This is a genomic window from Helcococcus kunzii ATCC 51366 (assembly GCF_000245755.1).
GTDB classification, from domain to species: Bacteria; Bacillota; Clostridia; order Tissierellales; family Peptoniphilaceae; genus Helcococcus; species Helcococcus kunzii.
On the sequence record NZ_JH601088.1, the window covers coordinates 99,594 to 157,264 of the forward strand.

A 57,671-nucleotide genomic window follows, 5' to 3' on the forward strand; every position below is an offset into this window, starting at 1 on the left:
CAGAGCAAATTGCCGAAATGTCAAAAGCAGTGGTACAAAAAATGACCTTTAAACAGAGCAAATTGCCGAAATGTCAAAAGCAGTGGTACAAAAAAGTGCGTTTAAACAGAGCAAATGAGTAAAATGTAAAAATGAGAGGTTTAAAAAGCTGCTGATTGTACTGAGCAAAATTAACAAAGTGCAAAAAGCACCGTACAATCAGCTATTTTATTACGGAGCAAAATTAACAAAGTGCAAAAAGCACCGTACAGCCAGCAATTTTACTACAGAGCAAAATCAATAAAGTGCAAAAAGCACCGTACAACCAGCTATTTTACTACGGAGCAAAACGAAGAAAGGAAGAAAAGCTCCGTAAGAGCTTTCCGATTTAGGAGAAATAGATACAAAATTCGTTACTAGATATTATTAAACAGCATTCTATACACTATTCCATGCCCTTGTGTCCTGGAACAACAACTACGCATTCCCATTCAATCATCGCTCCACCATCTTGCGGTCAATACCCACCATTCTTCCAACACCCCCTCCTATCCATATCTTTACATTTTTCTCCCAAAATATTAATATAAAAAAAGAATTTAATTTTTTAATGGATAATAGACAAAAGCAATATAAAAATTTTATTAAATATCCTCAATATAGTATAATGATATGAGTTAATAGAGTTTAATAATTGTTTATTAGATTTGAGATTTAAAGTTATTCTCTATTTTATTTAATAAAAGTAATAGATAAGAAGGAAAGAAATGAAGCAGTTTTATAGAAGTAAAGGAATTAAGGAATGGCATTTGGTTGCCGCAGCATTAGTGATATATGATATAGTAACAATAGTTTTTTCATACACGATTACTATGTTTTTAAGATATGATTTTATGTATTCTTATATTCCTCAGACATTTTTGAATAGTCTTAAAATAGTTATTCCAATAAATGTGATATTGTCGGTAATCATATACTTTAAGTTTAATTTGTATAGAAGTATGTGGAGATTTGCTAGCGTTTTTGAGTTGTTTAGGATAATGACGGCAGTATTGGTTTCATTTATCTTACATACCCTTATAATTGCAATATTCTTTAAGAGAATGCCTATTGTTTATTATGCTTTAGGTGGATTGTTACAATTTGCATTTGCTGCATTGGGGAGATTTTCACATAGGGCATATTTGGTATTTTTATCTAAGAGAGATAATTTGACTAGCGAAGAAGAAACCAAGAATGCAATGATTATTGGTGCGGGTGATGCTGGACAATTGATTTTGTCTGATATTAATAAATCAGCATCTAAGTACAATGTAAAATGTTTTATCGATGATAATCCAAACAAGTGGTCAAGATTTATTAATTCTGTGCCAGTTGTGGGGGGAAGAGATAAGATAATTGAAGTAGCGAAAACTTATAATATAGATACTATTCTTTTGGCTATACCTTCAGGGACACCAAAAGAGATTAATGAGATTTTAGAGATTTGTAAAGAAACGGGATGTGAACTTAAGAAATTACCGGGTATTTATCAATTAGTGACAGGTGAAGTAACTGTCGAAACTCTTAAAGACGTTGAGATTGAAGATTTATTGGGAAGAGATTCAATAAATGTGTTAAATCCTAAAGATTTTAAATATATTGTTGGAAAGACAATATTAGTTACTGGTGGTGGTGGCTCTATAGGTTCTGAATTGTGTAGACAAATTGCAGAACATAGTCCAAATCAATTGATTATTTTCGATATATATGAAAATAACGCATATGAAATTGAACAAGAGTTAAAACGTTGCAAACCAGAGTTAAATCTAAAGGTATTGATAGGCTCTGTTAGAGAAATTGAAAGACTTAAAGAAATTTTTGACGAATTTAAGCCAGATATTGTATATCATGCGGCAGCACATAAACATGTACCATTGATGGAAACAAGTCCTTATGAAGCTATAAAGAATAATGTGTTTGGTACATTTAATGTGGCAATTTGTGCCTTGATATCAAATACACAGAGATTTATTCTGATAAGTACAGATAAGGCTGTAAACCCAACAAATATAATGGGTGCAACTAAGAGAATGTGCGAAATGGTTATACAAACTATGGATAAGGTATCAAAGACCGGAGAGATTGAAATACTTCAAGACAAGATAATGACTTATCCTGAAGAGATTAGAAAGATATTAAATAGCCATAAAGGAAAAGAATTTGAAACAGATTTTGTGGCTGTTAGATTCGGTAATGTTTTGGGTAGCAATGGTTCAGTTATTCCTTTATTTAGAAATCAAATTAAAGAAGGTGGACCAGTTACAGTTACACACCCAGATATTATTAGATATTTTATGACAATTTCTGAAGCAGTAAGTTTGGTGCTTCAAGCAGGAAATATGGCAAGCGGTGGGGAAATATTTGTTTTAGATATGGGAGCTCCAGTTAAGATTGATACACTTGCTAGAAACTTGATTAAATTATCAGGATTAGAGCCTGATAAAGATATTAAGATTGTATACTCTGGATTGAGACCAGGTGAAAAACTTTATGAAGAAAAATTAATGTCAGAAGAGGGACTAAAGAGTACTGATAACGACTTAATCCACATTGGACAACCTATTGAATTTGATTCTATTAAATTTATTGAGCAAATTAGTAAATTACAAAATCTAAGCAATAATGATTTAGAAACACTTCATAGAGTTGTTAAAGATATAGTGCCAACATACCATTCACCAGAGAGTGATATAGAAGCAAATAAAGAAAAATTTGACGAGTTATATAGTGAAGCAAAATAATATATAATGAAAGTATCAAGATAACTAAAACGAAAGGGATGGACATATGAAGAAAATCATTATTTCGGGTGCAAGCGGTAGAGTGGGTAAAGCTCTGCTAGATGTATTGAAAGAAACTGATTATGAAGTCTTTGCAATGACATCAAATCTTGAAAAATTGTCGCAATATAATGAGGGTAATATTAGACCTATATTAAACGATGATTTTTTCGAGTTGGAAGAAGATTTTGAGGATTCAATATTTTTAAATTTGGCTTTTCCAACAAGAAATGATGTTGAGCTAATTAATAGCGCTTTAGAGTTTACTAGAAACATGTATCAGAAATTGTATGATTTAGGTTCTAGATATTTCGTAAACATCTCAAGTCAAAGTGTGTATGATAGAGATAGAATCGAAGAAGCAACTGAAGAAACATATCCAATACCTTTTAATTTATATGGATATGCGAAAATATATTTTGAAAGATTTACTGAAAGTTATTGTTTAGATAGAAATATTAACTATGTAAATCTAAGACTTGCCTCAGTGGTTGGGCCAAATACAGATGTTAGATTAAACAATAAGTTGATAAAAGCATATCTAAATGATGAAGATATCGAAATTAATTTAGATAAACAAATCTATTCATACATTGATATTTGCGATGTTGCCTTAGCACTTAAAGCAATATTTGACGAATATGATAAACTTGAATGGAACACAAACTATAATCTAGGTACAAGATATAAATATTCTGCGAAAGATATTTATGAATCTGTTGAGAAATTAGTAAATCATGAATACAAAGGAAAGCTAAGTTTTGTTGAGGGCGATTTACAAAAGACAAATCAAGTAAATGTAGATAAATTGTACTCAAAGATTACTTGGCGACCAATTTATGATGTAGATAAAACAAATAAAAATATACTTGAAGAAGAACATAAAATAGAAGCGAGGATATAATTATGGATATTAAATTTTCACCACCACACATTACTCAAAAGGAAATAGATAATGTTGTAGAAGTATTGAAATCAGGATGGATTACAACAGGTCCAAAAACAAAGGAATTCGAAAGAGAACTTTCAGAGTTTTACAATACATCAAAAACAATTTGTCTAAACTCTCAGACAGCATGTGCTGAGACAGCATTGAGAATTTTAGGTATTGGTGAAGGAGATGAAGTTATCACATCAGCTTACACATATACAGCTTCAGCTTCAATCATTTATCATGTAGGGGCAAAAATAGTTTTAATTGATACACAAAAAGATAGTTTAGAAATGGATTATGAAGCATTAGAAGCTGCAATTACTGAAAAAACTAAAGCAGTTATACCTGTTGATATTGCGGGGATACCATGCGATTATGATAAAATATTTGAAATAGTTGAAAGAAAAAAAGATTTATTTAAACCAAATAATGAACTACAAGAAAAAATTGGTAGAGTTGCTGTAGTTGCAGATACAGCACATTCATTAGGCGCGTCATATAAAGGTAAAAAGACAGGAAGCGTTGCTGACTTTTCAGGATTTTCATTCCACGCGGTAAAAAACCTTACAACTGCAGAAGGTGGTTCTCTAACTTGGAGAGATATCGAAGGATATGACAATGAAAAAATCTATAAGAAAGGTCAATTGCTTTCACTACATGGTCAAACTAAAGACGCTATGTCAAAAATGGGACTTGGCGCTTGGGAATATGACATTGTTGAACCACTTTATAAGATGAATATGACAGATATCATGGCAGGTATTGGACTTGCTCAATTAGAAAGATATCCAGAAATGCTTGAAAGAAGAAAATCAATCATTAAAAAATATGATGAAGCATTTAGACCATTAGGCATAGAAACATTGGATCATTTCACAGAAGAACATCAATCTTCTGGACATCTTTATATCACTAGGGTCCCAAATATTGAACTAGAAGAAAGAAATGAGATTATTGTAAAAATGGCTGAACAAGGAATTGCATGTAACGTACACTATAAGCCACTTCCATTATTAACAGCATATAAAAATCTAGGTTTCAATATTGAAGATTATCCAAATGCCTACAAACACTATAAGAATGAAATTACACTACCACTTCACACATTATTGACTGATGAAGAAGTAGACTATATTATTGAAAAATACACAGAAATTACTAAAGCATATTTGGAGAAATAATATGAAAAAAGTATTGATATTTGGTGTTGCGCCCGTTCAAATGGATGCAATAATTGAATTGAAAAAACAAGGGTATGAAGTACATGCTATCGCTCAAAAGAGAGATGGTGTTGGTGCAGATTATGCTGATTTTTTTGAAGAAATTAACTTCATGGATACGGATAAAACAATAGAATACATTAAAAAACATAATATCGATGTTGTGTATTCTGTTGGTTCAGATTTAGCAATGCCACAAGCAAGCAAAATAAGTGAAATGCTAGATATGCCTAGATTTGTTTCTGAAGAAACAGCTAGGATATGTAACAATAAAACAATTATGAGACAAACTTTAGGCAATGACTTTGAAGGAAATGTTAAGTTTCAAGTTGTAGATAGTTTAGAACAAAAACCTACTTTAGTGTATCCATTTATTGTAAAACCAGCTGATTCACAAGGACAAAGAGGTATTACAATCGTAAATAATGAAGATGAATACAAAGAAGCTTTTGAATTGGCTTTGTCATATTCAAGATCAGGACTTGTGATAAATGAAGCATATATTAGAGGTACAGAGATTTCTGTTAACTGCTATATGTTAGACGGTAAAATGGTATTTATGGAGTCCTCTGACAGAGATACTTGGGACGAATATTTTGGTTTGATTCATAAACATGAATTACCAGCAAAAGTACTTACAGAAAATTCAGAAAATAAATTAAGAGAGATATTAGAAAATGCTTGTAAAAAAGTAGGTATCAATAATGGACCGATGTATGCACAAGTAAAAGTTGAAAATGATACACCATATATCATTGAAATTACACCAAGATTAGACGGTTGCCACATGTGGAACATTCTTACAAAATATACAGGTGTAAATCTATTGAAGCTTGTATTTAATCATCTTTTGAATGGGGATACAAGCGAATTAGACAACTACAATAGAAAGAAAGAAGATTATACCTTAGAGTTTATTTGCCAAGAGCCAAATACAGCGGCTAAATATGGAGATTATAAAGAAGAGTTAGAAAAATTTGAATCATTCTGTTATTACAAAGAAGGCGACAATATAAGACCTGTAAATAATCAATATGAAAAGATTGGCTATTTTATCTATAAAGGCGATAAACAGGTGATTTAATGTATAGAAATTTTGTGAAGAGATTGTTGGACATTATCATTTCATTTATAGCACTACTTCTTTTAAGTATAGTATTTGTACCAGTTGCACTTGCTATAAAGCTTGAAGATGGTGGTCCAGTCTTCTATTTCGATAGAAGATATGGAAAAGATATGAAAGAATTTATTATGTATAAATTCAGATCAATGAAGGTTAATGCTCCAGATATAAGAAATGAAGATGGCACAACTTACAACTCTGCCAATGATCCAAGAGTTACAAAGGTTGGTAGATTTATAAGAAAAACAAGTATAGATGAATTGCCACAAATTATTAATGTTTTAATTGGACAAATGAGTTTGATTGGACCTCGTCCAAGCCCTTTAGGTGATAAAACTCAATATGGTGAAGAATTTTTTAGAAAGTTTGAAGTTAAGCCAGGTATTACCGGCTATAGCCAAGCATATGTTAGAAATGAAGCATCAATGGAAAAAAGAATAGAGTATGATACATATTATGTAGAAAATATCTCATTTTTACTAGATGTAAAAATCTTTTTTGCAACAATTGGTGCGGTATTTAAGAGTAAAAATATTTATAGAAATTAGCGGAGAATTTTATGAAGATATTGGTAGCTTCTAATTTATATCCTTCGAAAGATTACAAAGCATTAGGGGTATTTGTAAAAAATTTTATTAATGAACTCGACGAAATAGGGTTAGATTATGACACTGTTTTTATTAATTTGAAAAAAGGTAAAGTCAATAAATTGATTTCGTATTTAGTTTATTTCTTGAAGTTTATATTTAAGGGAATATTCAGTAAGTATGATATCTTATATATTCACTATGTTTCACACAATGCGTTACCAGCATTGATAGTAAAGTTTTTTAGAAGAAATGTAAAAATATATGCAAATGCTCACGGAAGTGATGTTATGCCTCAGACAAAAACTCAGGCCAGAATGCAAAAATACGTACAGAAACTATTAGTTAAAGCGGACAAGATAATCGTCCCATCAAATTATTTTATGGAATTAGTTTCTGAAAGATTCGGCATTTCAAAGGATAAATTTAGAATGTATCCTTCTGGAGGCATCAACAACGAAGTGTTTAGACCGATAGAAATAGATGACGATTTTTATAACAAATATCAATTAGATAAAGATAAAAAATATATTGGTTTTGTTTCAAGAATAGCCGAAGGAAAAGGCTGGGATGTATTTCTAAATGCTATGAATAAAGTTGTTCAAAGCAATAAATTAGAAGATTTAGATGCATTAATTGTAGGAAATGGAGAGCAACAAAAAGAATTCCTACAAATGATAGAAGATTTGGGCTTAAAAAATCGTGTTAAATATATTGAGCAAGTGCCACAAACTGAGCTAGCAAAGCTGTATAATGTGATGGAAGTATTTGTATTTCCAACATCCAGAGTTTCAGAAAGTTTAGGTTTAGTTGGTATAGAAGCTATGGCTACAAAGACTAATATTATTGTAAGTGATGTTGCGGCGCCAAAATATATAGTTGATGATGGAGTAAATGGATTTAAATTTGAAGTAAATAACTCTGAAAAACTATATGAAACCATATTAAAATATTTTTCATTAAATGAAGTAGAGAAAGAAAGATTGTCAGACAATGCATATACAACAGCAACTAAATATTTTAGAGAAAATATTAGGGAAGAATTAAAGGACATTTTGACTAATTAGAGGTTGTAGATTTGAAAAAAATATTAATTTATGGATTAACAAAAAATCACGGAGGAATAGAGTCTTTTATATACAATCATCTTAAAGCTATGGACAAATCAGGATTAGAATTACATTTTCTAGTTTATGAAGCACCAGTTTTTTATGATGAGATAAAAGAAATGGGAGGTGTTTTTCACTTTGTAAAAAGACGTGGAGAAGATCTAAAAGAAAATAGACAAAAAACAAAAGAATTATTTGAACAATATGATTTTGATACCATCTGGTTTAATGTTTGTACACTTTCATATATCTATCCTTTGAAATGTGCATTTGAGGCAGGAGTCCCAAATAGGATTGTGCATGTGCATTCTCCAAATGCATCAGGTGGCTGGAAAATGAAACTTGCGCATAATTTCAATAAGATGATATTTAAGAAATATACAAATGTGTATCTAAGTTGCTCAGAAGGTGCGACAGAATATTCTTTTGATAGAAACATTGTTGAAAATAGAGATTATAAGATAATATATAATGCCATCGATATTGAAAAATTTAAGTTTAATGAAAAAAGTAGAGAAGAGATAAGACAAGAGTTACAATTAAATGACGAATTTGTAGTTGGACATGTGGGTAGATTTTCTGATGTTAAAAATCATGATTTTCTACTTGATGTATTTAACGAAATAACTAAATTAGATGATTCAGCAAGACTTGTTTTAGTCGGTGGTGGAGAAAAAGAAGAAGAAATAAGAAATAAAATAGATTTACTAAATCTAAACGAAAAAGTAAAAATTTTAGGTGTGAGAAATGATGCTCATAAGATACTATCCGCAATGGATGCATATGTCTTTCCTTCAAAATATGAAGGACTATCTTTATCCATGGTAGAAGCACAAGCATCAGGTTTGATATGTTTCACATCTACAAATATTAGTGAAGAAAATAAAGTTATAGATCAAGTATATTTCTACGATTTATCAGATAGTCCTAAAAATTGGGCTAAGAAAATACTTGATAAATCTAAAGATTATCCTAGAAAAGACTTTACACAAATCATTGGAGACAAAGGATTTGATATAAATAAAAATGTTAAGGAATTAAAGAAAATACTACTATGAAAAGAAAATTTCCGAATGCAAAAGATAAAAGACTAAATTTAATATTTGTTATAGCAATATTTACAATTATCAGCTTAATAATACATTCACCATATTTAAGAGGCAGGCTATTATTAGGTGTTGATCATGGAGATCCTATTGCGCAGATGTATCCATTTAGGCATTTTATCATAAAGAATTTTGCACGAGGGAATTTTTTTTATTCCTTTAGTTATGGATTAGGTGGAGATTTCTTTACAGAATTATCTTATTATTACACAACTTCACCTATATTTTATTTAGTAGCGATTATTGGTAGAATTACTAGAATTTACAATGGAAGCTTCCTTTCTTCCATGCATTTAGTGTTATTGGCAAGCATACTGACACAAATACTATCTCAAATCTTTATGTATATCTTATTAGAATATGAATACAATAAGGACGGAGATATCAGAAAGAAAAAATTAAACATTATTTCAAGTATCATTTATGGTACGACTACATATTTACTATATAGATATCTAGGTTTTGATTTCATGGCAGAATCATTTGTCTATCTTCCATTAGTCTGTTATGGCATTAGAAAATTTGATAAAGAAAGAAAACCACTTCTTTTCATCATTTCTTTTGGAATAATGGTTATGAGCAATTTCTATTTTGCTTTTATGAATTGTATTTTCATCTTTACATTTATGATGATTTACTCATTTGAATATACAAGCTTTAAGAACTTTATATCTCAAGTATTTGAAAGAGCAAAATTAGTTATTTTAGGATTTGGTATAAGCGCAATAGGATTTTTACCATCAGTTTATGCATTTTTACATTCAGATAGACAACCAGTTGAGACAACTAGCAGATTGTTTGTGAAATTAGATCAAATTCAATATAAATTAAGCTCACTATTTTTAAATCCGAATGTAATAGGTGGAGCAATTTTCCTAGCATTTATCATCTTAATTTATAGTTTCATGTTAAATAAAAACGTATTGAGGAAAAATATCATATCATTACTTTGGTGTGTTTTATTTTTCTCACCTTTAGCTCACTCTATAATGAATGGTTTTTCATATGAATCAGATAGGTGGTATTATCTTATCGCATTTGCTATTTGCTTTGTACTTCCATATAATTTACATAACATTATTGAAAAATCAAAATCTATAGATTTTAATATGAAGATAATTTACGCAATTATTTTATTAATTGGTATGATTTTCTTATTAGGAAGACATCCTTATAGTTTCTATGCTTTAGTTTGTGAACTTATAGTATTGATAATTTTACTATTTATCAATAAAACAAGATACATGATCGACTTCTTGATGATTTTCGTATTAGGAGTTTCACTTATTTATAATAGAGGCTATATCAATTCTAGAAGTCCAGTGTTGAAAGACAATAACTATTATCTAAATAAAGCTACAGGCACATATGGGATAGATTTTAATGATGATAGTTTTTATAGAATTGCAAATAAAAAAGCAGAAAATAATGACTTTATCAGAAGAGAAAACTCTGAAATGATATTAGGAAATAGAGGTACTACTGTGTATAACTCAGTAGTTAACAAGGATTTAATGAAATGGTTTAAGAAAGATCATAATATATGGACTTTCTTTACCTCACCAAGTCATTTTAGAGGTCTTGATAATAGATTGTTTTTAGAAACAATATGGGGTGTAAAATATAAAGTAAACTTCGATAATGATCAAATTAATTACGATAAAAAGACAAAAGATAATAAAATATATTATGAAAATCCAAATAATATAGGTATAGATTTTTGGTATGATAATTACATTCCAAAGGAAAAATATGATAAATTTAGTCACGCCCAAAAAGATGCTGCACTTATGCAGTCTGCAGTGATTGAAGATAAATTAAATATCGATGAAGCAAATTTAGATAAAACGATTGAAAACATTGATGTTGATTTAAATACTGCAGAGATTATAGATGGAAAATTTGAAAATGGTATATTAAAAATACCTTATAAAAAAGGAAAACATGCTGAAGATGCAAATAGAGGTAAAATAATCATTCCATTGAGTGGCAAAAAGGAAAATGGAGAATATTTAATTAGTTTTAGATTAGACTTAATTAATAAAAATATTGAAGATAGAAGACTAAAATATGTACTTGATGTAAATGATAGAAAAATATATAAATACAAAGACACTTATCAATGGACATATTTACAAGATGATTTTACAATAAGAGTGGATGGAAAGGCTGATCAAATTGTAATTAGTCTAACTCCTGGTGAATATAAGTTTTCAAATATTGATTTGAGTTTTAGTTCATACAAAAATTATGAAAAGTGGACAAATAAACTAAATAAGTACAATTTAGAAAATTTAGTGATGAAAGATGATAAAATAGTAGGAGACATTCACAATAAGGAAAATGGTGTATTGGGATTGAGTATACCATATAGTGAAAACTGGAAGATTAGCGTTGATGGTAAACAAGTCAAGACATTAAGGATTGATAATGCCTTAATGGGAGTCTATCTAGAAAAGGGAAATCATAAAGTTGAAATTAAATATGTACCAAAGATATTTTATATCGGTTTAGGTATAAGTCTATTGAGTATAGCATTGGTCACATATTTTTATATAATAAAACCTAAAAAAACTAAAGATGAAACATTTAATAAAAGGTAAAATTATTGGAGGATAAATGAAAAACATCAGTATAATAGTACCTTCATATAATGAGGAAAAAAATATTATTCCTTTTTTTGAACTATGTAAAAAAGAATTAAATAATGAACACAAATATGAATACATTTTTGTAAATGATGGCAGTAGTGATGATACTTTTAATAAAATTAAAGAATTGAAATCAATTTATCCTAATGAAAACATTATTGGTATCAATTTTTCAAGAAATTTTGGTAAAGAATCTGCTATTTTAGCAGGATTAAACTATGCAAATGGTGAATATATCTCCTTGATTGATGCAGATTTACAACAAAATCCAAAATATATTAATGAAATGGTTGATATTTTAGAATATAATGATGACGTGGACGGTGTGTCAGCTTATCAAGATGTTAGAAACGAAGGCGGAGTACTTAAGTTTTTTAAATCTTTATTTTATAACTGGATAAATAAGCTTTCAGATGTTAAGCTAAGAAAAGATGCTTCTGATTTTAGGACATTTAGAAAAGAAATAAGAGATTCAATTGTTTCTATGAATGAATACAATAGATTTTCAAAAGGTATATTTGCATGGGTTGGGTACAATATCGAATACATTCCATACACTGTAGAAGAGAGATTACATGGAAAGACAAAGTGGTCATTTAAGAGCTTAACAAAATATGCTATTGAAGGATTTGTTGGATATAGTACTGCACCATTGAAGTTTTCTACGATATTAGGTATGTTTACATCAATTATTTCAATATTATATTTAATAATTGTAATAATACAAAAATTATTTATTGGAATAGAAGTAGAAGGATTTGCAACAATAATCTGTTTAATTTTGTTTTTTGCAGGAGTTCAACTGCTTAGTTTAGGTATTATTGGAGAATATTTAGCTAAGACATATCTTGAAGTGAAAAAAAGACCTCATTACTTAATTAAAAACGTGATAAAATAATTAGGTAATATATGATATGGAGGAAAGATGAAATCCAAGATACACATAGATAAAAAGGAAATAATAATTACCATTGTTTTAGCAATAGTACTTTCTGTATTATCCATAGTCACACTAAATAAATATAATGAAGTGACAACAGTTAAAGAACAAAAAAAGGCTGACAGTTTGGATAAAACACTATTGAATATTAAGCCAAATATAGAGTATGATGCTGAAGAAGATAAATATAAGATAAATTACCAAAACTCTACTCCAGCTAATATTATCAAAGCGAACTTTTTAGTATTTGATATGAATAGATTTAAAAGACCAATAAATTTTGAAGAAGCTGTTTCAGAATATTCACGTTCAAATAGTATTTTTCTAAATAAAGATGAAATAAATCCTTCAAAAGATTTTATTTTATTGTCAAATGGGGTTTATTCTTACAAAAATAGTATATACTCTTTTACTGTAAATGATGATAAATTAGAATCAGAATTCGTTGGAGAAATGCCATATTTTAGAGAGGGTAAGGCGAGATATTTAGTACCAAAGATTAATATTGTTGAAAAAAATGGGAAAAAATTTATTGAATCATATATGTATAATGTAACAAAAATTGATGTTTTAGATTATGAATTCATCTATGAAGACGCAAAGACTGGAGAAAATTATTCACTAAAATTTGATAATGTACCTAAGGGAAAAAAATCAAAAAAAATAGTGGCAAAGGCTCCAAAATCAGGATTAATCAAAGATGTGGTTCCAAAGGAATCATTTATGAGAATTGTTAATGAAGAAGGAAAAGAATATAATGTAGTATATGACTACTCTACAAATTTAATCTTAGATTTAGACAAGTACGATAAATTAATTAATAAAAATCAAGGTAATAAATATTATGAAGCAAAGAATTAATTACTATACAAATTTAATTAGAAGATGCATGACGTCTTTATCGGTTATATTGACGATTTTTGGTATTTTCACCAAAAATCCATATGCTTTTCTATTTTCTACTACAATAATTATACTAAGCAATGTCATCATGTCGCTTGAAGATATAAAAGATCATGTAATATTTTTACTTTTTAATGTTACTTTTACCGTCTTTTTAATGTCAAGATTTATTGCAAGTGGGATATTTGGTGCTGATTTTGAATATAGTGGCATGTTTGAGATGAGTTTCACAAAGGATGTGACTGTGAATATCATCTATTTTATAAATCTCTCAATTATAGCATTAACCTTAGCATATAAATATTTTTATAGTAAAGATAAAGAAGATGTTAAGACAGAAAGTTTTGTAGTGGGTATAATCGATTCGATTATCGTTTTTTTCAAAAAAAGTATTAAATCACTACTTCCAAAGAAAAACAAAGTTACTAAAACAAAATCAAAAAACAAATTTGTTTTATATATAAAAGAAAATAGAGAAGAAATAAAAAAATATATAGCGATAATTTCATTTACTATATTTATAGTTTCCGTTTTAGTAAAGATATATACAAGTTTTGAAGATGCAAAGTTAATAAGTAAAGTTGGCTATAGAGAATCATTTTTAATTGATAAAACTTCAGTTCCTATAACAAAAAGAATTATGGACATTGTTGGTAGAATGTATTTTACTTCTTTTATGATTTTTATAGCAACTAAGCCAAAATTAAAATATGTGATTGCACTATCTGTGATATTTATCATACCTTCAGTGTTTAGATTAAAATCTGGAGCAAGAAATGATATCATGTTAGATTTCTTCATTTTATTTGTTTATTTTGTTTATAGAATCGAAAATAAGACAATAATAAATAGAATCCTTACTGTTGCAGTGATATTAGCGCCAATATTAATTATTATATTAATGCTAGTGGAAGGCAGTAGAGGTACATTAAATGAAGCTCAAAAACAAGGCTCTGGTATTATAGATAAACTACTAAAATTTTTATATAATCAAGGTGTATCTGCTAGAGTTATTGGAAATGCACAAGAATTTTCCGGACAGATACCACATAAATGTTATAGTTTAGGAGAAATAATTGATTTTGTAAAATACTCAGTAGTCGGAAAAATCATGAGATTTGCTGAACCTCAAGGTCAATCTTATGAAGTGTTTTTAGGTAAATCACAATTAAGTCATGCACTTACATTTATACAATCACCTTATGAGTACTTAAATAAGGGATTGGGTACAGGATCAAGTTATATAGCAGAATTATATATAGACCTTGGTATATTTGGTATAATAGCAGGGTCAGCATTTTATGGTTATTTTATAAATAAATTAAGAAAGATGTTCTTTAGTACAAAGACATATATTGTAGCGATTATGCTAATTATGACAAGAAACCTATTCTTTGTACCAAGATCAAGCTATACATTTTTCTTAAATAGATTACTACAAGAAACTCAAATCATGATATTTATATTTATATTTATATCTTCGATACTGTTGAGTTATATAGCAAAAAAGAAAAAATATAAATAATATTATTAGAGGAGTTAAGATGAACATTGGAATTTTAAGTATGCAGAGGGTCATTAATTATGGTTCCTTCCTGCAAGGATATGCCCTGAAAAATTACTTGAAAGATAGAGGTCACGAAGTTAGTTTTATAGATATAAAACCGGGCGAACAAATTTTAGGTGATACAAGAATTAGAGAAAATGAAGGTATCATTCAAAAAATCAAACAAAAATTAGATGGAGATCTTTTCAAAAAAGCGAAAAGATATAATCTAGTTAGAGAAAGAAAGAAAAGATTTGAAGAAGAGTTTTTCCCAATTTTAGGGGTAGGAGAAATAGACTATTCAACTGATTATAATGCAGTAGTTATCGGAAGTGATGAAGTGTTTAACTGTACACAACCTGCACCATGGGGATTTGCCAAAACTTTATTAGGTGAAGGTATAGATTCTGATATCATCTTATCTTATGCAGCATCTTGCGGATTTACTACTTTAGAAAGAGTTGAAGAGTTAAATATTAAAGATCAAGTAGAAAAAGCTTTAAGCAATTTTGATGCGTTTTCTGTTAGAGATGCAAATACAAGAAAGTTTGTAGAATCATTAACTGATAAAGAAGTGTATGATCATATCGATCCTACGTTAATTTACACATTTGAAAAAGAATTAAAAGATGTGACAATTGACGAAAAAGATTATATTTTAATTTATGCTTATGACGATAGAATCAGCGATAAAAATGTAATTAAAGAAACTAAAGAATTTGCTAAGAAAAATAATCTAACAATTATTTCTGCCGGTGTATTTCAAGCGTGGGCAGATAAAAATATTGTTTGTACACCATTTGAGCTATTAGCTTATTTCAAAAACGCAACTTATATACTAACAGATACATTCCACGGTACTGTGTTTTCAATTAAATCAAAAGTACCTTTTGCAACAATTGTTAGAGATAGCAACAATCAAAAATTAACAGATTTATTAAATAAATTTGATTTAGTTTATAGAAAAGTAAACAATTATACAGATATAAGTAAAATACTTAAAATGGACATTGATAAAGAAAATATCGACGAAAAAATATCAGAATATACTGAAAAAGCAAATCAATATTTTTCAAAATATCTAGATAGAAAATAATTTTCTAATGAAAATTTTAGAAGGTGAATGGAGAAAATATTGGACAGAAAGAGATATTTATTAAAAAATACAGCGTTATTTACGCTTGGTAATATTGGGTCAAGATTTATAACATTTCTATTAGTACCTTTATATACAAATGTTTTAACCCCGGTTCAATATGGGGAAGTTGACCTTATAGTGACACTTGCCACAGTTTTAGTGCCTATACTGACGCTAAATTTTGGTGAGGCGGTTATGAGATTTTCACTTGATAAGGGTGGAAAAGATAATCTTTCAATAATGAAAAATGGTTGGATAGCAATGGCGATAAGTATTGTCATTGCCCTTATTTTAATGCCGTTACTATATTTATATAATGGATTTAGCGTTTCACCAATTATCATCATGCTATATTGTTTAAGTCAAGGTTTTTCAGTAATAGCGATATGTAATTTAAGAGGTAAAGAAAAACTTTTAGACTTTTCACTTATAAATATTTTACAAACATTTTTAATAGCCGTACTAAACATATTATTTTTAGTGGTGTTAAAACAAGGAATAGAAGGTTACTTTACTTCATATATCATTGCGAATATTATTGTTACATTGATTTCATTCTACAGAGGTGAAGCATACACAGCACTTAGATTTGGGAAAGTGGACAATAGACTTTTTAGAGAAATGGTGAAATATTCCATGTTTTTAATCCCTACATCATTAATGTGGTGGATTATGAACTCATCCGATAGGGTGATGGTAAGTAGTATGGTAGGGGTTAAAGCAAATGGTATTTATGCTATTTCATATAAGATTCCATCAATACTTTCATCATTTTCTATAATTTTTAACCAAGCATGGTCATATTCAGCGATTAGAGAATCAGAAAGTGACGATAGTGAAGCTTATAGCAATAGTATTTACAGAAAGATGTTTGTTACATTAACATTACTTACAGGGCTATTTTTAGCAACGATAAAACCATTACTTAGCGTTTATGTAAGCAAGAGTTATTTTGAAGCATGGCAGTACACACCATATTTATTAATTGGTTTTATGTTTTTAACACTTGCAACATTCCTATCTACATCATATACAGTTCATAAAGATAGTAGAGGTTTTTTAATCTCCGGAATGGTTGGTGCAATATTAAATGTTATACTAAATTGGGCATTAATCCCACAAGTTGGAGTTGCCGGGGCAGCATTTGCTACAGGTATCTCTTATTTCCTAGTGTTTATTTTTAGAGGTATACATACAAGAAAATATCTAGTAATAAAACTATTCGATAAAAAAGGTTTAATTTCCACAGCGATACTTATAGTGATGAGTATCACATTGTTTTACTTCGACAAGATTCAGGGTATATTATTAGCAGTGGAATTTGCAGCTTTATTATTTATATATAAAAAAGAGGTTATTACTGGATTAAAACAAACTAAAAAATTAGTTTCAAAGATTATTTCACGTAAGAAATAATTAATCCATATATTGGAGGAAAAGATGAAAGAATTAGCAAAAAAAGTATTACCAAAAGGTATAGTTAAAAAAATTCAAAAATCAAGATCAAATGATAGACTATTTGAGTTAAGAGATTGGGACTATAGCAGATTTGTAAAATATTCATATGCTTTAGGCGAAGAAAATAGTATTGAAAATTTAAGAGCAAAAATGACTTTCTTCTACCATTCATTAGAAAAAGGTTTAAGTAATGCAAATTTAAGATACGGCTTTGGTGAAAGAGCTTTTACTGAGCTATTTAAGACAATGGATTTATTTATCGAAAAGGGATATGACACAAATGATAGTAGATTTCAACAAGCTTTATCAGTTGTGAAATCATATGTTGATTTACATGAAAAGAATTCTCAAGATTATCCTGAAATTGTAAAACAAAATTATGATAAGGTTGAAAAGTACAAAGACTCTACAATCTACAATAATGGTGGTTTTGGCATATATGACTATAAAAACTCCACTAAATATTCTGAAATGAATTTTACAGAATTTATGCACAATAGACATAGTGTTAGAGACTTTGGAGAAGCACAAATTTCAAGAGATGATGTAAGAAAAGCTATCGACTTAGCAAAATGGTCACCATCCGCTTGTAATAGACAATCATTCAAAGTCTATTATGTAAAAGATGAAGAAAAAGTTGGAGAAATAATTAAAATCCAAAGAGGATTGACACATAATGCTAAAAATATTAGAGGTGCATTAGTTGTTACAAACCGTGTAGAATATTACAACAAAGAGTATGAAAGAAATCTTTCCTATGTAGACGGTGGGATGTTTTCCATGTCATTAATGCTTGCTCTAAATAACTATAATATAGCAAACTGTCCACTAAGTGCAGCCTTTGCGATGGATCAAGAAAAAGCAATGAGAGAACTTTTAGGCATCAGTCCAAGAGAAAATCTAACTGTAGTTTTAGCGATTGGCTCATTCCCAGATGAATTTAAATATGCAAAATCACAAAGAGACAGCTTGGATAATTTTGTGATTGAGATATAGTAAATAATCTTTAAATATAAAAATCTCAATAAAATATATGATATTAGAAGAAAGCTTGTCACACTTAATTTTATTTAAGTATGACAAGCTTTTTATATCTAATGATAATATTAAAAAAACAATAATAGTAGATATAAAAAAAAGTTACAAATTGTAATAAAGATATTAAGATTTTGAAATACGATTTCCTTTTATATTTATTTTTGTTAAAATAAATATAAAGGAGGATGGTATGAAAAAAATTATATTTTTAGTTTTAATTTTAATACTCTCAACTGCTTGTTCGCAAAAGAATATAGAAGAGAGTCAAAAAGAAACAAATAATAAAATAGAAATAATAGATAAGGAGTCAGAAATATCAGATATAGAGATAGATGTTAAAATAAAAAGCTATGCTACTTTTGATATAATCTTTAAGAATAAATCAAATAACGAGTACTTAACTGGAAAGGGATGGGATTTCTTTTATAGAAAGAATGATAAATCAGAATGGAAAAATATAACTCCGAGTGGTTATGAAGTTACTAATGAAGGCATAATGATTACAAAAGATAAAGACTTTGAACAAGAACTTAGTATGGTAGATATTTTTGATAAAAAGAAGTTTGATTTAGGGGAATATAAGATTGTGAAAAATGTGCAAAATAATAAAGGAGTAGAAAACCAGGTATATTTTATGTTTATATTTAAATAGTTAAATTTTTAGTATATATGTTATTAAAAGAGGGAAAATCTGTAGCTAATATAATAACGAATAATATTAAGGAGAGATCTATGAAAAGTAAATTTTTAAAAATATTTTTATCTATAATGGTATTGTCTTTAGCACTATTAAGTAATATGAAAGTTAACTATGCAGAAGATAATATTCCTGATCAAACAATTCCTAAAGAATTAGCGGATAAGTTGAATGATAGTTTTAAAAAAGAAAATAACAATTATAAGTATCCAGATTATTTTGGTGGAATGTATATAGATGATGATAATATTTTAGTAATTAAGGTAACGACTGAAAAGGCTAAAAAAGAGATAGAAGAATTGTTAGGAAAAGAAGGATATAGGATAGATTTAGTAAAGTTTTCATATAAAGAACTTGAAGAATATGCTGAAAATTTTGCGATGAAAAATAATGTTGATGGATTTTCTGTAGATATAAGAAATAATAATGCAAAAATTTACACAGATGATAATGATTTAATTCAAGCAAAAAATAAATTAGAAACACTAAATCTTAATAGAAATATAAAAATAAAAAATGTAGATTTAAATGTAAGTAAAAATATGAAAGATATTCCTGGTGTAACAATATTAAAAGTATCAAATGAAGTTACAAATGCTGGTATTGTGGGTGGAAGCGATATTGCCTATAATGGAAGTAGAATGACCGTTGGTTTTTCAGGTCATTATGGGAATAGACCAGCAATAGTGACTGCTGGACATGCAAGCTTTTCAGTAGGTGATACTGTCAAATATGATGGTAGAGTACTAGGGAAAGTGATATTTAAAAATTTTTATAATGGTGCATTTGGTGAATTTAGTATTATTGAAGTTACTAATCCGTATTTTAAAATTTCAAATGTTATTAGATATAAGAATGGTGAATTTAGGAGGTTGCGTGCTATAGATAAAAATCCAGTTGAAGGATTATATGTTTCAAAATATGGGCATACTACAAAAGATGCTGTAGTGCAGATAAAAGATACAAACTATAGTAGTAAATTAGGTCAAAATATTATTAAAGGAAGAGTTTTATGCAGAATGGTAAGGGGAGACTCTAAAGGTGGCGATAGTGGTGGCCCTTATTATCACTATAAGAATAATAAATATCATGCTTTAGGAATTCATAATAGTTCATTAGAAATTAATGGAAAAAAACATACAACATTTACTCCAGTAGAAGCATATGGCGGAATATTTTCAACAAAGATTACTGACTAAATAAACAGAATATATATACTAAAACGAATTTAACATTAGTTATACGGAGCTGATTTAACAACAAATTAGCTCCGTTTAATATTCGATAATTAAAAAGTTTATAATTATTAGTTAAAAGTATAATCATTTTTTTATGTTTTATTATATAAAGATTTAATTATTTTATTAACAATACTAATAGAGTTTATTTATATATAAAAGTAATTGGAATTAGTCATGTACTTTGATAAAATAATATATAATATCAAAACAACTATTATGACAATATTTATTTTGATGGAAGGAGAAAAAATTGGATAAAACTTTAGTAATTATGGCTGCTGGTATTGGTTCAAGATATGGAGCAGGGGTTAAGCAGCTAGCAAAGATGACTGACGAAGGCGAAACAATCATTGATTTTTCTGTTTATGACTCGATTAAATATGGATTTAATAAAGTTGTATTTATTATTAGAAAAGATATAGAGGAAGATTTTAAAAATTTAATAGGAAATGATATTTCAAAACATGTAAAAGTGGAATATGCTTATCAAGAATTAAATGATTTGCCAGCAGGTTTTGAATTACCAGCAAATCGTACAAAACCATGGGGGACTGTACATGCACTACTTGCTGCAAAAGACTATATCCACGAACCATTTTTAGTAATCAATGCTGATGACTACTATGGACAACAAGCATTTAAAGATGTGAGTGCGTATTTAGATGTAGATAGATCAAATAATGATAAATATGCTATTGCAATGTGTGGATACAAATTAAAAAACACTTTAAGTGATAATGGAACTGTTACAAGAGGGATATCCATTCCAGATGAAAACAATCATTTGACTAAGATAATCGAGACTAGGGGGATTAAATTAGAAAATGGTAAATTAGTATCTGATTTGGAACTTTCAGAAGATATATTTAACTTAAATACTTTAGTATCTATGAATACTTGGGCGTCTTATCCAAACTTACTTGAATATGTTGAAAAATCATTTATAAACTATTTAGAAGAAAACAAAGACAATTTAAATACATGTGAATATGTCCTACCAACAATGATGGATGAATTAATTTCAAATAATTTAGCCGAAATTAAAATCATTGACACAAATGAAAAATGGATAGGCATTACATATAAAGAAGATACGGAAACCGCAAAAAAATTATTTGATGAAATGTTAGACGCGGGAATGTATCCAAGAAAGTTATGGGCATAATACTGAATGTCTCTTATTGATAATATAAATTCAAAACCGCCAAAAGTTGAATCTTAAGTGTCAACTTTTGGCGGAGTTTTTTTAAAAAATTATTCTATATAAAGCTTCATATCCATATTGCATGATAAATAGTATTAATCCAATTGCCCAAACCTTAAAGAATGCAGTTATGGCTAAAAATCTAGAAAATTTGAAATTAGTCATACCACATATCATACAGGAAATGTCATCCGGTAAGAATGGTACAATTAATACAATTATAAACATCTTTTCTATTTTATTTCCCTTATTTAGCCAATCAATCTGTTTATTTATGGTCTCCTCATTAAAAAGAAGTCCAACAAATTTCTTACCATATCTTCTACCTAAGGCAAAGTTAATAATTGAACCAATCATTATGGCGATATAATTCAATAAGAAACCATATATCGGTCCATAAGCTAAGATAACGGATAGATTCGTTATACCAGAAGGATTAACAGGAAACACAGTGAAAAATGCCTGTATTACAATAAATACAATCGGTGCAAAGAAACCAAATTTAGCTAAAAAGTCACCAAATTTTCTTTGGTCTACAAAATAGCCTTCCTTAAAAGCGTAGACAGTTATCGCAATTATTATAATGGCGATACCTATCCCAATTCTATGTATGGTCTTTCTCTTTTTAGCGACAGATTCATCCAACTTTTCAGCCTTAATTTCTTCAAGTCGCTTACTTTGCTTCTCTTGATATCTCTGTTCTTCAGCATCATCGGTTCTATGAGTAAAATCTTTAATTTTATATTTTAAATTTTTATTCTCTTCAATAAATGATTCTTTTGAGTCATCATCAACATTTTCAAACTCTTTACTATTCTTCTTATTTTCGTGTTTTTTGTTATTCAAATTAAAACTTCCTCCTCTCACTTTATTTATTATAACATTAAATTAGATAAATAAAACTAAGAAAAAGTTACAAAATTATTTTTTATGATAATTTTAAATTATATGATACAATAATATCAAAGAACAAATGTTCGAAAGAAATTTATCGATGATAAAAAAGTTTACAATATAACTTATAAGTTATATAATAAATACATGGATATATATGGAGGGAGCGTGTCATATAAAACAAAAAAAATATTATATCCTTTTTGAAAAAATCTAATTAATCAATATGTTATAGTGCATGTAAAATCTGAGGAAGAATTTTCAAAGATAATAGATAAGTCTGGTAACAAAGAACATTATACAAGACGATATAGTAAATGTCTTAGATTTTTAATAAATTTGAAAGAAAATTGTATAATGCAGCCAAATAATTTTGAAAAGCTTTTGGGGGAAAAAGATTTATATAGTATGAGGATAAAGGGTAAGCTTAATCTAAGAGCTTTATTCTATTTTACAAAAATAAATTCTGTAGACAAAGCTATATTGTTAACTATTTTCCCTGAAAAAGATAAAAAAGATTATCTAAAATATATATCAATAGCCAATAGTAGAATTGAGGAGATTAATTCTAATTGTTAGAAAGGAAAAAATATGAGTAATGGAATATTAAAAAACCCTTTTGATTTATTTAAGGATATCGATAAAAAGTTAAAAGAAAAAATTGAAATAGATAGAATATTAGTAGATATTGCTTCTGCGATAATATTATATAGAGTAGAAAATAATTTAAGTCAAAAAGAGCTAGCAAAAAAGCTTGATATGACACAAGCTATGATTTCTAAACTTGAAAGTGGAGATTACAATCCTACTGTAAAGATGTTAGTTGAAATTTCAAATAAATTAGATTTGATATTTAATTTAGAATTCGGTAGTAAAAATACAGAGCAAAAAGTTGTTTATGAATCACCAACAATCATAAATATTGATAGAGAATATGGAGTTTTAGCATCATGATGAATGTGGATAATGCTTTAGCAGATTTTCAATTAATAGAATATAAAGTTGTAGAATTCGATTTACAAAATTTATTGATAAATAAAACTGAAACTATTAATGTTAATTATAATATTAACTTTGATCATAGTGAAGTAGAAAAAAACGGTGAATTTTATGTTAGTATCTTAAATTTTAAGATCAAAATAAACGGATATAATGAAGAATTTTTATCTGAAAAGTTTAATATAAGCTTTTCTATATCAGGAGCATTTTCAGGTAAAGTAGAGAAATTAAATTTAGATACTTTTGAAAAAATGTTAGATTTAAATGGAGTAGCTTTGCTATCACAAATTTCCAGATCCTATATTTCAACAATAACAAATCTATCTGGAATGCCAACAATCAATTTACCAATGATAAATTTTAATAAACTATCAAAATAATACAAAGTAATATAAGTAAAGTTATGTATAATTTCTATAAAATTTAAATTGTTCTTATCTTTTTAGAACAATAAAAAGAAACTTAGAAAAATATTGATATTTCTTGGTTTCTTTTTTTATTCGCTATATAAAATATTTGTTGGATTAACAAGTAAATAATTAAGTGGTTTTACCTGATTATTTTCGAAAACTCAATTTCGTCAGGAAAGATTTTCTCCTTTTTTTCCTGATTAAATTTAAAAACTCAATTTCATCAGGAAAGATTTTCTCCCATTTTTCCTGACTAATTTCAAAAACTCAATTTCATCAGGAAAGATTTTCTCCTATTTTACCTGACTAATTCTAAAATCTCAATATAATCAGGAAAATCACCCCAAATTCTTACCTGACTATTTCCATAATCCCATTTTAATCAGGAAAACCACCACAAATTTTTTCCTGACTAATTCTAAAATCGCAATTTAATCAGGAAAACCACCACAAATTCTTTCCTGACTAATTTCAAAATCGCACTATAATCAGGAAAACCACCACAAATTTTTACGTGACTAATTCCAATATCCCATTTTAATCAGGAAATCCTTATAAAATTCAAATTCTAAAACTCCAACTCCAACTCAAATCTCTAAATCTTCAAACATTCAATCCTCAATGCTCGTCAAAACTTCTTCTTTCCAATCCTTTCACAGTCTTCTAGAAACACCAACTTGTCTTATTCAGCTACTTATTCTTTCCTTTTTTATCTCTATATTTCTTTATACCTACGCCGCCAGCTCCAAGGATGGATAGTGCGCCGACTCCTTCTAATAGGGAAGGTTGTTTTTGTTTTTCAAGTTCACTTTGTGTCTTTTCTGCTTGAGCATTTGCACTTTTGAGTTCTTCTTTTAGACTTTCGATTTTTCCTTCTGATTCTTCAAGATTTTCTTTTGCTATTTTTGCTTCTTCTTTGTATGATTCTAGTTCAAGTGCTGATTTTTCTAATTCCTTGATAGATTCTTCTTTGATAGATTCTTCTTTGATAGATTCTTCTTTGATAGACTCTTCTTTGATAGACTCTTCTTTGATAGACTCTTCTTTTATAGATTCCTCTTTAATGGATTCTTCCTTTATTGATTCCTCTTTTATTGATTCTTCTCTACGAGATTCTTCTAATCTTTTTTCTTCGTCTAGTTTTGCTTGTTCGGCTGCGGATGTGTCGACTTCTGCAAATTGTGTTTTGATATTTGAGGAAGAGTTGTCTTCTTTTGGAAGTTGATCGCTTGTGCTTAGTATTTTATTTCCTCTTTTATCAAATCTTTCACCTTTTGAGTTTGTGTATGAGCCATCTGATGCGTGATGGTGGTATTCACCGTAGAATAGTCCCCAGCGCTCGGTACAATTTGTGCGGCATGTATGTCCGCCATTTTTATCTGTTCGTCCAGGATGTGCGGATGACATTCCTGAAAAAGTTACAAGTATTGCTAATGAAAGTATAATAATTTTGCTTTTGTTTTTCATGATTCCTCCTACCCATATAAATTCTATTATACTGTATTTAAAATAATATTGTTAAAAATTTGGTAAAATTTTAAGAGATTTCTTAAAAAAATATATATGTGAAAAGTGAGTTTAAAAATAAGAAATAAAGTTTTATAATTACAAATCGCATGAAATAGCCATTCTTAAAATTGAATAGGTTTTCCTGTCATGATATAATCAAAATAAATATAGGACTAGATGGAGAATTTGGTTCATGGTTGATAAAGGGGGATCAACAAAATATATTTTTAATGGTAAGTAAATCTAGTAGTTGAGCCAATGGGGAGAATGGTATTTTTAAGAAGATGCTATTAGATTTATTATGGAAGTTTTTGTAGGCAAATATGTAGATTGTTAAATTATTTGTAACGTTTACATAGGAAAAATAAGGAAAGGGAAAAATAAATATGGAAAAACACAAATCTTTGTATTCTAATATTGTAAAATTTTTAGTGGCACTTTTAGTGTTACCAAGTGTTTTATTTGTTTTTAGACCTGCAACCAGCCATGCGGAAGATGGTTTTATGTTTGGTGCAGAGGTGCTAGTTAAAGAACAAAAAGAATTGCTAAAAGGTAAGAGAGTTGGTTTGGTGACAAATCCAACTGGTGTAGATCAAAAATTAAATAGTATTGTCGATCTTTTATATAATGATCCTGATATTAATTTGGTTGCTTTATATGGACCGGAACACGGTGTTCGTGGGAATGCTGAAGCGGGAAGCTATGTAGAGTATTATGAAGATCCAGTGACTGGTTTGCCAGTGTATAGCTTGTATGGTAAGACAAGAAAGCCAAGCGCTGAAATGTTAGAAGGTGTGGATGTTCTTTTATTTGACATTCAAGATGCTGGTGTAACTTATTATACTTATGTTTGGACTTTATATTATGTAATGGAAGCAGCGGCGGAAAATAATAAAGAAGTTGTTGTGTTAGACCGTCCAAATCCTCTTGGAGGAGAAATGGTTGCTGGTCCTGTAAAAGTTGAAGAGGAAAATTCTTCATTTGTAGGATTGAAGGATTTAGCACTTATTCACGGTATGACTTTTGGTGAAATTGCAGAATATTTCAATGGAGAATTTAAATTAGGTGCAGATCTTAAAGTTGTTAAGATGAAAAATTATGATAGAAGCTTAAGATATGCTGATTTGAGTATCCCATTTGTTTTACCTTCACCAAACATTCCAACTACAGATACAGCAAATGTCTATCCTATGACAGGTTTCTTTGAAACATTTGTGAATGTTTCTGAAGGTCGTGGAACTACAAAACCATTCCAACTAATCGGGGCAGAATTTGTAAACAGTACTGAATATGCTCGCGCGATGAATGAATTAGAACTTCCAGGTGTGCGTTTTAGAGCTGCAGCATTTACTCCTGCACCAGGACAAAAACTTGCTGGTAAGCTTGTTCAAGGTGTTGAAGTTTATGTGACAGACACTAAGACTTATGATCCAATTTATACAGGATTGTCAATGATTAAGAAGCTTGATGAGCTATATCCTGGAAAACTTGAATGGAGAACTAATTTATGGTTAGCGAAATTGACAGGTAAGTCATATATAGAAGAAGATTTGAAGGCTGGAGTGCCTGTTGTTAAAATCATTGAAAAATGGCAAGACGAATTAGAAGAATTTAAGCAAGTTCGTCAAAACTATCTTCTATATGGAAAAGACGTAGAAGAACCAGAAACTCCTGAAGAGCCAGAAACACCAAAAGGCTGGACAAAAGAAGGAGATAAATGGACTTACTATGAAAATAGCGAAAAAGTTAAATCACAATGGAAGTGGATTAATAAGACTTGGAAATATTTCAACTATAAAGGTGAATCAATTAATCAATTCTATAAAGAAAATGGAATGATTTGGATTTCACTAGAAGGCCCAGATGCAAGATATCACAAGGGATGGTGGACAAATCCTGAAAATGGATTTAAATATTACTTTAGAACATCATCTGGTACCATGGTTAAAGGAATGCAATTTGTAGATGGGAATTGGAGATTCTTTAGACAAGGTTCAGGTACACTTGCTTACGGATGGCAATTCATCGATGGTGCTTGGAACTATTTCAGAAAAGGCACAGGTACTAGAGTTTACGGTAAACAATTTATTGATGGAAAATGGTACGAATTTACTAAAGAAGGTAAATTAGTAGGAAAGAGATAAAAAAGAAAATGAAGGGCTGTCGAAAGATGGTCCTTTTTTATTGTGTAACATTCTTACTGAAAAAAATTACTGAAATAAAAAAAAACGGATTTCCACAGTCTTAACTGTATGCAATCCGTTTAATTCATTATTAAATTATGTAACCATTTTTGGTGTCAAGTTGTATATGTACTATATAAATTTTTGGAATTCACCTTTATCTAAACCGCAAATTGGACAAACCCAATCGTCTGGAAGCTCTTCAAATAATGTGCCAGGTTCAATTCCGTTTTCTGGATCACCTATTTCTGGATCATATATGTAGCCACAAGCTACGCATTCATATTTTGTCATAATCTCCTCCTCGTTGATTGATTATATTTTTATTATACTCATATATTACAAAATACTCAATGATAATCTTCTATCAAAAATGAGAATATGAGATTTTGAAAGTGGGAATGGACTTGGATTTGAGTAATTGAGTCAAAAAATTGATAAAATAGTGTAAATGTGAGATATAAAAATGTTAAAATAATATTTATGGTGTAAAAGAAAATTAAATTATTAAATTTGATTAAAGCATTGATATGATGGGTAAATTAACTAATGAAATCGGAGAAGTAATTAGAAAGGGAGAAAGGATATGGGGTATTCATGTGACAAAGAAATATTCGGCGGTATAGATATCATCAATGGTATTGTTTCAGAAATACTTCATGATATCCAACCTGTCATTAACGATGATGATATTTATTTTGATGTTCGTTTAATTTTAAATGAATTATTAATTAATTGTCATGAACATGGAAATAAGCATGATATCAGAAAAAAGATAAATATTAAATTAGAAATTGATACAAATGATGTAATCATAAAGGTACAAGATGAAGGGGATGGAGTGAAAGATAGACGACTTTATAACCCTGCAGAATGTAGATCAGATGGCAGAGGATTGATGCTTGTTGAAGCTCTTGCCGATAAGGTTTCATACAATAAAAATATAATTGAATGCATGATAGAATTAACTCCATAGTTATTATTAAAAAATAATATGGAGTTTTCTGTTTATTTATCTACTTCTTTGTGATAAAATCAATATGTTAAAAACATAGGAGTCAAGATGAAGAAAATTAGAAATATAGCAATTATAGCGCACGTAGATCATGGTAAAACCACTTTAGTCGATTCATTGTTAAGACAAAGTGGTATTTTTAGAGAAAATCAAGAATTAACTGAAAGAGTTATGGACAATAACGATATTGAAAAAGAAAGAGGGATCACCATTCTTTCAAAAAATACTGCAATCAAGTATGAAGGATATAAGATAAATATTATCGATACTCCTGGGCATGCTGATTTCGGTGGGGAAGTTGAAAGAGTGCTTAAGATGACAGATGGTGTACTTTTATTAGTTGACGCCTTTGAAGGTGTTATGCCTCAAACAAAATTCGTTATTAAAAAAGCGATAGAATTAGACTTGCCGGCAGTTATTTGTCTAAACAAAATTGATAGAGATAGAGCTAGACCAGAAGAAGTAGTTGATGAAATTATCGACTTATTTATCAGTCTAAATGCTCCTGACAAATACCTAGACGCACCAATTATATATGCTTCAGGTAAAAATGGTTGGGCAAGCTTAGACTATAACGAAAAGAAAGATGATTTAAAAGATTTATTAGATACAATTTTAGAATACATTCCAGAACCATCTGGAGAAAATGATAAACCATTCGAAGTGTTGATTTCAACAACCGACTATAGTGACTATTTAGGAAGAATAGGTATCGGTAAGGTTTCTCAAGGTATCATAAGAGTTGGAGATCCAGCATATATCAAAAACTATAATGATGAATCAAAGAAAATGAAGATTAAGATTACAACAATTTATGAGTTTGAAGGGCTTAATAGAGTAGAAGTACAAGAAGCTAAAGCGGGTTCAATTGTTGCAATTTCTGGTGTAGAAGGTATCCATATCGGAGATACTCTGACAGAAAATGAAGACATGGAACCAATCGAATTCGTTAAAATTTCCGAACCAACACTTGCGATGAACTTTTTAGTAAACAATTCACCATTCGCAGGACTTGAAGGTGAATATGTTACTTCAAGACACATTAGAGCGAGATTGATGAAAGAAAAAGAAACAGACGTAAGTCTAAAGGTTGAAGATACTTCTTCAACTGATGCATTTAAGGTTAGTGGTAGAGGAGAATTGCATTTATCCGTTCTAATCGAAAATATGAGAAGAGAAGGTTACGAATTTCAAGTTTCAAAACCAGAAGTACTATTTAAAGAAGAAAATGGCAAAAGACTTGAACCAATGGAAGTCGTTACAATTGATGTAGACGAAGAATATGTTGGTACCATCATAAACAAACTAGGTGTAAGAAAAGCTGAAATGGCATCCATGGAAAACTTATCTTCCGGCTATGTAAGATTAGTATTTAGAATGCCTGCCAGAGGTCTTGTAGGTTATAGACAAGAATTCATCTCGGATACAAAAGGTACAGGTATCATCAACACTGAATTTGAATCCTACGAACCATTCAAAGGTGAAATACCAACTAGACAATATGGTTCACTAATCGCTACAGAAACTGGTAAAGCTACAGGATACGCACTAGATTCCACTTGGAAGAGAGGAAATGTATTTATCGAGCCGGGCGAAGAAGTTTACGGAGGAATGATTGTTGGTGAAAATCCGAAAGGACTAGACATCGAAGTTAATGTTTGTAAAAAGAAAGCAAAAACAAATATTAGATCTTCCGCAACCGACGATGCTCCAAACTTGCCACCTGCAAAGAAAATGAGCTTAGAAGAAATGCTAGAATTTATCGAAGAAGATGAATTAGTAGAAATTACACCTAAAAACCTTAGAGTGAGAAAGAAAATCCTGAGCGCAGAAGCAAGATACAAAGCTAAAAAATAATTAGAAATGAGAGACTCAACTGTCTTTGAAGAGATTCAAGGAGGTTGGGTCTTTTTTTGTTCATTAATTTCTGTTTGGGAATTGAGGGGTGAGGTAATGGTGAAGAATTTATAATAGTGGTGGGTAGGCTTCTACTGTTTGGAAAATGAGGTAATGATTAGGGGCGAGAAAATTAATAATGTAATTACGTAAATGATAGCAGATTTAGTAGATGGGTAAGCCTTTCTTGACTTTCATCTTAAAAATGTTCCGCTGTATTTGCCAAAGACGACACAGAGATTAAGTAATTGTTTTTCTTGTCTTCGTATTTTTAATTTTAACATTTTTAAGATTTGGAAAGTCAAGAACAAGCCCTCCGGGAGGCTTACTTGCCTCAGACTCCTCAAAGATTAATGAGGTATGTGGGAATGGGTTTATAGGATTGCTTTAGATAGAGTGGTGTTATCTGTTGGATTGACATTAATGGAGAAATGTATACCCCTACGGGGTATGTCTTTTTGTATTTGAGGTAAGTATATACCCCCATAGGGTATATTTTTTATATTCGGAATGGATTTTATGGTCCCAGAAATACCTGGAGGGGGTATAATATGGACCATAAAAAAAATTTTTATGGTCCGAAAATACCCGTGGGGGGTATAACAAGGACCATAGATTTCCTTATACATTCCATATGCATCACTGAAAGTTTGGAATATATGGTCTGAAATATACGGGGGTGGGGTATTTACGGATCACATATTTTTAGGCGTGCTTCTAAAACATGGTCTAAATATACCCCTAGGGGGTATAACTGGGACCATAAAAAAAAGGTCATGGTCTAAAATATACCCCAGGGGGGTAAAAAAGGACCATAGATTTTGAGAAAATGTATTATAAATTAATAATAAAATGAAAAAATATGCACGAGAGCATATTTTTTCATTATTCTTCCGAAATTCTACTGATTTTAGATTAAATTTCAGTTTTTTAAACATGAATTCCATTCTCCCTCAATACCATTCTCCCTAATTACTACATAAATTTAACAATCTCAATTTAACAATATATCTATTATTTCATCAATATATACAACCTATAGTGTTAGGGGCTGTATTTTTGAAAATAAGGGGTGGTTTTTAAAAGATTTTACATAGATTTAACATAGATTAAATATGCTGTTAACATTTATGTCCTAATATAAAGTTGTAACGAAATGTTATGGATAAAAAATATATGCAATAGAATTGCAAAAAAATTTAAGGAGAGTTAAATGAAAAAGATTTTATCATTACTTTTAGCACTTGTATTAGTATTTTCACTAGTAGCATGTGGTAACAATGGAGACACAAAGGACGAATCAAAAGGGGAAGATACAAAAACAGAAGAATCTAAGGATGATACAACTGCTGAAGAATCCAAAGATGATACAGCTGCAGAAGAATCTAAAGATGATGCTGCAGGTGGAAAAGCTGAAGGTGAAATTAATGTAATTTCTAGAGAAGACGGTTCTGGTACAAGAAGTGCTTTCGTAGAAATCGTTGGTGTTGTTGACGGAGACGGTAATGATATGACTGCTCAATCTGCAGTTATTCAAGATGGTACTGGTAAAGTTATTGAAACAGTATCAAAAGATAAAGCTTCAATCGGATATGCTTCTTTAGGTTCAGTTGAAGGAAATGATTCTGTTAAAGCATTAAAAGTTAATGGCGTTGAACCAACACCTGATACAGTTTTAGATGGTTCATATTCAATCCAAAGACCATTAAACATTGCTTATAAAGATGGTTCTTTATCAGAAGCAGCTCAAAACTTTATTGACTTTATGATGTCAAAAGAAGGACAAGAAGTTGCAGTTGAAAAAGGTTTTGTTAAATCTGATCCAAATGCAAAAGCATTTGAAAAGAAAGATGTAAAAGGAACAGTTAAAGTTTCTGGTTCAACATCAGTAGGACCATTAGTACAAGCAGCAGCAGAAGAATATAAGAAAATTAATCCAAATGTAGAAATCGTAGTTAACCAAACAGGTTCATCAGCTGGTATGAAAGATGCTATGGCTGACGGTGTAGTTGATTTTGGTATGGCTTCAAGAGAATTAAAAGATGAAGAAAAAGCTGTATTAAAACCATTAGTTATTGCTAAAGATGGTATTGCAGTAATCGTATCACCAGATAACCCAATGGAAGATATCTCATTAGATTCAGTTAAAGGTATCTACTTAGGTGAAATTACTGATTGGAAAGATGTAAAATAGTTAATAGCAGATTAATATTTAGAGTATTATATATGTAGCAATACATGTATTAGGAGGGGAAATGAATTCAAAGGCTAGTGGTAAAACTTTTGGTGAAGAATTTGCCAGAGTAGTGTTTATCATAGCTACAGCCGCATCAATCGTGGCACTAGGGTTTATCATTTATTTCTTGTTCTCAACTGCATGGCCAGTTATTAGAGATCATGGATTTTCAAATTTCTTATTTGGAACTGAATGGCGCCCAACATTTAAAGTACCTAAATACGGAATATTACCATTTATCGTCGGGAGTATCTATGCTACTCTCGGCGCTATTATTTTGGGGGTTCCAATAGGGCTTTTCGTAGCTGTGTATATGGCATTTTATGCACCTAAAAAAATTTATAAAGTATTAAAAGCAGGTATAAACTTAATGGCTGGTATTCCATCAGTTGTTTATGGTTTATTTGCTTTAACAATTATAGTACCAAAGTTAAGGGAGTTATTTGGTGGTACGGGACTTTCATTACTTGCTGCAATTCTTTTATTAGCGGTAATGATTTTACCAACAATTATTTCATTATCTGAATCAGCTTTGAGGGCAGTTCCAAAGGCTAACTATCAAGGTGCTATCGGGCTTGGAGCAAGTAAAGAAAGGGCAATTTGGAATGTAGTATTGCCTGCAGCAAAATCTGGGGTATTATCCTCAATCATTTTAGGTATCGGTAGAGCTATTGGTGAAACAATGGCGGTAACAATGGTTGCTGGTGGTCAAGCTGTTATGCCTAAAAGTTTAGTAAAAGGTATGAGAACAATGACTATGAACGTTGTACTTGAAATGAAATATGCTGGAGCTGAACATGAAAATGCATTGATAGCGACAGGTGCGGTATTATTTGTATTTATTCTATTAATAAACTTAGCATTTAATATGTTGAAAAATAGAAAGGTTGGTGAATAATGAATAAAAGACAAAAATCATTTTCATCAATAATGAAAGCAATAATGTATGTGTTTGTAGTATTTACTTTTGCACTTTTATTATGGATAATCGGAAGCGTGGTATTACAAGGGATTCCTAAGTTAACAAAGGAAATGTTCTCACTTGTATTTACTACAGAAAACTTATCTATGCTTCCTTCTATAATTAATACATTAACAGTTATAGTGATTACTTTAGCTATATCAATTCCAATAGGGTTGTTTACTGCTATATATTTGGTAGAGTATGCACCAAGGGGAAGTAAATTTGTAAAAGTGGTGAGAATGGCAACTGAAACTTTACAAGGTATTCCATCAATAGTATTTGGGCTATTTGGGTATATATTCTTTGTAAGAGTAGTCGGTTTGGGTTATTCAATTCTTGCTGGTACATTTACACTTACAATAATGGTTTTACCTTTGATAATTAGAGCTACTGAAGAAGCGCTAATTGCTGTAGATGACAAGTTGAGACAAGCAAGCTATGGATTAGGTGCGAGAAAATTAAGAACGGTATTTAATGTTGTATTGCCACCTGCAATGAACGGTATAATTTCCGGGATAATTCTTGCAATAGGAAGAATTTTTGGTGAAACTGCAGCATTACAATTTACAGCTGGTACTTTTGAACAAATTGCAAAACCAACACAACAAGGTTCAACATTGGCTGTATTTATGTATAACTTAACAGCAGAAGGTAGACATACAAAAGAAGCATATGCATCAGCATTTGTGTTATTGTTATTTGTAATTTTGATTAACTGGTTAGCATCTAGACTGGGATCAAGAATCGGGGGAATTAATGAGTAAAAATATTATTGAAATTAAAAATTTTGATGTCTTTTATGGAGATTTCCAAGCTATAAAGGATGTTTCAATGAATATTGAAGAAAATAAAGTTACTGCATTTATTGGACCATCTGGATGTGGTAAATCAACACTTTTGAAATCTATTAATAGAATGAATGATTTAGTTGAATCATTCCATAAAAAAGGACAAATTCTATTAAATGGTAAAGATATTTATGATGGTTATGACGAATATAAATTAAGAAGAGAAATCGGGATGGTGTTTCAACAACCAAACCCATTCCCAAAATCAATTTATGATAATGTGGCATTTGGACCAAGAACACATGGTATTAAAGATAAAAAGAAATTAGACGAAATTGTTGAAACTTCACTAAAACAAGCGGCAATATGGGATGAAGTTAAGGATAAATTACATAAGTCTGCAACAGCTGTTTCTGGGGGACAACAACAAAGAATTTGTATCGCTAGAGCGGTTGCGGTTAAACCAAAAGTAATTTTACTTGATGAACCTACATCTGCCCTTGACCCAATTGCAACAAATAAGATTGAGGACTTGATTTTTGACCTTAAAGAGAATTATACTATAGCTATAGTAACACATAATATGCAACAGGCAACAAGAGTTTCAGATTATACAGCATTCTTTTATTTAGGTGAATTAATCGAATTTAACAATACAGACGAATTATTTGCTAATCCTCGTGAAGAACAGACAGAAAACTATATATCTGGTAGATTTGGTTAATGGAGGAGAATATGTTAAGAGTAAATTATGATAATCAATTAAATTTATTGCATGAAGAAATCACTACTATGGGTAAGATGGTTACTGATGCGATAAACAAATCAATGGACGCTTTAGTTAATAAAAACTCGGAACTTGCAGAAGAAGTAATTGCTGGCGATAAATATGTTAACTCTAAAGAAAATGATATCGAAAGTTTAGCACTTAAACTTTTATTACAAGAGCAACCAGTAGCTTCAGATTTTAGATTTGTAACTTCTACTTTAAGAATGATTACAGATTTGGAAAGAATAGGTGATCAAGCTGCAGATATATCATTCTTAAATGTTAAAATGTCACATAGAACATATCAAAAAAGTGATTTAGGTTCACTAATTGAAATGGGTGTGATGGCAGAAGAGATGGTAGAAACTGTGGTAAAAGCTTATGTTGATGGAGATGCTGATTTAGCTGCATCTGTTATTGAAATGGATGATAAAATCGATGAATATTTCAATAGAGTTAGAAAAGAAGTTATTTCAGATGTGAAAAGTGATAAATTCACAACAAAAAACAGTTTAGATATTTTAATGATTGCAAAATATCTTGAAAGAATAGGAGATCATGCAGAAAATCTTGCAGAAAAAATCTACTATTCAATAACAGGAGAATATAAGTAAAGTAAGAGGCAAATATGCACAATATTATAGTCGTAGAAGATGATACAAATATAAGGGATTTATTGGTTTATGCGTTAAATAATAATGGTTTTAGGGCGGTTGGATTGCCCGGTGCTAAAGACCTTTACGCCCAAATTGATAAGATTAGACCTTCACTTTTAATCCTTGATCTTATGCTTGAGGGTGAAAGTGGATATGATATATTGAAAAAAGTAAGAGCAAATAGTGTATATCAAGATTTACCTGTAATCATACTTACTGCGAAAGATAATGAATATGATAAAGTTAAAGGCTTAGATATGGGGGCTGATGATTATATCACTAAACCATTCGGAGTACTTGAAACGATATCAAGAATAAAGGCTATTTTAAGGAGATTTCCTCAAAAAATTGAAACTGAAGACATATATGAAATACAAGGTATATTTTTAGATTATAAAAAAAGAGAAGTATATGTCGATGATGAAAAAATTGACCTGACATATAAAGAATTTGAGCTATTATATTTCTTTATTGTAAATAAGGGAATGGTCTTCAGTAGAGAAAAAATAATGAATGAAGTTTGGGGATTTGATTATAAAGGTGAGTCTAGAACAGTTGATGTGCATATAAGGACACTAAGACAAAAACTTGATAAATATGGTGATTTAATTAAGACCGTAAGAAATGTCGGTTATAAATTAGGAGAATAGTATGAGAAAAAGACTGTATTGGATATTATTTACTTCATTTACAGCCTTTTTTTTATTTATATCAGCATTAGTGGTTGGTTTTTATGGTTTCAAACCTGAGTTTACAACAGAAAAACTAGTTACCTACCTAATAGTAGTAATAGTTGTCATTGCTTTTATATCTTATGTGATAGCATTTAAATTGCTAAAAAGGATGATTGAGCCATTCAATCAGTTTTCAAATTATTTGGCGAAAAATATATTAAATTATCCTGATCCAAAAAAAGATATAACAGAAAGTGATGAAATTGTAGAACTTCTAAAAAAATATGGCTACAATTTTGATGAAATAGAAAAAGGTATACAATTGTTAAAGGAAAATTCAAAAGCTAGAAGGGAATTTTCCGCGAATGTATCACATGAATTAAAGAGTCCGTTAACAAGTATAAATGGATATGCTGAAATGATAGCTTCAGGCATGAGTCATGGAGAAGACACCCAAGAATTTGCCAGAAGGATATATATTGAAGGTAATCGATTATTGAAATTAATTGATGAGACTATAGAACTTTCTAAATTAGATAGTAATCATATAACTAATGAAACTTTTGAAACTTTCGATATTGGTAAAATTATAAAAGATAATATTGAATCTCTTTCATTTTTAGCTGAAGAAAAGGACATGAAGATTGATTATTTCTATGAACCAGTGGAATATTATGGAAATCCTAAATTAATTTACGATTTAGTTGCGAATCTTATATCAAATGCGATAAAATATTCGAGTGATAAAAAACCGAGACTTGATATTTTTGTTGATGATACATTGGAAAATGTTGTTTTAACTTTCAAAGATAATGGTATAGGTATATCAAGGAAAGATCAAGAAAGAATTTTTGAAAGATTTTATGTTGCAGAAAAATCAAGAGGAAAGAAGTCCGGAACTGGACTAGGTTTATCACTTGTAAAAAATATTGTTCAATTTCATAAAGGTTCAATTGATTTAGAAAGTGATTTAGGTAAAGGGTCAACATTTAAGATAAAATTATCTAAGACGATAAATATTGATTGACAAAAAAATGATAATTAATATATAATCAGATTATGTAGGTAACCATAAGGGGGAGAATAATGCAAAAAAACAAAATATCCTCTGCCGTAGTAAGAAGATTACCAAAATATTTTAGATTTCTAACAAATTTAGAGAATGAAGGTGTTGAAAAAATATCTTCTAAACAGTTAAGTGAAATAACTGGATTTACTGCCTCTCAAATAAGACAAGATCTAAACCATTTTGGTGGGTTTGGGCAACAAGGATACGGATACAGAGTAACAGAATTAAAAAATTCAATAGCAGACATTATTGGATTAAATAAAGAGTATAATGTAGTAATTGTAGGTTTTGGTCGTATAGGTAGAGCAATATATCAATATAAAGGGTTTGATACTAAAAAATTCAATGTAATTGGTGTATTTGACTTAGAAGAAGGCACATACGATGAAGGCAAGATAGAAATTAAATCCATAGATAAGTTAGAAAGCTTTTTAGAAAAAAATGATGTAGATATAGTCGTACTAGGTGTGCCAAAAAATGAAGCACAAAAAATATGCGACATGATATCTGGCAAAAACGTAAAAGGTATTTGGAACTTTGCGCCAACAAATGTAGAAGTTGAAGGCGATGTAGCTATAGAAAATATTCACCTTAGTGAATCACTTTATAGTTTAATTTTCTATATGTCAAATCCAGAACACTATTAAAACCGAGATACTAGGTGATTTCATTAGATTGGGATTACCTAGTTTTTTTTGTTTCATCAATTTCAGTCGGGGTTCTAATGGTTATGAGTGGATTTCCATGGTCTCAAAATACCCCTAGGGGGTATAAAACGGACCATGAAATGAATGTTAAACATTCCAAAGGCAAGCATTATAAAATGCAAGATTTCGAAAATAAATATTTCAAATGAAACTTTCTAAAAAATCCATTCCAAATACAAATAACTTCCATCAAGTATCCCATATTCAAATACTCCAACTCAAAAATCCCAATCAAACACCCGATACGCACTTCCCTCAATAAAATTAAAAGCTATGTTACAATATTTATCATAGAATAAAATATAGGATTCTATACCTTTATTTATATAAGACATGATATAATAAACACTGAGGTAAATTATGGCAGAGATAACAGTTAGTAAACTTTCTAAATCTTTTGGAATAGATGAAATATTTTCAGATGTGAGTTTTCATTTAAATGAGACTGATAAAGTGGGCATTGTGGGACCTAATGGTGCCGGTAAGACCACACTATTTAACATTCTCACTGGTGTTGATAAAGAATATGATGGTAATGTTTATATAAAGAATAATTTAAAATTGGGATATATGCTTCAAAATACAAGTCTTCAGTCTGATAAAACTATATATGAAGAGATGCTTGAAGAGTTTAATTATATTTATGAAATAGAAGAAGAGTTACGAGTTTTAGAAGAAGCATTACATGATCATGAAGATTTAGAGAGATTAGAAAGAAATACAATTAGATATACTGAGCTTATAGAAAAGTACACAGATTTAGGTGGGGAATATTTTGAGTCTAAGATAGAGTCTCTACTATTGGGGATGAGATTTCCAAAAGAGAGATTTCACGATAAGGTGAATACTTTAAGTGGCGGTGAGAAGTCCAGATTGGAGCTTGCCAAGCTTTTAATTTCTGATGCGGACATTCTTCTATTGGATGAGCCGACAAATCATTTAGATATGGAAACTATTGAATTTGTGGAAAATTTGATTAAAGAGAGAAAAAAGCTGGTGGTGTTTATTTCTCATGATAGGTATTTTTTAGATAAGGTTGCGAATAGGATATTTTTACTAGAAAATGGTAGAATGCGTACCTATGATACAAATTACACGGATTTCATTAATAGGCGTAAAAAAGAGATTGAAGTTGAGCAGAGAGCTTATGAAAATCAGCAAAAAGAGATAGAACGCCAGGAAGAAATTATTGAACGTTTTGCTAATCTGGGCGGTTCTTTAAGAAAAAGAGGAATAGCTCAATCGAGATCAAGACAGAAGCTTCTAGACAAGATGAAAAAGCTTGAGAAGCCAGAATTTTTTGATGAAAAGATGTCACTTAAATTTACACCTGCTAGAACGAGTGGACAAGATGTGCTTAGGGTAAACAATGTAACAAAATCCTTTGATCAGAAAACTCTATATAAAGATATTTCATTTGAAATATATAGAGGAGAAAAAGTTGGTTTAATCGGTGGGAATGGTACTGGTAAGACTACACTATTTAAGATGATATTAAACAAGATGAGACCTGATGAAGGTGATGTTGAATTAGGTGAGTCTGTCTTTCCTGAATACTTTGATCAGGAACAAAAAACACTTGATTTAGATAAGACAATTATAGATGAGGTTTGGGATAAATACCCTTATCTAACGCATTATGAATTAAGATCTTATCTTGCGCGATTTATGTATATCGGAGATGATATATTTAAGATAGTGGGTGATTTGAGTGGTGGAGAGAAATCTCGTATTACATTGCTTGAATTGATGCTTTCTGATGCTAATTTCTTATTGATGGATGAGCCGACAAACCATTTAGACATTGATTCAAAAGAAGTGTTAGAGGATGCGTTGAATGGTTATAAAGCGACAGCATTTATCATTTCTCATGATAGATATTTTTTGAATAAGGTTTGTGATAAATTAATTGAAATTAAAGATAAGGGAATTACCATCTATAATGGAAATTATGATTATTACCTTACTAAACAAGAGAAATATATTGAAAGTCAAAATGAAGTTTCAGAAAATAAAACTCAAAAGAGAAAAGATGCACGAAAAGAGAGAGAAGAGCAAAAGCAAGTAAGGCAATTTAAAAATAAAGCAAAAAATATTGAGAAAAGAGTTTCTGAGATTGATGCCGAAGTAAATGCATTAAATATTGAGTTTACAAAGCCTGAAATTTTTGAAGATTTTGATAAGACTAGAGAGATTAGTGCGAAAATAGAAAGTTTAAATAATGAGAAAGAAGAGATAAGTTTGGAATGGATGGAAATCTTAGAAAAACTTGATGAAATGGGATATTTAGAAGAATAAGGGGAGTTAATGAAGACGAAATTATTAAAAATATTATCTGTAGGGATTATTTGTTTATTTTCTATTGTAATGGTTTCTTGCCAAGGTAAAAAAGATGAAAATAATAAGCTAGCATTTATCTCCTTTAATGAAGAAAATAAGAAAAATACAAGGACAGAGCTTGTTTATAACGGATTGACTTCATATGAAAATATTAATTTTACATATGATAATGTAAATACTAGTCAAGAATATATTAATAAATTGCAGAAATTAACAAAAGATAAATATAATTTGATTGTTTCTAATGGTTTTTTAACAAATAATGAAACTGCAACAGTTGCTGAACAAAATAAGGATAGCAATTTTGTTGTGATTGATTCTGTGATTGATCCAGTTTTGGATAATGTGACATCAATACTATTTAATACACATGAATCTTCTTTTCTAGCGGGATATCTAGCTGGACTTAAAACTGAAACTAATAAGATCGGATATATAGGCTTTGAAAGAGGGCTAATAAGCGATAGATATGAATTCGGCTTTAAGGCGGGAGTATTGACTGCTGCTAAGGAAAAAGATGTAGAGATTTCAATTTTCACAAAATTAATTGATAGCTTTGATAGTTATGATGATGGCAAGCTAATTGCAAATGAGATATATGAAAAAGGTGCTGACATTATATTTCAAACCGTTGGTGTAACAGGTTTGGGTGTGATTGACAGTGCTAAAAGTCACAATAAATTTGTAATAGGCTATGATTTAGATCAATCCTATTTAGCTCCAGATAATATGCTTACATCAGTGATAAAAAAATACGATACTGTGGGAAGTATGGTTATAAAAAAATATAATGAGGGCTCATTGGAATTTGGGAAAAAATTATATTTTGGATTAAAGGAAGATGCGACTGGATTAACAACTTTTGATAAAGAAAAATCATTATATAGCGAAGATATAAATAAAAAGGTGATGGAAATGTCAGAAAAAATAAAATCTGGCAAGGTAAAAGTTCCATATAATGAAAAAGTTTACACAGATTTTAAATAAACAATACAAAAATTTAACATTAGTAAAATTTTAGAAAAAAATTTAAACTTTGATAATTCAACATTTTAGCCCTATTGCTTGATTTTTAGCAAAATTTAGAGCATTATTTACTTGAAAAATTTTCAAAAAAATAATATAGTATTATTATACAATAAGTATAATTACAATTTCATAATCAAATATCGGAGGGATATATGAAAAACACAAAAAAATTAGTTGCGTTATTATTATCACTAGTGATGATGTTTTCATTAGTAGCATGTAATACCTCAACAGATACAAAAGATGAATCAGATAAGGAGTCAGCTGGAGAATCTACAAAAGAATCAACTGAAGAATCAAAAGGTGATTCAGAAGAAACAACAGGAGAAAAAGCTGGGGAAGCAAAAGACTTTACTGGTAAACTTGTTGGTATGGTAACTGATACAGGTGGGGTTGATGACCAATCATTTAACCAATCATCTTGGAAAGGTTTACAAGAATTAAAAAAAGATACTAAAGCAGAAGTTACTTACGTACAATCAAAACAAGATTCAGATTATATACCAAATATTAATCAATTGTTAGATAAAAACGCAGATTTATCTTGGGGGATTGGTTTCCTATTAGGAGATGCTGTAAAGACAGCTTCTCAACAAGCTCCAGATAAACAATTTGCTATTATTGATATGGCATATGATAAACCAGAAACTTTACCAAATGTTACTGGTGTAGTATTTAAGGCTCAAGAACCTTCATATTTAGTAGGTTATTTAGCAGCACACCAAACAAAAACAAATAAAGTAGGATTTATTGGTGGTAAAGAAGGAGTTGTAATTAGTCAATTTGATTACGGATTTAGAGCAGGTGTTGAAGATGCTGCTAAAGAATTAGGTAAAAAAGTTGAAGTAATTGTACAATACGCAAACTCATTTAATGATCAAGCTATAGGTAAATCAATTGCAACTAAGATGTTTGCAAATGGAGCTGACATTGTATTCCATGCAGCTGGTGGTGTAGGTATCGGTGTTATAGAAGCTGCGAGAGAAGCTAAAAAATTTGCAATTGGCGTTGATCAAGATCAATCATATTTAGCTCCTGAAAATGTGTTAACATCAGCAATGAAGAGAGTAGATAAAGCAATCTACGACTTATCATCTAGAATTTTATCTGGTGAAAAAGTTGGTGGTACAACAGTAGTTTATGCATCTGAAGGTGGTTTCGTTGGTATACCAGAATGGACAGAAAAATCATTATATCCAAAAGACGTATATGATAAAGTAATGGTTAAACAACAAGAAATTGTTGATGGTAAATTAGTACCTCCATTTAATGCAGAAACATTCAAAGAATACCAATCAAAACAACAATAAGATAAAAAAATTAGCAGGGGTTAATCCCCTGCTTTTTAAAATATTGAAGGAGAAGAAATGGCAAATGAAATTTATGCTGTTGAGATGACAGATATAGTTAAAACATTTGGTGCATTTACTGCTCTAGATAATGTAAAACTTAATGTAAAAAAAGCTTCCATTCATGCTATTTTAGGTGAAAATGGTGCAGGTAAATCTACATTGATGAATATTCTGTACGGTTTATATCAAGCAGACTCAGGAACTATCAAATTAAATGGTCAAGAAGTTGATATTAAAGATCCTGGTACTGCTATAAAGCATGGTATTGGTATGGTGCATCAGCATTTTATGTTGGTACATAATTTTACTGTAGTGGATAACATTCTTTTGGGTAGTGAAGTTACAAATAATGGATTTTTAGACTATAAAAACGGTAAAAAGAAAGTACAAGATTTAATTGATAGATATGGATTGAATGTTAATCTTGATGCTAAAGTTGAAAATATTTCAGTTGGTATGCAACAAAGAGTGGAGATATTAAAGGCTTTATATAGAAATGCTGAAATTTTAATATTCGATGAACCTACAGCTGTATTAACACCTCAAGAAATTGATGAACTTATCGCAATTATGAACAATCTTACAAAATCAGGTAAGACAATTATTATCATTACACATAAACTTGATGAAATAAAAAAATCAGCAAGTGAGTGTACAATCATCAGAAGAGGAGAATACATTAATACTGTTGATGTTACAAATGTTACAAAAGAAGATTTGGCAACAATGATGGTCGGTCATTCAGTAAATTTAGTTGTTGAAAAAGATAAAGCTAGTCCTACAGATGTAGTTTTTGAAATTAAAGATTTAGTTGTTGAAGATGATCGTGGCATTGATGTTGTAAATGGTTTAAATTTATCCATAAGAAAAGGAGAGATTTACGGTATTGCTGGGATTGATGGAAATGGCCAAAAAGAATTAATTGAGGCAATTACCAATCTGACAAAGACAAAATCAGGAAGTATTCGCATTAATGGTATTGAAATACAAAATACTTCACCAAAAAATACGATTCAAAATGGCGTTTCAACTATTCATGAAGATAGATTAAAGAGAGGTTTAGTGCCTGACTTTACAGTTTCAGAAAATTCTGTGGTAGAGAGATTTGCTCAAAAACCTTATTCTAAAAATGGTGTATTAAACTTTGGAGAAATAAAAAAATATACTGATAAATTAATTAAGGATTATGATGTTAGACCAGCAGATTGCAATTCTATGTTAGCAAGATCACTATCTGGTGGTAATCAACAAAAACTTATTATTGCAAGAGAAGTTTCATCTAATCCAGATTTATTAGTCGCTGTACAGCCTACTAGAGGTTTAGACGTAGGAGCGATAGAATATGTTCATAAATCATTGATAAAAGAAAGAGATGATGGAAAAGCAATTTTATTATTATCATTTGAATTAGATGAAGTTATGAATGTTTCAGATAAAATTGGAGTAATTTATAAAGGTGTAATTCAAGAGGAATTTTTACAAGGTGAGAAAACAGAACAAGAAATTGGACTATTGATGGCTGGAGGTAGAAATGAAAGAAAATAAATTAAAAAAACTATTTTCTAATCAATTATTTGCTACAACAATAGCTCTAATATTAGGATTTATAGTTTCAGGATTTGTACTATTAGCTATAGGAAAAAATCCAATTTCAGTATATATTGGCATGTTTTCAGGAGTATTTGGAAATCCAAGAAATATTGCTGAAACAATAATCAAAGCAACTCCAATTATCATAACTGGTGCATCTATTGCTTTTGCATTTAAGACAGGATTATTTAATATAGGTGCAGAAGGACAATATATTGTTGGGTTTGTTGCAGCTGGTATTGTTGGTATTTTAGTGGATTTACCTTCAATTATCCAAATACCTTTACTGCTTATTGTGGGTATGGTAGCAGGGATGCTATTTGGTGGTTTATCAGGACTTTTAAAGGCGAAATTCGGTGTGCACGAAGTTATTTCTGGGATTATGTTAAACTGGATAGCATTTTATTTACAAATGTATGTATCATTGAGTTCACCATTGTTTATAAAAGAAACTTCAGGAACTGCACCGATCAATGTTTCGGGACAAATAAAATTATTTGCAGCACAAAAAGCTGCAGGTGATTATTCTGAATTAGTAAAAGTCCCAGTTATTGGACCAATATTAGGACGTACAGACATTAACTATGGGATATTTGTTGCATTGATAGTAATATTTGTTTTACATTTTATCATTAAAAAGACAACTTTAGGTTATCAGTTAAGAGCGGTAGGTTTCAATAAACACGCTGCTGAATTTGCTGGTATCAATGTAAATAAAAATATTATTAGATCAATGGCGATAGCTGGTGCAGTTGCTGGATTAGCAGGAGCTGTAAATATTATGGCTATTTCACCACATAAGATTAACTCAATAGCTATGTTTGAAAATTACGGATTTGATGGGCTTTCAGTAGCTTTAATGGCGGGATCTTCAATACCTGGTGTAGTGTTATCATCATTACTATTCTCTATATTGAAAATTGGTGGAAATGTAATGCAATTAAACACAGGAGCACCTTCAGAATTAATTTCTGTATTAATAGGTATAATAATCTTCTTTATAGCGTTGGCAAATATTTTACCAGTTTTAGCGGATAAAATAGCAAGTAGAAAAGTGAAGGAGAAGAAGAATGAATAATATAACAACAATCATTGCAATTACAATCATGTATTCTACTGCTTTAATTTTTGGTGGTTTAGGTGGCATGATTTCAGAAAGATCTGGTGTTGTAAACATCGGAATAGAAGGAATGATGTCAATCGGAGCGTTCACCGGTGCAGCAGTTGGCTATGCAACAGCAAATCCATGGATTGGATTTTTAGCTGGTGGTTTAGCAGGTGCTTTATTTGGTCTTTTGCATGCAATAGCATCTGTAACTTTTAGAGCAAATCAAACTGTTTCCGGTGTTGCTATTAATATGTTAGGATCTGGTTCGGCACTATTCTTATCCAAAATAATTTTTGGTAAAGCGGATACTCCAATTTTAGAAAAGAAATTACCAGTGATTTTTAAAATCCCTTCAACTGCAATTATTGCACTTTTGCTGATGATATTTTTATGGGTTTTCATCTATAAGACAAAATGGGGATTGAGATTAAGAGCGGTAGGAGAGCACCCAGCAGCTGCAGATACATTAGGTATTAATGTTTATCGTACTAGATATTTAGCTGTTATAACTTCTGGATTTTTATCTGGATTAGGTGGAGCATCCGTTACAATGTCTCTTGTATCAAACTATTCACCAACAGCCATTGCGGGACAAGGATTTATCGCTTTGGCAGCTGTAATCTTTGGTAAATGGACACCTCATGGAACATTCGGTGCAGCAATATTATTTGGTTTTGCACAAGCATTAACAGTAATTTTAGGTGGTAAATCTGTTATACCTTCTGAATTTATCTCAATGATTCCATATGTATTAACATTAGTAGTATTAGTATTTTTAGGTAAATCAGAAGCGCCAAAAGCAGACGGTGTACCATATGTAAAAGGAGCTAGATAATGAATATTAAAGAAATTTTAAGTAAAGCAGATCATACTCAACTTAAACAAACAGCTACTTGGGATGATATAAAAAAATTAATCGATGAAGCTGTAGAGTATAAGACAGCATCAGTATGCATTCCTGCTTCATATATAAAAAAATCAAAAGAATATATCGGTGATAAATTAGTTTTATGTACTGTTATTGGTTTTCCAAATGGGTATTCAACAACAAAAACTAAAGTTTTTGAAACAAAAGATGCAATCGAAAATGGTGCGACAGAAATTGATATGGTTATAAATATCAATGAACTAAAAAATGGCAATTATGAATATGTTTTAAATGAAATTAAAGAAATTAAAGAAGCGTGTGGAGATTTAATCTTAAAAGTAATTATCGAAACAGCTCTATTAACTGAAGAAGAAAAAATAAAAATGTGTGAGATAGTTTCTAAATCAGGAGCAGACTACATCAAGACTTCTACAGGTTTTTCTACAGGTGGAGCAACATTTGAGGATGTTGAATTATTTAATAAACATGTAGAAGATCACGTTAAGATAAAAGCTGCGGGTGGGATTTCCACTTTAGAAGATGCACAAAAATTTATTGAACTTGGTGCAGACAGATTAGGTACAAGTAGATTAGTTAAATTAGCTAGAAATGAGCAAGCTGAAGGATATTAATATGATTAAAGAAGATATAAGAATGGCGTTAGAATATTTAAAAAATTCTGATGCCCCTTATTCAAATTTTAATGTTGCTGCTGTTTTAACTGATATCAATGATAATAAATTTGTTGGTGTAAATGTAGAAACTATATCTCTTACTTCAAATGTGTGTGCAGAGAGAAATGCTATTTTTACTGCAATTACAGAAGGTTCAAAAAAGTTTAAAAGAGTTGTTATAGTAGGCGGGAAAAATGGTAAAGTAACAAGCTATACACCTCCATGTGGCGTGTGTAGACAAATGTTACGTGATTACTGTGATCCCGAAACTTTCGATGTTGTGATAGCTATTGATGAAGATAATTATCAAGAATTTAAATTAAAAGACTTACTGCCACATTCATTTGGACCTGAAAATTTAGAGGATTAAATTATGAGAATGTTAGATATTATTGAAAAAAAGAAACATGGTATTGAATTAAATCCAGAAGAAATAAAATTTTTTATAAATGGATTTGTTAATGAAGAAATACCAGATTACCAAGTGTCAGCTTTACTTATGGCAATATATTTTAAGGGAATGACAGAAAGAGAAACTCTTGAATTTACGCTTGCTGTGAGAGATAGTGGAGATGTTGTTGATCTTTCATCTATAAAAGGAATTAAAGTTGACAAACATAGTACTGGTGGAGTAGGTGACAAAACTACATTGGTTATTGCCCCTATAATCGCTTCATTAGGTGCTAAAATTGCGAAAATGTCAGGCAGAGGACTTGGACATACTGGAGGCACAATTGATAAAATGGAATCCATTCCAGGTCTAAAAACAGACATTCCTGCTGATAAATTTATTGATATGGTAAATGAGATTGGTGTATCAGTAATTGGTCAAACAGGTAATCTAGCCCCTGCTGACAAAAAATTATATGCATTGCGTGATGTGACTGCAACAGTTGACAGCATTCCGCTTATTGCTGGTTCAATTATGTCTAAAAAATTAGCCGCAGGAAGTGATGCGATATTATTAGATGTTAAGACTGGTTCAGGTGCGTTTATGAAGACTTTAGATGATGCCATTGAACTTGCACAAGAAATGGTTAATATCGGAGAAAATGCTGGTAAAAAGACAATAGCTTTGATTACTGAAATGGACATTCCACTAGGATATAATATTGGAAACACATTGGAAATAATGGAAGTTATTGAAACTTTAAAAGGCCATGGACCAAAAGATTTAACTGATGTGTGTATAGAACTTGCTTCAAATCTAGCTTATATGGCTGAAATTGATACACTTGAAAATTGTAAAACAAGAGTAAAAGAAGTTATAGAAAACGGAAAAGCCTTTGAAACTTTCGTGAAATTTGTGGAAGCACAAGGTGGAGATATTTCTTATATACAAGATGTAAATAAGTTTGAAAAAGCTAAATTTGAACATGAAGTAAAAATAAAATCTTCTGGATATGTTTATGAAATGGAGACTGAAAAGATTGGTATTTCATCAGTTTTATTAGGTGCTGGTAGAAAAACAAAAGAATATGCAATCGACTTTGCTGCAGGCATAAAGTTAGTTAAGAAAACAGGGGATGAAGTCAAAGAAAATGATACTATAGCAATCCTATATACAAATAATGAATCTGCAATAAAAGAAGCAGAAACATTGCTATTAGAAGCATATACTTTATCAAATGAAAAACCTGAACTTGAGCCTTTAATATTGGCGAGAGTAAGCAAAGATGATGTAGTGAAATATTAGGATCTATAGAAAATAGTTGGAAATAACTATCATTTTTTGAAACATATTATATATAAAGATAAAGGAGCTATTGCAAAATTTTTTGCAGTAGCTCCTTTTCTCTATTTATTAAATTTTCTTTAGTCTTTTATATAGATTTGATTGTAAAAATTTTTCATGTAAATCTATTATAGCTTCTATGGCAACTGGGATAAGCATTATGACATATGTGTAGACATACTGGCTTTTTGTTTCCCAGAACAGGTGAAATACTGTACCACCCACGAAGTATATTATAAATAATGATAAATTATTTTTGTGAAGATTCTTTTTCAATAAATATATTAAACTTCCTAGATATAATAGTACGGTAATGGACTTCATATAATGATAATTCGCCCAATATATCGTACCTTCATAATAAATAGATTGGATTATTTTATTTTGACTTGATTGACCATATCTTGGTAATGGACCACTCCAAATTGATTGGAATGTAGGATCTGCCCAAGTTGAAAGATGTTTTGTACCAAAAAAGCCTAAACCATAAAGTGGATTATGTATAAATTTATTGAAATTATCTTTCACTTTTTCTTTGCCAATTTCTGCAGCTTTATCTAAATCATAATCTACATTCTCAAGTACTATACGCGTATAATTATTGTACCATCCTGGTCCTGGATATAGATTTGTAGGATCAGTACCCATTGCTAACCATAAGATTTTTGGCATGCCTTTTGAAACTTTTACGCCAGTTATGTGTTCCGTTAATGAATTCATGCCAAATGTAAAAGTTTTACTAATTACTAAAAAGCTGATTAAAAATACGATTGGTAAAATCTTTTTGTTTTTGTCCGAAGTTAACCATAAATATAAGAAGGCAGCTATAACCATTATTATAAAATTATTTCTAATAATAACAGCGATAGAAAATAGTATTATAGAAGAAATAAGTCTATAAATACTGCCATTTTTTTTATAACTTAGTAAAAGATAAAGCCCATTAATCATAAAGAAAAATCCTGGAATTAGATTGTATGCAAATGCAATAAAAAATAGTTGTTGTGTAAATGCAAATGATAGATAAATTGCTAATAGATTTTTTCTTTTATCAGAATTTCCCAAAATATCAACAATTTTATATATCATAAAATTAATTATGATAATTTCTACAAGATTTACTGAAAATATGATTTTGCTTTTATCTACAATGCTTGTAATTAAGTAAATATAATAGACTAATCCATGCTGATGAGGGTAGAAATTCATATAGTTTTTAGGTTGAAAGAAACCATAATAATCATGCCTCATATCTCTAACCGTTTTATATACTGCTCCGGCATCAGCTCTTAATAATGAACTAATATTAATTATTAAATATATGCCAACGAGTAAATAAATGATGGCGAGGGATATAAATAGCTTTTTCTCACTTATTTTATTTGAGTATTTTAATATGAAATGAAGGAAAATTAAATGTAATAGAAAAAATACTATCCAATGATAATTAAATGAAATATATCCTACAGCTTCATTTATTCTTATCCTAATTGAGGCAAAAGAAAAAAAGCCTAGAAGAAGGATAAGGGCAAATATTGTAAGATAATTTGAAATGTTATTAAATAGTTTTTTTATTTTTTCCATTGTTAAATCCTGAAATCACTGTTGCTACTACTATTTTCATAAGTTCTTTCTGAGATGATATATCGAGGTCTTGATTTTGTTTCCATATATGTTTTTCCAACATATTCACCAATTACACCTAATGAAATTAATTGCATACCGCCTAAAATTGATACTATACAAATTAATGAAGCCCAACCACTTACTGTCTTTCCTAGTAAATAGCTTATGATTGCCCATATAACTCCAATAAATCCTAAAATACTTATTAATAATCCGGTACTGGTCACCATTCTGATAGGTTTAATAGATAAGCTTGTTATCCCATCGGCTGCTAAGCTTATCATTTTAAAGAATGGATAATGGCTTTCTCCTGCCATTCTCTCATTTCTCTTGTAATATACAGATGTTGATTTGAAACCAATTAGAGGAATAAGTCCTCTTAAAAATAGGTTTACTTCTTTATAATTTGCAAATTCGTCTAATACTCTTTTACTTATCAGCCTATAATCAGCATGATTATAGATGATTTCTGCGCCTAGTTTATTTAGGATTTTATAATAAGTTTGTGCTGTGAATCTTTTGAAGAATGTATCAGTAGAACGATCGTCTCTTACTCCATAAACGACTTCATTGCCATTGTGATATTCTTCAATCATTTTATCTATTGCATTTATATCATCTTGACCATCACAATCTATTGAAATGGTAATATCTGCGTATTTTTTTGCTTCCATTAATCCTGCCAAAACAGCATTTTGATGTCCACGGTTACGACTTTGACAGAGGCCTTCAAAATGAACTTCTTGTTTTGAAAGGTTTTTAATGATTTCCCACGTTTCATCTTTTGATCCATCATTAACAAATAAAATTTTACTATTATCTGAAATTTTTCCTTCTGAAATTAATGTTTTTAATTTAGCTAAAAATAAAGGGGCTGTGATAGGTAATACTTTTTCTTCGTTGTAACAGGGTATCACGAGCCATAAAACTGTGTTTTTCATAATCTATCCTTAATATTTATTAATATAATAATTGTACCATATTAATTATGATAAAAAAACTAAATTATTATTAAAATTAGATAAAAATATTAGAGAAAAATATTAATGTAGTTAAATAAATTAAGTTTCAATAAAAATATATTGTAAAACAATAAAACATTTGATATAATTTCACTATATATGGAGGTTGAAAATGTCAAAAAATAGCTCATTTACAGATGGAAAAATGCAAAAATCACTTCTTAATTTAAAATACTTAGCGTATTTATTTATTTTTATTGTTGTTGCCGTAGGAGTCGGATGTAATACTTACTTTGGTTATCAAATTATACAGAGTGAAAAATATGATAAATATTTAGTTCATACTATTGTGTGGATGATTTCAATATATTTTGTTACTTTCATGATAATTTTAGGTATAAAAGATGTATTATTGATGCTTAAAAACTTATCAAAAGGCAATATCTTTACACATGAAAATGCTGAGATTTTAAGAAAAGTTGATAAAAAATTATTGATAACACTTATCTTTTCTATAATCATAAATATAATTATGGCTATAACAGGCTTTTCAAATATTCAATTTATGTTTTTATGGTTAGTGTTTATCGGTTTTCTTTTGGCTGGTCATATTTTAGTTAATCCTTTGGCTTTGTTGGTTGAGAAAAGTGCAGATATGCAATTAGAAATGGATTTGACAATATGATAATGATAAATTTAGATGTTATGCTAGCAAAAAGAAAAATGTCTGTTACAGAGCTATCGGAAAAAGTTGGTATTACAATTTCAAATATCTCTATATTAAAAAATAATAAAGCTAAGGCTATAAGATTTGAAACTTTAAATGCTATTTGTGAGGTTTTAGACTGTCAGCCAGCTGATATAATGGAGTACATTCCTGATGACGAAGATTAAAGAATTAATTAAATATTATTATGAAAAATATAAAAGTCAAATTTTATATATATTTTTCGGAGCTATTACAACCTTTATCAATATAATTTCATATTATGTATGTTTTAACGTTTTAGGAATTTCAAATGTTGTAAGTACAATTATTGCTTGGATATTTGCAGTAATATTTGCATTTATTACAAATAAAATATGGGTTTTCGAAAGTAAATCCTGGGATCCAGAAATAGCGATAAAAGAGTTAGTTTCATTTATTTCCGTGAGATTATTGACTGGTCTATTCGATTTAGCGATTATGTATATTGGGGTAGATGTATTGAATTTTAATGGAATGTTAATGAAGATATTATCAAATATATTTGTACTGATTGCAAATTATGTAGGCTCAAAATTATTTATATTTAAGTCCACAAAATAAATTTTCAAATTAATGACTGGAGCTGTTGCAGAATAACTTATTGGTTATCCTGTAACAGCCCCAGTTTTTTAATTTATTTAACAAATAAAAAAACTGTAAATATACACACTTCTAATTAGTATTGGTTAATTTTATGATAATAACTTAATAGATATGCTAGCATAAAAACGCGAATAGTGTTATAATTTTGTTGATTGATAATTTTTTATCACTTAATAAAATAAAAGGAGACAGGAATGGACGAAAGAGACAAATATAATTTTGAAACTGAGGAAAATAGAGAGGAGTTTACAGAAGAAAGAGTTGAAAACTTAGATCAATCTACAAATTCTTCTCATAGCAATACCAACAAGACAGAAGATTTATCAAATGGGGCAGTTGCTGTATTTGCTGAAATAATTGCAAAAGCAAAAGCTTGGTTTTCAGAAAGACCAATATCTGCATTTTCAGGTAAGTTATCAAAAGGAGCTACTTTTACGATACTAGGGATAAATATTTTTGTAATGGTAGTCACATTTATATTGAGTGTTAATTCAACAATCTCATCATTTTTACCATTTAATATTGATTCAAGTTCAGCATTATTATTCCCATCATTAGTTATTTTAATTGCATTTTATTTAATGCTGGCTTTGACAATTAAGGTTATTGCAGTGACAGTAAAATCACCAAAATCTAGCTATATGTCTGCATTGGAATTAATTGCTATAAATACTATTCCTTCATTTGTTTTAGGAACAATTGGCTTTTTATTAGGATTTATTTTTGCGCCACTTTCAATGATGGTAATGTTTGTATCTTTAATTACAAACTTAATTGGTTTATATCTAGGTTTCCAAAAATATCTTGGTATGCCTGAAAAATCACCATTCTGGCCATTTGCAATTGGATTATTGATATTTGCAATTATATTTTCAATTTTCTTTACTATTTTATCTATAACTCTAATAGGAAGTAGTATAGCAAATAATGTAAATCGTCTAAGACATAGTGATTTTCCAAGCGAATTTCCAAGTGGATTTGGGTGGTAGATATGAAAAACAAAAAACTAAAGTTATCATTTTTAATGCTATTTATAGTTTTCATTCTTTCTGCATGTGGGATTAAATCCAATGAAAAGATGAAAGTTGATGAAAATTTTAAAGGTCAGAGAGATATTGTGCTAAGTTTCGATCAAGAGACAATGAATCGTGTTGAAGGTGGAAAAGATGCATTAAAAAAATTTATCACAGAAAATGTCAAAGGTTTATTTGAAGTAAAATTTATAAAAGATAAACCTGAGTTATTTGAAGTACAATCTTCCATAAAATTTGATAGCAAAGAAGATTATATTAATAAAATAAAGAAATTATATGATTTAGGGAAAATTAAGGATAAAATTGAAGTTGAATTTAGAGTATCAAAATCAGGTTTTACTAAAGGGGTAACATTTAATGACAATACAGATATTGAAAAGATATTTCAGTTTTTAATTGATAAAGCTGTTGAACAAAAATTAATTAAGGAATCCGATAAGTCTAGTATCTGGAGCACAAAAACATATAATTTAAATGTGGACAATAAAGATTTAATTAAAGATTCAACATATGAATATGGAGAATACTCCAAAATTGATTATATCGGACCTAAAGAGATAACAATTGTGACTTCACCATCTAAAGAGGAGGGCAAATTTAATAGAAGTATTAGTCTAATTTTTGATGAAAAATCCTATAAAAATTTACCTGAAGAATGGGAAAAAGAATATTTTGATGGGTTTAATGTTACGATAGATAAAATTAGAGATTTAAGTACTCAAAAGATAAAAATGGAAAATGTATCTACTGAAGATATAAATAAAATTACTAGTAAATTCTTTGGTGTTGAAACTAAGTTTTCAATGAAAGAATCAGAAAATTCTAGTCCTTTATTGCAATCTACAAAGTTATATGATGTAATTCCAAATAATGCATTTAATAAAAACGCTTCAATAAATGCAATTTATTATGTAGATAGTAAAGAAATTGCAGATCATCCTCGTGATATAGATATGTTTATTTCTAGAGACGATAGAAGCTATTCTGTTACTTCATATGAGTTAAGTGGAGGATTTGAAAAAGTATTCGAAAATCAAATTATATTTAACAATATTAAAATTGAGACAGATGTTAATAACAATGGGTTTTCAAGAGATATTATTTTTCCAAAAGAAGGACAAAAAGATATTGTAAATAATAATTTAAAGCAATTCTTAGAAGATAAAAAAATAAAATTCACAGATAATGATGATGAATTAAAAATAAATTATCAATTTAATTTTGATAAAGAGAATGAAGTACATGACAAATTATTAATGAAATTACCTAACATGAAGAATACTACACAATCCCTATTTAGAACAACAAAATATTTTTCAGAACAAATTATATTTAATGATATAGCCACTGAAAAAATAGAACATAGTTTTAAAACAGGTACTTTTTCAAAAATTATTAATGAAGATTATAGGAAAATAGGTAGGGGATCATTATCCGCAAATGTTGAATTTCAACAATTGAAAATAATCCCAATCATTGTATCTGCATTGATTTTATTAGCTTTAATTTTTGGGGTTGTACTATTTTTAAGAAATCTTAAAAAGAAAAATATGACATTAAAGGAATACCTGGCACCAGCAAAAGAGAAGGTTTCTGAATCTGTAAATCGCGTAAGTGCTTCAAGTAAAAAAGCTATAAACAATATTTCAAAACATGTCAATGATTCAAGCAAGATTGATACACATTCCAACGAAACAAAAGTTTTTGATGACAAAGGCAAAACCAATTCTAACAAAAACGAAATTTCTATTAGCAAAGGCAGAATTTCTGCGGATGATGGTAAAGTGTTTTATGGAGAAGATGAATATATTTAGTATATATAAATCTCTAAAATATTAAAAATCAGATTTTATTTAATAGATAAGGTCTGATTTTTCAATTTTTAAATATATTATGAAAAGTTATACTGATTAAAATAAAATATTAATGATATAATTATTTTGATTGATTATTTAAAATATACATTTATAGAGCAAAAAAGATAAATAAGGATATGATATGAAAAAGAAAAAATTAATTATATTATTTTTATTTTTAACATTATTGCTTTCGGCTTGTGGCATACAATCAAAAGAAAATATGAAAGTTAATAATAATTTTAAGGGAGAAAGACTTATTCTACTTTCTATGGATGCTGAAACTTTTAATAGGGCTAGAGGTGGAAAAGATGCGGTAATTAAATTCTTTACTGATAATGTGATAGAACCTTTAGAGTTAAATTATGTTAAAGATGAAGCAAATTTAATTGAAGTGGAATATTCTCTTAAATTTAGTAGCAAAGAAGATTATCTAAATAAGGTAAATACACTATATAAACTGGGGAAAATAGAAGAAAATATTAATTTGGATTTTGAAGTTCAAAATGTAAGATTTAATAAAGGTATAAAATTTAATGATAGCTCGGATGTTCAGAAATTGCTTAGTCCTCTAATAAATAAAGCATTGGAGGATGGGTTATTTTATGAGGATGATCTTAAAAAATTATGGGATACCAAGCAATATAGCTTGACAATTAATGATAAGGAATATATCAAAGACTCATTTTCTCAATATGGTAAATATAGTGAAAGTAAATATATTGGACCAAATGAGATAAATGTAATCACTTCACGTGCAAATGAAGCAAACAAATTTAATAGACAGATTACTATTATTTTTAATAAAGAAAATTATTCTAAACTAGACAATGACTGGGAAGATGATTTTATCGAAGATGATAAAGTTCGTTTTGTAGAAGATGATGAAAATAGCACAGCCAAGTTTATATATGAAAACTTTACTCAAGAAGAGATAAATAAAGCAACTCAAAAATTCTTTGCAACGGGTTCAAATTTTTCAATGACATATAAAAATAGTGGTCAGAAATTAAAGACAATTGATACTTTGACTGATTTTATTAAAGAAAATGAAATTGATAAAAAAGCTAAAGTTAAATATTTGTACTATTTTGATAAAAAAGCAATATATACTTTTCCAAAAGGTTTGTCTGAAATACAGGATAACAAGGAAAGGATTATACTTGCTGAAAGAGATGAATTAAATCAAGGCATAGAAAAAACAGTTGAGACTGATATAGTCTTTGACAAAATTGAAGTTGAAACAAAATTGTCTGAGAATAGTTTCTACAGAACTATTAATTTCCCTAAAAAAAGACAAGAAGAGATTGTAAATAAAAACCTAGTTGAATATTTGAAATCCCTAGGAATAAGTTATACTGACTCAGAGGAAAGTGTAAAGATAGAGTATAATTATAAACTTGATAGTGGTAGTGATATTCATAATAAGTTATATAAAAATGGTGTAATTGTAGAAGAATTAAAAGGGAAACTATTTAAGTCAAATAAGAAGATTGTAGAAGATGCACAATTTAAAGAATTGAGAGCTGAAAAAATTGAAAATGTTTCAAAGACTGTAGATTTGACTCGTATAAGCAATGAAAAATTTAAGCAAAAGGACAATCAAGGTTATAGTTATAGTATTATATTTGAGACGACTACATTTTCAACGATACTTAATGTTTTTGCTACAATTGGAGCG

General features: G+C 29.5%; 51 protein-coding genes (1 of these 51 only partly in view). 46 read left to right on the forward strand and 5 right to left on the reverse strand.

All coding sequences use genetic code 11. The features are described 5' to 3' along the window. Positions 1–746 precede the first annotated feature (746 nt). From HMPREF9709_RS00425 to HMPREF9709_RS00505, 17 genes are all read left to right on the forward strand, one after another. On the forward strand, positions 747–2,762 hold the full coding sequence (locus HMPREF9709_RS00425) for a polysaccharide biosynthesis protein (protein WP_005396890.1): 2,016 nt from the start codon (positions 747–749) through the stop codon (positions 2,760–2,762). A 46-nt stretch (positions 2,763–2,808) separates the two neighbouring features. Beyond that, positions 2,809–3,705, forward strand: coding sequence for an NAD-dependent epimerase/dehydratase family protein (locus HMPREF9709_RS00430; RefSeq protein WP_005396892.1), 897 nt, complete (start codon positions 2,809–2,811; stop codon positions 3,703–3,705). Positions 3,706–3,707: 2 nt separating this feature from the next. After that, entirely contained in the window at positions 3,708–4,916 is a 1,209-nt protein-coding gene (locus HMPREF9709_RS00435; RefSeq protein WP_005396893.1) for a DegT/DnrJ/EryC1/StrS family aminotransferase, read from the forward strand. Position 4,917: 1 nt separating this feature from the next. Beyond that, positions 4,918–6,039 carry an ATP-grasp domain-containing protein gene (locus HMPREF9709_RS00440; RefSeq protein WP_005396895.1) on the forward strand — a complete coding sequence of 374 codons (1,122 nt, stop codon included), beginning with the start codon at positions 4,918–4,920 and terminating at the stop codon, positions 6,037–6,039. Further along, complete coding sequence (locus HMPREF9709_RS00445) at positions 6,039–6,626, forward strand: sugar transferase (protein WP_005396897.1); 588 nt, start codon at positions 6,039–6,041, stop codon at positions 6,624–6,626. Before HMPREF9709_RS00440 ends, HMPREF9709_RS00445 begins: the two co-directional genes overlap by 1 nt. 11 nt (positions 6,627–6,637) lie before the next feature. After that, positions 6,638–7,732 (forward strand): glycosyltransferase family 4 protein, encoded by a 1,095-nt coding sequence (locus tag HMPREF9709_RS00450; RefSeq protein ID WP_005396903.1) that lies wholly within the window; start codon positions 6,638–6,640, stop codon positions 7,730–7,732. Between the two features lie 11 nt (positions 7,733–7,743). Further along, positions 7,744–8,832, forward strand: coding sequence for a glycosyltransferase (locus HMPREF9709_RS00455; protein WP_005396904.1), 1,089 nt, complete (start codon positions 7,744–7,746; stop codon positions 8,830–8,832). Next, the gene (locus HMPREF9709_RS00460) at positions 8,829–11,483 is read left to right on the forward strand and encodes a YfhO family protein (protein ID WP_005396905.1); all 2,655 of its coding nucleotides are present in this window, start codon (positions 8,829–8,831) and stop codon (positions 11,481–11,483) included. The genes HMPREF9709_RS00455 and HMPREF9709_RS00460 overlap by 4 nt, the downstream gene beginning before the upstream one ends. A 16-nt stretch (positions 11,484–11,499) precedes the next feature. Further along, the gene (locus tag HMPREF9709_RS00465; protein WP_005396906.1) at positions 11,500–12,429 is read left to right on the forward strand and encodes a glycosyltransferase family 2 protein; all 930 of its coding nucleotides are present in this window, start codon (positions 11,500–11,502) and stop codon (positions 12,427–12,429) included. A gap of 27 nt (positions 12,430–12,456) precedes the next feature. Next, complete coding sequence (locus tag HMPREF9709_RS00470; protein WP_005396908.1) at positions 12,457–13,332, forward strand: hypothetical protein; 876 nt, start codon at positions 12,457–12,459, stop codon at positions 13,330–13,332. 28 nt (positions 13,333–13,360) lie between these two features. Further along, complete coding sequence (locus tag HMPREF9709_RS00475) at positions 13,361–14,899, forward strand: O-antigen polysaccharide polymerase Wzy family protein (protein ID WP_169311902.1); 1,539 nt, start codon at positions 13,361–13,363, stop codon at positions 14,897–14,899. A gap of 19 nt (positions 14,900–14,918) precedes the next feature. Beyond that, positions 14,919–16,016, forward strand: a complete 1,098-nt coding sequence (locus HMPREF9709_RS00480; RefSeq protein WP_005396912.1) for a polysaccharide pyruvyl transferase family protein — start codon at positions 14,919–14,921, stop codon at positions 16,014–16,016. 39 nt (positions 16,017–16,055) lie between these two features. Next, on the forward strand, positions 16,056–17,474 hold the full coding sequence (locus HMPREF9709_RS00485; protein WP_005396914.1) for an oligosaccharide flippase family protein: 1,419 nt from the start codon (positions 16,056–16,058) through the stop codon (positions 17,472–17,474). A gap of 24 nt (positions 17,475–17,498) precedes the next feature. Then, complete coding sequence (locus HMPREF9709_RS00490; RefSeq protein WP_005396916.1) at positions 17,499–18,512, forward strand: nitroreductase family protein; 1,014 nt, start codon at positions 17,499–17,501, stop codon at positions 18,510–18,512. A gap of 232 nt (positions 18,513–18,744) precedes the next feature. Next, positions 18,745–19,206 (forward strand): immunoglobulin-like domain-containing protein, encoded by a 462-nt coding sequence (locus HMPREF9709_RS00495; RefSeq protein WP_005396918.1) that lies wholly within the window; start codon positions 18,745–18,747, stop codon positions 19,204–19,206. 80 nt (positions 19,207–19,286) lie between these two features. Further along, entirely contained in the window at positions 19,287–20,450 is a 1,164-nt protein-coding gene (locus tag HMPREF9709_RS00500; RefSeq protein ID WP_005396920.1) for a trypsin-like serine protease, read from the forward strand. A gap of 292 nt (positions 20,451–20,742) precedes the next feature. Continuing rightward, complete coding sequence (locus HMPREF9709_RS00505; RefSeq protein WP_005396922.1) at positions 20,743–21,657, forward strand: sugar phosphate nucleotidyltransferase; 915 nt, start codon at positions 20,743–20,745, stop codon at positions 21,655–21,657. A gap of 81 nt (positions 21,658–21,738) precedes the next feature. Here HMPREF9709_RS00505 and HMPREF9709_RS00510 read toward each other — a convergent pair whose 3' ends face one another. Further along, a complete protein-coding gene (locus HMPREF9709_RS00510; RefSeq protein WP_005396923.1) occupies positions 21,739–22,542 on the reverse strand; it encodes a TVP38/TMEM64 family protein in 804 nt (267 codons plus the stop codon). A gap of 282 nt (positions 22,543–22,824) precedes the next feature. On the opposite strand from HMPREF9709_RS00510, the gene HMPREF9709_RS00515 reads away from it, so the two are divergent. The 3 genes from HMPREF9709_RS00515 to HMPREF9709_RS00525 are packed head-to-tail and all read left to right on the forward strand — an operon-like array spanning position 22,825 to position 23,969. Further along, a complete protein-coding gene (locus HMPREF9709_RS00515; RefSeq protein WP_005396924.1) occupies positions 22,825–23,169 on the forward strand; it encodes a hypothetical protein in 345 nt (114 codons plus the stop codon). A gap of 12 nt (positions 23,170–23,181) precedes the next feature. Further along, complete coding sequence (locus HMPREF9709_RS00520; protein WP_005396925.1) at positions 23,182–23,544, forward strand: helix-turn-helix domain-containing protein; 363 nt, start codon at positions 23,182–23,184, stop codon at positions 23,542–23,544. Continuing rightward, entirely contained in the window at positions 23,541–23,969 is a 429-nt protein-coding gene (locus tag HMPREF9709_RS00525; RefSeq protein WP_005396926.1) for a protein-export chaperone SecB, read from the forward strand. The genes HMPREF9709_RS00520 and HMPREF9709_RS00525 overlap by 4 nt, the downstream gene beginning before the upstream one ends. Positions 23,970–24,689: 720 nt before the next feature. Here the strand turns inward: HMPREF9709_RS00525 and HMPREF9709_RS00530 are convergent. After that, positions 24,690–25,466, reverse strand: coding sequence for a YHYH domain-containing protein (locus tag HMPREF9709_RS00530; protein WP_005396928.1), 777 nt, complete (start codon positions 25,464–25,466; stop codon positions 24,690–24,692). Between the two features lie 428 nt (positions 25,467–25,894). Between HMPREF9709_RS00530 and HMPREF9709_RS00535 the strand changes: the two genes are divergently transcribed. After that, complete coding sequence (locus HMPREF9709_RS00535) at positions 25,895–27,652, forward strand: exo-beta-N-acetylmuramidase NamZ domain-containing protein (protein WP_005396930.1); 1,758 nt, start codon at positions 25,895–25,897, stop codon at positions 27,650–27,652. A 171-nt stretch (positions 27,653–27,823) separates the two neighbouring features. Here HMPREF9709_RS00535 and rd read toward each other — a convergent pair whose 3' ends face one another. Beyond that, on the reverse strand, positions 27,824–27,985 hold the full coding sequence (rd, locus tag HMPREF9709_RS00540; RefSeq protein ID WP_005396931.1) for a rubredoxin: 162 nt from the start codon (positions 27,983–27,985) through the stop codon (positions 27,824–27,826). Between the two features lie 292 nt (positions 27,986–28,277). Between rd and HMPREF9709_RS00545 the strand changes: the two genes are divergently transcribed. The 19 genes from HMPREF9709_RS00545 (at position 28,278) to HMPREF9709_RS00640 (ending at position 49,122) form a co-directional block, all read left to right on the forward strand. Further along, positions 28,278–28,667 carry an ATP-binding protein gene (locus tag HMPREF9709_RS00545; RefSeq protein WP_005396933.1) on the forward strand — a complete coding sequence of 130 codons (390 nt, stop codon included), beginning with the start codon at positions 28,278–28,280 and terminating at the stop codon, positions 28,665–28,667. An 87-nt stretch (positions 28,668–28,754) separates the two neighbouring features. Beyond that, complete coding sequence (gene typA / locus HMPREF9709_RS00550; protein WP_005396935.1) at positions 28,755–30,563, forward strand: translational GTPase TypA; 1,809 nt, start codon at positions 28,755–28,757, stop codon at positions 30,561–30,563. Between the two features lie 1,252 nt (positions 30,564–31,815). Continuing rightward, entirely contained in the window at positions 31,816–32,796 is a 981-nt protein-coding gene (locus HMPREF9709_RS00560; RefSeq protein WP_005396937.1) for a substrate-binding domain-containing protein, read from the forward strand. Between the two features lie 61 nt (positions 32,797–32,857). Further along, positions 32,858–33,736, forward strand: coding sequence for a phosphate ABC transporter permease subunit PstC (gene pstC, locus HMPREF9709_RS00565; RefSeq protein ID WP_005396938.1), 879 nt, complete (start codon positions 32,858–32,860; stop codon positions 33,734–33,736). Further along, a complete protein-coding gene (gene pstA, locus HMPREF9709_RS00570; protein ID WP_005396939.1) occupies positions 33,736–34,566 on the forward strand; it encodes a phosphate ABC transporter permease PstA in 831 nt (276 codons plus the stop codon). The genes pstC and pstA overlap by 1 nt, the downstream gene beginning before the upstream one ends. Continuing rightward, positions 34,559–35,314 (forward strand): phosphate ABC transporter ATP-binding protein PstB, encoded by a 756-nt coding sequence (pstB, locus tag HMPREF9709_RS00575; RefSeq protein ID WP_005396940.1) that lies wholly within the window; start codon positions 34,559–34,561, stop codon positions 35,312–35,314. The genes pstA and pstB overlap by 8 nt, the downstream gene beginning before the upstream one ends. Positions 35,315–35,325: 11 nt before the next feature. After that, positions 35,326–35,973, forward strand: coding sequence for a phosphate signaling complex protein PhoU (phoU, locus tag HMPREF9709_RS00580; RefSeq protein WP_005396941.1), 648 nt, complete (start codon positions 35,326–35,328; stop codon positions 35,971–35,973). A 14-nt stretch (positions 35,974–35,987) separates the two neighbouring features. Next, positions 35,988–36,665 (forward strand): response regulator transcription factor, encoded by a 678-nt coding sequence (locus HMPREF9709_RS00585; protein ID WP_005396942.1) that lies wholly within the window; start codon positions 35,988–35,990, stop codon positions 36,663–36,665. 1 nt (position 36,666) lies between these two features. Further along, on the forward strand, positions 36,667–37,716 hold the full coding sequence (locus tag HMPREF9709_RS00590; RefSeq protein ID WP_005396943.1) for a sensor histidine kinase: 1,050 nt from the start codon (positions 36,667–36,669) through the stop codon (positions 37,714–37,716). Between the two features lie 59 nt (positions 37,717–37,775). Further along, positions 37,776–38,405, forward strand: coding sequence for a redox-sensing transcriptional repressor Rex (locus HMPREF9709_RS00595; RefSeq protein WP_005396944.1), 630 nt, complete (start codon positions 37,776–37,778; stop codon positions 38,403–38,405). Positions 38,406–38,825: 420 nt separating this feature from the next. Then, positions 38,826–40,763 (forward strand): ribosomal protection-like ABC-F family protein, encoded by a 1,938-nt coding sequence (gene abc-f / locus HMPREF9709_RS00600; RefSeq protein WP_005396945.1) that lies wholly within the window; start codon positions 38,826–38,828, stop codon positions 40,761–40,763. Positions 40,764–40,772: 9 nt separating this feature from the next. Then, positions 40,773–41,792 (forward strand): BMP family ABC transporter substrate-binding protein, encoded by a 1,020-nt coding sequence (locus HMPREF9709_RS00605; protein ID WP_005396946.1) that lies wholly within the window; start codon positions 40,773–40,775, stop codon positions 41,790–41,792. Between the two features lie 194 nt (positions 41,793–41,986). Continuing rightward, on the forward strand, positions 41,987–43,144 hold the full coding sequence (locus HMPREF9709_RS00610; RefSeq protein WP_005396947.1) for a BMP family ABC transporter substrate-binding protein: 1,158 nt from the start codon (positions 41,987–41,989) through the stop codon (positions 43,142–43,144). Positions 43,145–43,201: 57 nt separating this feature from the next. Next, positions 43,202–44,731: an ABC transporter ATP-binding protein gene (locus tag HMPREF9709_RS00615; RefSeq protein WP_005396948.1), complete on the forward strand. Its 1,530-nt coding sequence runs from the start codon at positions 43,202–43,204 to the stop codon at positions 44,729–44,731. Continuing rightward, positions 44,718–45,854 (forward strand): ABC transporter permease, encoded by a 1,137-nt coding sequence (locus HMPREF9709_RS00620; RefSeq protein WP_005396950.1) that lies wholly within the window; start codon positions 44,718–44,720, stop codon positions 45,852–45,854. Before HMPREF9709_RS00615 ends, HMPREF9709_RS00620 begins: the two co-directional genes overlap by 14 nt. Then, positions 45,847–46,719 (forward strand): ABC transporter permease, encoded by an 873-nt coding sequence (locus tag HMPREF9709_RS00625; protein ID WP_005396951.1) that lies wholly within the window; start codon positions 45,847–45,849, stop codon positions 46,717–46,719. The genes HMPREF9709_RS00620 and HMPREF9709_RS00625 overlap by 8 nt, the downstream gene beginning before the upstream one ends. After that, a complete protein-coding gene (gene deoC, locus HMPREF9709_RS00630) occupies positions 46,719–47,384 on the forward strand; it encodes a deoxyribose-phosphate aldolase (RefSeq protein ID WP_005396953.1) in 666 nt (221 codons plus the stop codon). Before HMPREF9709_RS00625 ends, deoC begins: the two co-directional genes overlap by 1 nt. A 1-nt stretch (position 47,385) precedes the next feature. Continuing rightward, positions 47,386–47,796: a cytidine deaminase gene (locus HMPREF9709_RS00635; RefSeq protein WP_005396955.1), complete on the forward strand. Its 411-nt coding sequence runs from the start codon at positions 47,386–47,388 to the stop codon at positions 47,794–47,796. A 3-nt stretch (positions 47,797–47,799) separates the two neighbouring features. Then, positions 47,800–49,122 carry a pyrimidine-nucleoside phosphorylase gene (locus HMPREF9709_RS00640; RefSeq protein ID WP_005396957.1) on the forward strand — a complete coding sequence of 441 codons (1,323 nt, stop codon included), beginning with the start codon at positions 47,800–47,802 and terminating at the stop codon, positions 49,120–49,122. Between the two features lie 108 nt (positions 49,123–49,230). Here the strand turns inward: HMPREF9709_RS00640 and HMPREF9709_RS00645 are convergent, their stop codons facing one another. Further along, positions 49,231–50,745 (reverse strand): hypothetical protein, encoded by a 1,515-nt coding sequence (locus HMPREF9709_RS00645; protein WP_005396959.1) that lies wholly within the window; start codon positions 50,743–50,745, stop codon positions 49,231–49,233. Between the two features lie 2 nt (positions 50,746–50,747). Next, positions 50,748–51,728 carry a glycosyltransferase family 2 protein gene (locus HMPREF9709_RS00650; RefSeq protein ID WP_005396961.1) on the reverse strand — a complete coding sequence of 327 codons (981 nt, stop codon included), beginning with the start codon at positions 51,726–51,728 and terminating at the stop codon, positions 50,748–50,750. A 193-nt stretch (positions 51,729–51,921) separates the two neighbouring features. Here HMPREF9709_RS00650 and HMPREF9709_RS00655 point away from each other — a divergent pair, with 193 nt between their 5' ends. The 6 genes from HMPREF9709_RS00655 to HMPREF9709_RS00680 all read left to right on the forward strand — a co-directional run. After that, on the forward strand, positions 51,922–52,434 hold the full coding sequence (locus HMPREF9709_RS00655; protein ID WP_005396963.1) for a DUF2975 domain-containing protein: 513 nt from the start codon (positions 51,922–51,924) through the stop codon (positions 52,432–52,434). Then, entirely contained in the window at positions 52,431–52,643 is a 213-nt protein-coding gene (locus HMPREF9709_RS00660; protein ID WP_005396965.1) for a helix-turn-helix domain-containing protein, read from the forward strand. Before HMPREF9709_RS00655 ends, HMPREF9709_RS00660 begins: the two co-directional genes overlap by 4 nt. Then, on the forward strand, positions 52,630–53,058 hold the full coding sequence (locus HMPREF9709_RS00665; protein WP_005396967.1) for a GtrA family protein: 429 nt from the start codon (positions 52,630–52,632) through the stop codon (positions 53,056–53,058). Before HMPREF9709_RS00660 ends, HMPREF9709_RS00665 begins: the two co-directional genes overlap by 14 nt. A 236-nt stretch (positions 53,059–53,294) precedes the next feature. Beyond that, on the forward strand, positions 53,295–54,089 hold the full coding sequence (locus HMPREF9709_RS00670) for a YIP1 family protein (protein ID WP_005396968.1): 795 nt from the start codon (positions 53,295–53,297) through the stop codon (positions 54,087–54,089). 2 nt (positions 54,090–54,091) lie between these two features. After that, complete coding sequence (locus tag HMPREF9709_RS00675; protein WP_005396969.1) at positions 54,092–55,948, forward strand: hypothetical protein; 1,857 nt, start codon at positions 54,092–54,094, stop codon at positions 55,946–55,948. Positions 55,949–56,132: 184 nt separating this feature from the next. Further along, positions 56,133–57,671, forward strand: the 5' portion of a protein-coding gene (locus tag HMPREF9709_RS00680; RefSeq protein ID WP_005396970.1) for a hypothetical protein. Its footprint extends 129 nt past the window's final position; 1,539 of the gene's 1,668 nt are visible here — the first part of the coding sequence; it begins with the start codon at positions 56,133–56,135; the stop codon falls past the right edge of the window.

What these genes read in the sequence shown, in the direction of transcription:
- HMPREF9709_RS00440 (WP_005396895.1), top strand. Translation starts at nt 4,918, where the DNA reads ATGAAAAAAGTATTGATATTTGGTGTTGCGCCCGTTCAAATGGATGCA.
- deoC (WP_005396953.1), top strand. Translation starts at nt 46,719, where the DNA reads ATGAATATTAAAGAAATTTTAAGTAAAGCAGATCATACTCAACTTAAA.
- pstB (WP_005396940.1), top strand. Translation starts at nt 34,559, where the DNA reads ATGAGTAAAAATATTATTGAAATTAAAAATTTTGATGTCTTTTATGGA.
- HMPREF9709_RS00605 (WP_005396946.1), top strand. Translation starts at nt 40,773, where the DNA reads ATGAAGACGAAATTATTAAAAATATTATCTGTAGGGATTATTTGTTTA.
- HMPREF9709_RS00530 (WP_005396928.1), bottom strand. Translation starts at nt 25,466, where the DNA reads ATGAAAAACAAAAGCAAAATTATTATACTTTCATTAGCAATACTTGTA.
- HMPREF9709_RS00435 (WP_005396893.1), top strand. Translation starts at nt 3,708, where the DNA reads ATGGATATTAAATTTTCACCACCACACATTACTCAAAAGGAAATAGAT.
- HMPREF9709_RS00535 (WP_005396930.1), top strand. Translation starts at nt 25,895, where the DNA reads ATGGAAAAACACAAATCTTTGTATTCTAATATTGTAAAATTTTTAGTG.
- HMPREF9709_RS00650 (WP_005396961.1), bottom strand. Translation starts at nt 51,728, where the DNA reads ATGAAAAACACAGTTTTATGGCTCGTGATACCCTGTTACAACGAAGAA.
- pstA (WP_005396939.1), top strand. Translation starts at nt 33,736, where the DNA reads ATGAATAAAAGACAAAAATCATTTTCATCAATAATGAAAGCAATAATG.
- HMPREF9709_RS00445 (WP_005396897.1), top strand. Translation starts at nt 6,039, where the DNA reads ATGTATAGAAATTTTGTGAAGAGATTGTTGGACATTATCATTTCATTT.
- HMPREF9709_RS00585 (WP_005396942.1), top strand. Translation starts at nt 35,988, where the DNA reads ATGCACAATATTATAGTCGTAGAAGATGATACAAATATAAGGGATTTA.
- HMPREF9709_RS00475 (WP_169311902.1), top strand. Translation starts at nt 13,361, where the DNA reads ATGACGTCTTTATCGGTTATATTGACGATTTTTGGTATTTTCACCAAA.
- HMPREF9709_RS00625 (WP_005396951.1), top strand. Translation starts at nt 45,847, where the DNA reads ATGAATAATATAACAACAATCATTGCAATTACAATCATGTATTCTACT.
- HMPREF9709_RS00480 (WP_005396912.1), top strand. Translation starts at nt 14,919, where the DNA reads ATGAACATTGGAATTTTAAGTATGCAGAGGGTCATTAATTATGGTTCC.
- HMPREF9709_RS00425 (WP_005396890.1), top strand. Translation starts at nt 747, where the DNA reads ATGAAGCAGTTTTATAGAAGTAAAGGAATTAAGGAATGGCATTTGGTT.
- HMPREF9709_RS00610 (WP_005396947.1), top strand. Translation starts at nt 41,987, where the DNA reads ATGAAAAACACAAAAAAATTAGTTGCGTTATTATTATCACTAGTGATG.
- HMPREF9709_RS00615 (WP_005396948.1), top strand. Translation starts at nt 43,202, where the DNA reads ATGGCAAATGAAATTTATGCTGTTGAGATGACAGATATAGTTAAAACA.
- HMPREF9709_RS00655 (WP_005396963.1), top strand. Translation starts at nt 51,922, where the DNA reads ATGTCAAAAAATAGCTCATTTACAGATGGAAAAATGCAAAAATCACTT.
- HMPREF9709_RS00640 (WP_005396957.1), top strand. Translation starts at nt 47,800, where the DNA reads ATGAGAATGTTAGATATTATTGAAAAAAAGAAACATGGTATTGAATTA.
- abc-f (WP_005396945.1), top strand. Translation starts at nt 38,826, where the DNA reads ATGGCAGAGATAACAGTTAGTAAACTTTCTAAATCTTTTGGAATAGAT.
- HMPREF9709_RS00560 (WP_005396937.1), top strand. Translation starts at nt 31,816, where the DNA reads ATGAAAAAGATTTTATCATTACTTTTAGCACTTGTATTAGTATTTTCA.
- HMPREF9709_RS00450 (WP_005396903.1), top strand. Translation starts at nt 6,638, where the DNA reads ATGAAGATATTGGTAGCTTCTAATTTATATCCTTCGAAAGATTACAAA.
- HMPREF9709_RS00545 (WP_005396933.1), top strand. Translation starts at nt 28,278, where the DNA reads ATGGGGTATTCATGTGACAAAGAAATATTCGGCGGTATAGATATCATC.
- HMPREF9709_RS00670 (WP_005396968.1), top strand. Translation starts at nt 53,295, where the DNA reads ATGGACGAAAGAGACAAATATAATTTTGAAACTGAGGAAAATAGAGAG.
- rd (WP_005396931.1), bottom strand. Translation starts at nt 27,985, where the DNA reads ATGACAAAATATGAATGCGTAGCTTGTGGCTACATATATGATCCAGAA.
- HMPREF9709_RS00490 (WP_005396916.1), top strand. Translation starts at nt 17,499, where the DNA reads ATGAAAGAATTAGCAAAAAAAGTATTACCAAAAGGTATAGTTAAAAAA.
- typA (WP_005396935.1), top strand. Translation starts at nt 28,755, where the DNA reads ATGAAGAAAATTAGAAATATAGCAATTATAGCGCACGTAGATCATGGT.
- HMPREF9709_RS00460 (WP_005396905.1), top strand. Translation starts at nt 8,829, where the DNA reads ATGAAAAGAAAATTTCCGAATGCAAAAGATAAAAGACTAAATTTAATA.
- HMPREF9709_RS00525 (WP_005396926.1), top strand. Translation starts at nt 23,541, where the DNA reads ATGATGAATGTGGATAATGCTTTAGCAGATTTTCAATTAATAGAATAT.
- HMPREF9709_RS00465 (WP_005396906.1), top strand. Translation starts at nt 11,500, where the DNA reads ATGAAAAACATCAGTATAATAGTACCTTCATATAATGAGGAAAAAAAT.
- HMPREF9709_RS00495 (WP_005396918.1), top strand. Translation starts at nt 18,745, where the DNA reads ATGAAAAAAATTATATTTTTAGTTTTAATTTTAATACTCTCAACTGCT.
- HMPREF9709_RS00635 (WP_005396955.1), top strand. Translation starts at nt 47,386, where the DNA reads ATGATTAAAGAAGATATAAGAATGGCGTTAGAATATTTAAAAAATTCT.
- HMPREF9709_RS00675 (WP_005396969.1), top strand. Translation starts at nt 54,092, where the DNA reads ATGAAAAACAAAAAACTAAAGTTATCATTTTTAATGCTATTTATAGTT.
- HMPREF9709_RS00520 (WP_005396925.1), top strand. Translation starts at nt 23,182, where the DNA reads ATGAGTAATGGAATATTAAAAAACCCTTTTGATTTATTTAAGGATATC.
- HMPREF9709_RS00500 (WP_005396920.1), top strand. Translation starts at nt 19,287, where the DNA reads ATGAAAAGTAAATTTTTAAAAATATTTTTATCTATAATGGTATTGTCT.
- HMPREF9709_RS00590 (WP_005396943.1), top strand. Translation starts at nt 36,667, where the DNA reads ATGAGAAAAAGACTGTATTGGATATTATTTACTTCATTTACAGCCTTT.
- pstC (WP_005396938.1), top strand. Translation starts at nt 32,858, where the DNA reads ATGAATTCAAAGGCTAGTGGTAAAACTTTTGGTGAAGAATTTGCCAGA.
- HMPREF9709_RS00665 (WP_005396967.1), top strand. Translation starts at nt 52,630, where the DNA reads ATGACGAAGATTAAAGAATTAATTAAATATTATTATGAAAAATATAAA.
- HMPREF9709_RS00430 (WP_005396892.1), top strand. Translation starts at nt 2,809, where the DNA reads ATGAAGAAAATCATTATTTCGGGTGCAAGCGGTAGAGTGGGTAAAGCT.
- HMPREF9709_RS00620 (WP_005396950.1), top strand. Translation starts at nt 44,718, where the DNA reads ATGAAAGAAAATAAATTAAAAAAACTATTTTCTAATCAATTATTTGCT.
- HMPREF9709_RS00470 (WP_005396908.1), top strand. Translation starts at nt 12,457, where the DNA reads ATGAAATCCAAGATACACATAGATAAAAAGGAAATAATAATTACCATT.
- HMPREF9709_RS00660 (WP_005396965.1), top strand. Translation starts at nt 52,431, where the DNA reads ATGATAATGATAAATTTAGATGTTATGCTAGCAAAAAGAAAAATGTCT.
- HMPREF9709_RS00595 (WP_005396944.1), top strand. Translation starts at nt 37,776, where the DNA reads ATGCAAAAAAACAAAATATCCTCTGCCGTAGTAAGAAGATTACCAAAA.
- HMPREF9709_RS00645 (WP_005396959.1), bottom strand. Translation starts at nt 50,745, where the DNA reads ATGGAAAAAATAAAAAAACTATTTAATAACATTTCAAATTATCTTACA.
- phoU (WP_005396941.1), top strand. Translation starts at nt 35,326, where the DNA reads ATGTTAAGAGTAAATTATGATAATCAATTAAATTTATTGCATGAAGAA.